A 41,982-nucleotide genomic window follows, 5' to 3' on the forward strand; every position below is an offset into this window, starting at 1 on the left:
CACACCTTGCTGTCCGCGGTACAAGCGGGCTTCTGGAGTCCCCCATGCCGATCAAAGCCATCCTCACCGACATCGAAGGCACCACCAGCGCCGTCAGCTTCGTCTTCGACGTGCTCTTCCCGTATGCCGCCGCGCACCTGCCGGCGTTCGTCCGCGAACACGCCGGCGAGCCGGAAGTGGCCGCGCAGCTGGATGCGGTGCGCGCCGAGAGCGGTGAAACCGGCGCCGACGTCGAGCGCTGCATCGCCATCCTCCTGCAGTGGCTCGCCGAGGACCGCAAGGCCACGCCGCTGAAGGCGCTGCAGGGCATGGTCTGGGAGCAGGGCTACCGCGCCGGGCAGCTCAAGGGCCACGTCTACCCGGACGCGGTGGAGGCGCTGCGCCGCTGGAAGGCCGAGGGCTACGCGCTGTACGTCTACTCCTCCGGCTCGATCCAGGCGCAGAAGCTGATCTTCGGCTGCTCCGAGGCCGGCGACCTGAGCCCGCTGTTCTCCGGCTACTTCGACACCACCAGCGGCCCCAAGCGCGAGGCCGCGTCCTACGCGCGGATCGTCCAGGCCATCGGCCTGCCGGCGGAGCAGGTGCTGTTCCTCTCCGACGTGGTGCAGGAACTGGACGCCGCCCGCGACGCGGGCCTGGCGACCACCGGCCTGGCCCGCGAGGGCGGCGCGCTGGAAGGCCACGAGACCCTGGGCAGCTTCGCCCTGATCGACCCGGCGCGCTGCTGAGGCCGGCGCCGTCTATGCTGGAGGACACACCTCCAGCAAGGGAGCGGCGCCATGGGTTCGACCTTCAGCGGGCTGATCGGCCTGGTCATCTTCGCCCTCGACATCTGGGCGATCATCAGCGTGCTCAAGAGCAGCGCGGATGTTCCGATCAAGATCATCTGGGTGCTGGTGATCGTCATCCTGCCGTTGCTCGGGCTGGTGATCTGGGCGATCGCCGGGCCGAAGGGCAATGTGCGCGTCTAGCGCCGGGCCCGCGATGATCCCGCGCGGCCTGTGGGTGCTATCGCGGACGGAGTCCGCTCCTACGTTCAGCGTCACTGGGTCCCCGCGTTCGCGGGGATGACGGGTTGGGACGCGTACGCCAGCGTATTGTTTCCGTGCTGCAGGAGTGGACTTCGTCCGCGATCCTGCAGACCCAATCCGTCATTCGAACCGGTAATGCATCCTCACGCAGCCTGGTTCGATGACCTTCGCCGACAGTAGCGTCGGCGACACCTGCAGGCCGACAGCGGGGAACAGGGGAAAGCCGCCGCCGATGATTTCCGGCATCACGTAGATCTCCAGCTCATCCAGCGCGCCGCGCTCCATGAAGGCCATCTGCAACTGGCCGCCGCCGAGCATCCACACATCGCCGTCGTCCAGCGCGCGCAGTTCCGCGATCAGCGCGTCGACGTCGCCACGGGTTTCCAGCGGCCCCTTCGGGTCGTCGATGGGGCGAGAGGTCACCACCCGCACGCGCTGGGCAGCATAGGGCCAGGGAGAGGGATCGGCCGCGAGGAAGTCGTAGGTCGCGCGCCCCATGACCACCGTGCGAATGCGCTGGAGGAACAGGCTGTAGTCATGTTCGCCCAGCTTTAGCCGGTCATGCTTGAACAGCCAGTCCAGTCCATGGTCCGGCGTAGCGATGAAGCCGTCGAGGCTGGAGGCGATGTAGCCGAGAATCCTGGCCATGGTGAGTCTCCTTGGATAAGCTTTGCGCCAATATATAAATGAATGTTCATTTATAAAAGAGGGTGGCATGGCTCGAACCAAGACGGTGGGCGACGAAGCGATACTCGACGCCGCCATGGCGCTGATGGTGCGCGAAGGGCCGAAAGCGGTGACCTTTGCAGCCGTGGGCCGTGAGGTCGGACTGTCCGCCGCGACGCTGGTGCAGCGGTATGCGACCAAGGCTGATTTTCTCCATGCCGTTCTGTGGCGCGCCTGGAACCAGTTGGACGAACAGACCGCGCGTCTCGATGCAAGCGCAGCGTTGAGCCCGGAAGGCGCGGTTCGGATGCTGGTGGCACTGTCCCCGGTGGGCGAGGGCGAGTTCGATTTCGCCGAGGGACTGTTGATCCTTCGCGAGGACATGCGTGATCCGCTGCTTCGCGAACGCGGCGCGCAATGGAGGGCCACAATGGCCGTGGCGTTGGGGCGGCGATTGAGCGATGACCCGCACAGGCAGGCGATGCTCGGCCGGATGATGGCCAGCCAGTGGCAAGGTGCGCAGCTCTGGTGGGCCTTCGAGCGCCGCGGCGATGCGGTCAGCGTCATCGGCGATGAGTTGCGGCGCTGGTGCGAGGTCGTGCTGAAGGCGGAAAGGGTTGCGGGATAAGGCGCAGGGATGGAGACTCGTTCGATGCATTACTGCCTGATCGAAACCGACCTCGGCTGGTTCGGGCTCGCCTGGAGCTCGCAGGGGGTTACGCGTACCTATCTGCCGGGGGACTCCGTGCACAGTGTGCGCGAACGCTTCGACCGGCTCGGGAGCGAAACCGCGCACTGGCCGGCGTTCATCGACGAGGCACGCCGACTGATCCTGGGTTATGCGCGGGGCGAGGCGGTGTCCTTCGACAGCGTGCCGCTGGACCTGTCGGCGGTCAGCGATTTTCACCGCCGCGTATACGACGACATCCTTCGGTTGGGGCGCGGGGAGACCACGACCTATGGCGAGATCGCCCGGCGTCTGGGCGATGTCGGCTTGTCCCGCGCCGTGGGACAGGCGATGGGCAGCAACCCGATTCCGCTGATCATTCCGTGCCACCGGGTGCTCGCCAGTGGCGGCAGGACCGGCGGCTTCTCGGCGCCGGGCGGTAGCGCCTCGAAGAGGCGCATGCTCGCGCTGGAAGGTTTCGAAGACCCGCAGGCCGCTCAGACTGCCTTCGACTTCTAGGCGTTTTCCAGCGCGCCTTCCAGGCGCAGCAGCGCTTCCTTGCGCGGCAGGCCGCCGCCGTAGCCGGTCAGGCTGCCGTCGCGGCCGATCACCCGATGGCACGGAATGATGATGCTGATCGGGTTGGCGCCGTTGGCCGCGCCCACCGCGCGCACCGCCCTGGGCCGGCCGATGCGTTCGGCCAGGTCGGCGTACCAGGTGGTCTGGCCGAAGGGGATGTCGCACAGGGCCTTCCACACCGCGCGCTGGAATTCGGTGCCGCGCGGCGCCAGGCGTACCTCGAAGCGCTGGCGGCGGCCGGCGAAGTATTCGTCGAGCTGGCGCATCGCCTCATCCAGCTGGCTGCTGGCCTCGCGCCAGTCCGGGCCGGGTTCGTGGCCTTCGAAGGGCGTCATGTAGAGCATGCGCAGGCCTTCCTCGTCGCCGGCCAGCAGCAGGCGGCACAGCGGGCTGTCGTAGTAGCGGTAGAACATGCTGTTCATCCTCCGATGCGGCTGCCTTGCGAATAGGCTTGCCAGAGATAGACGGCGGCGTAGGCGCGCCAGGGGCGCCAGGCCTCGGCGCGGCGCTGCAGGTCGCGGGCGGCGATGCCGGCCTCGCCCCATACCGGCGACTTGAGCAGGCCCAGGTCGGCGGCGGGGAAGGCGTCGGCCTCGCCGAAGGCGCGCAGGGCCACGTATTCGGCGGTCCAGGGACCGATCCCGGGGAGTTCGCAGAGGCGCTTCACCAGGGCCTCGGCGCCATCCTCCACGTGCAGCTGCAGGGCGCCCTCGGCCACCGCGGCGGCGAAGCGCTGCAGGGTGGCGACGCGCTTGCCGGGCATGCCGATGCCCGCCAGGTCGGCCTCGGCCAGCGCCCGTGGGGTCGGGAAGAGGTACTGCGGGCCGGCCTCGATGGCGTTGCCCAGCGGCTCGCCGAGGCGCTGCACCAGGCGCCCGACGATGGTCACCGCCGCCTTCACCGTGACCTGCTGGCCGACGATGGCGCGCACCGCCTGCTCGAACGGGTCGAACGCGCAGGGCAGGCGCAGCCCTGGCCAGGCCTCGACCAGCGGCCGCAGCAGCGGGTCGGCGCCCAGGTGCGCGGCCATCGCCAGCGGGTCGCTGTCGAGGTCGAACATCTTGCGCACCTTGGCGGCCAGCGGCGCGGCGTCCGGGGGCGCGCCGTCGAGGTGCAGCTCCACGCGCAGGGCGGCCTCGGTGGCCAGCGGGCGGATTTCCATCCACCCCGGCGCGCCGTCCAGGCGCAGGCTGCGGCGGTAGTGATCGTCGCCCAGCACCTCGACGCCGGCCAGGCGGCGCAGGGCGAAATGCTCGTGGAACTGCCGCCAGTTCCAGGGCGGCTGGTAGGGCAGGTGCAGGACGAGGGGAGCGTTCGGTCGGTTCATGGGGCCGACGATAACCCGGCGCATCGCGCCTGTCCTCCCGCCGCTGACTTTCAAACTGCATCGGCAAACCGCGCGGGTTCCACCTGTCATGCCCCGCCCGGTAGAATGCGCGCCTTTCACGGCCGGCCCTCGGCCCGCCTCATTCACCGTTGATCCGGGAGACCGCCCATGCGCGATTACCAGGAAACCCTCTACGAAGGCTACGGCCAGCGTTTCAGCGTCGACCAGATGCTCCACGAGGTGCGCACCGAGCACCAGCACCTGGTGATCTTCGAGAACGCCCGCATGGGCCGGGTGATGGCCCTGGACGGGGTGATCCAGACCACCGAGGCGGATGAGTTCATCTACCACGAGATGCTCACCCACGTGCCGATCCTCGCCCACGGCGCGGCCAAGCGCGTGCTGATCATCGGCGGCGGCGACGGCGGCATGCTGCGCGAAGTGAGCAAGCACGCCAGCGTCGAGCACATCACCATGGTCGAGATCGACGGCACCGTGGTCGACATGTGCAAGCAGTTCCTGCCGCGCCATTCCAACGGCGCCTTCGACGACCCGCGCCTGGACCTGGTGATCGACGACGGCATGCGTTTCGTCGCCACCACCGAGCGCCGCTTCGACGTGATCATCTCCGACTCCACCGACCCGATCGGGCCGGGCGAGGTGCTGTTCTCCGAGAACTTCTACCAGGCCTGCCACCGCTGCCTGAATCCGGGCGGCGTGCTGGTGACCCAGAACGGCACCCCGTTCATGCAGCTGGACACCGTGCGCAACACCGCCGGGCGGATGAACGGCCTGTTCGCCGACTGGCACTTCTACCAGGCGGCCGTGCCCACCTACATCGGCGGCAGCATGACCTTCGCCTGGGGCGCCACCGACCCGGCGCTGCGCCGCGTGCCGCTGGAGACCCTGCGCCAGCGCTTCGCCGCCAGCGGCGTGGGCACCCGCTACTACAACCCGGAGATCCACCAGGGCGCCTTCGCCCTGCCGCAGTACGTGCTGCAGGCGATCGGCAAGCCGCACAACGACTGAGCCGGGCGCGCCGCCGCGCGATCGCGCGGCGGCCATGACTCTTTTTTCACCGGCTTTGGGCATAATCCGCCGATTCGGCGCCTTCGTTCATTAAGCTCCGGCTAAGCCGGCCCGACTAGAATGCGCCGCCGGCCGTCCTGCCCGTTTCCCGGCGAGGCGGCCCGCGCCCCTTTCCCGAGTGCATGCAGGGGAGGGCGCTCAACCCGAACGTTTCTAAGTACACGGAACCTGACCATGGGCCAATCGGAAGTCCTGAATTCCCGCCAGCGCGGCGCCAACCTGGCGCGCGCGACTGTGTCCAGCCACCTGGGGTTCATCCTGCTCAGCGGCCTGGCGCTGATGCTGATGTTCTCCCTGCTGCGCCTGGCGTTGCTGATCTATAACCGCGAGCTGATCGGCGACACCCCGGCGAGCACCTTCATCGAGGCCTTCGGCACCGGGATGCGCTTCGACATCCGCGCGGTGACGCTGATCCTCGTGCCGCTGATCTTCGCCCTGGTCAGCGTCACCGCGATGCGCTGGCGCATGCTCTGGCGCGTCTGGCTGACCGCCCTGGCCAGCCTCACGCTGTTCCTCGGCGTGCTCGAACTGGACTTCTACCGTGAGTTCCACCAGCGCCTGAACAGCCTGGTGTTCCAGTACATGTCCGAAGACCCGAAGACGGTCATGAGCATGATCTGGTACGGCTACCCGGTGGTCCGCTACCTGCTGGCCTGGGCCGTGGCCACCTGGCTGCTGTTCATGCTGTTCCGCGGCGTCGACCGCGCCACCCGGCCGAGCGCCACCGGCGCCTCGGGGGCGGTCTGGTACCTGCGCGTCGCCGCGCTGCTGGTGGTGGTCGTGGTGCTCGGCGTGGCCTATCGCGGCACCCTGCGCCAGGGCCCGCCGCTGCGCTGGGGCGACGCCTTCACCACCGATTCGATGTTCGCCAACCACCTGGGCCTGAACGGCTCGATGACCCTGCTCAAGGCCGCCGAGGACCGCTTCGGCGAGGACCGCGCGAACATCTGGAAGGCGTCCCTGCCGGACGACCAGGCCCGCGACACCGTGCGGCAGATGCTGCTGTTGCCCGACGAGAAGCTGGTCGACACCGACGACGCGGCGGTGCGCCGCGACTATACCCCGCCGGCCAGCGGCACCCTGCCGGGCGTGAAGAACGTCGTGGTGATCCTCATGGAGAGCTTCGCCGGCCACTTCGTCGGCGCCCTCGGCGCGCCGGGCAACATCACCCCGAACTTCGACAAGCTGTCGAAGGAAGGCCTGCTGTTCACCCAGTTCTTCTCCAACGGCACCCATACCCACCAGGGCATGTTCGCCACCATGGCCTGCTTCCCCAACCTGCCGGGCTTCGAATACCTGATGCAGACGCCGGAGGGCGGCCACAAGTTCTCCGGCCTGCCGCAGCTGCTCAGCGCCCGCCAGTTCGAGGACGTCTACGTCTATAACGGCGACTTCGCCTGGGACAACCAGTCGGGCTTCTTCGCCAACCAGGGCATGACCACCTTCATCGGGCGCAACGACTTCGTGAACCCGGTGTTCTCCGACCCGACCTGGGGCGTGTCCGACCAGGACATGTTCTCCCGCGGCAACGAGGAACTGGACAAGCTCGCCGCCAGCGGCAAGCCGTTCTACGCCCTGCTGCAGACCCTCTCCAACCACGTGCCCTACGCGCTGCCGAAGGACCTGCCGGTGGAGCGCGTGACCGGCAACGGCAGCCTCGACGAGCACCTGACCGCCATGCGCTACTCCGACTGGGCGCTGGGGCAGTTCTTCGAGAAGGCGAAGAAGTCGCCGTACTACAAGGACACCCTGTTCGTGGTGGTCGGCGACCATGGCTTCGGCGCGCCGGAGCAGCTCACCGAGATGGACCTGTTCCGCTTCAACGTGCCCTTCCTGATCATCGCCCCGGGCATCCAGGAGAAGTTCGGCAGCAGCCGCGCCACCGTCGGCACCCAGATCGACATCGTGCCGACCATCATGGGCCGCGTGGGTGGCGAGGTGCGTCACCAGTGCTGGGGTCGCGACCTGCTGAACCTGCCGGAAGGCGACAAGGGCTTCGGCGTGATCAAGCCCTCGGGCAGCGAGCAGGTGGTGGCCATCCTTTCCGGCAACCGCATCCTGATCAAGCCCAAGGATGGCGACATCCGCGTGTACGACTACCAGGTCGGCGCCAGCCCGAAGGCCGATCGCGTGCAGAACGCGCCCGACGAGGCCCAGCTGAAGCAGCGCCTGGAGTCGTTCCTGCAGATCGCCACCAAGAGCCTGCTGAACAACACCACGGGCGTGGTGGACAGCAAGCCGGACAGCAAATGACCGGTGTGTGACGGAAGAAGGGGCCTGCGGGCCCCTTTTTCATGGGAGGCGTCTTAAGATTTGGTTATAAATTAAGTCAATAACGATCTAAGCACTTATAAGGAAAGCCGCTATCCTGCCCGCCGGTTTTCGCGGGCCACACATGGCTTTCAGGAAGAATTGATGGATTTCGGCGTCCTTGGTTTCGTTGTCGCAGGCTTGCTGGTCGGATTCATCGTAGGCATGACGGGCGTCGGTGGCGGTTCGCTGATGACGCCGATCCTGCTGTGGTTCGGCATCAACCCGGCGGCGGCGGTGGGCACCGACCTGCTCTACGCGGCCATCACCAAGTCCGGCGGCGTGCTGGTGCACACCCGGCACAAGAACGTGGACTGGCGCATCACCGGCTGGCTGACCCTCGGCAGCGTGCCGGCGGCCGGCCTGACCCTGCTGTTCCTGCACCAGCTGGGGGCCGACACGGCGGCGTTGAACGCGGTGATCAAGCACGCGCTGGGCGTGGTCCTGCTGCTGACCGCCCTGGCCATTCTGTTCAAGCAGAAGCTGCTGGCCTTCGCCCATCGCCACGCCGGCGACCACTACCACCTGGGCGGCACCAGCCTGAACCTGTTCACCGTGCTGACCGGCGTGGCGCTCGGCGGCATGGTCGCGCTGACCTCGATCGGCGCCGGCGCGCTGGGCACCGTGGCGCTGTTCGTGCTCTATCCCTTCCTCGCCACCCGCCGCCTGGTGGGCACCGAGATCGCCCACGCGGTGCCGCTGACCCTGGTCGCGGGCCTGGGCCACGCCAGCATGGGCAACATGGACTGGCACCTGCTGGGCTACCTGCTGTGCGGGTCGCTGCCGGGCATCTACCTGGGCAGCCACCTGTCCGGGCGGATTCCGGATGGCGTCCTGCGGCCGTTCCTGGCGGTGATGCTGTTCAGCATCGGCTACAAGCTGGTGTTCTGATCCGGCGCTTGCGGTTGTCTCTGTGATTGTCGGCGGATAACCGTGAGCGGTTGTTCGCCCTGCACCCGTCCCTTCCCTGTCATCCCCGCGAACGCGGGACGCGGCTCCATCGCGAACAGCGCTTGCGCTGGCCCGAAGGGGAATAACCCAGAGACTTTGTGGTTGGGCGTAGCGCGCCGCTTATGAGTGCTCGGATGTTTCTTGTTTCGCCTCTCGGCGAGTCCCTTTTGTCAGTCGCCACAAAAGGAACCAAAAAGGCTTGCCCCGGCATCCGGGCCCGGCAAGCCGGGCTTCCCTCACGAATTCCCCCGCCACGGAGGCCCGCCCCGACAGTACGTCCCTGTACAGATCGGGGCTCGCGCGACATCCATGTCGCCCGACCTCCTGAGCGGGGGTTTCGCTCGGCCTCCTGAACGGGGCGTTCGGCGCGCTCGGATGTTTCTCTGGAAACCCGTAGGGCGCATAACGCCTACGGCGTTATCCGCCATTGCCGCCGGCCGGCTACGGATTTCACCGTAGGAGCGCGCCATGCGCGCGATCGCGGGCGTGGCCCGCTCCTACGGGGTGTTCGGCGCTTGGGGGGATGACGGGGTTTCAGGATGACGCCGTGCTATCCGCCCGCGCCGAACGGCCCCCTCTCCCGCTTGCGGGAGAGGGTTGCGGCGTTCACCCGGCGCGCCGAAGCCGCCGGGGGAGGCCCTTCGCGAGCGAGCTCGCTCCTACAGCTCGGCGCCAGCGTGGGTTAGAAGGTCTTGGTCGCCCGCGCCACCACGGTGGCGGTGCAGATGTCCTTGAAGCCCTGCCAGTTGAAGCACTCGCTCTGCGACAGGTCGGTGTCGATGTAGCTCAGCGACCAGTCGATGCCGGCGAATTCGCGGTCCAGGCGTGCTTCCCATTCGTGGTAGGTGCTGCGGGTGCCGCCGTCGCCGGCCAGGTAGATGGCGTCCTTGGCGTCGTTGCGGCCGTAGCGCAGCTTGGCCTTGAACTCGGCCGGCAGGTCGAAGCCGTAGCCGATGTAGCTGTACAGCTGGCTCTGGTCCTTGCCGGCGTAGGTGGTGATGTCCTTCGAGTAGTAGTTGCCCAGCTCGAAGCCGTAGGCGCTGAGGATGGCGTAGACCTCGCTCTGGTCGAACTGGCCTTCCTTCGGGTAGCGGTACTGGATGTAGCCCAGGTCCAGGCTGACCGCGTCGGTGGCCTGCCAGTACCAGCCGGCGTAGTAGTCCAGCTCCTGGCGGGTTTTCAGGCCGTAGCCGAAGTCGACGTTGGAGCTCCATACGCCGAGGTACAGGCCGCTGGCGTGCTGCAGCGTGGCGCCGGCCTGGATCGCCGGGTCGTTCTGCGTCTGCGAGATGCCGCGGGTGCGGTAGTCGCTGGCCAGGGTGGTTTCCAGCGCCAGCGAGAACTCGTCGTTGAGTTCCAGCGCCTGGCTGGCCGAGAAGGGCGCGCAGGCGAGCGCCGCGCCGAGGATCAGTGCGTTGTGCTTCATGGACTTACCCGTTGTTGTGATTGTATGGGCAGCTGAAAAAGCCCGCGCAGCCCCCTCCCGCCGGCGAGCCGGGATGCGGAAAGGGAAGGGGCGGCGGGAAAGGCCGGGCCTCTACGGACCCGGCACCGGAGCAAAGCGGATCAGAGCGCGTTCTGGCCGTCGGCGCGGTAGACCTCGCGGCCGCCGAACAGGGTGCGCAGCACCTTGGCCTCGGCCAGCTCGGCGTCGGGCACGCTGAACAGGTCGCGGTCGAGCACCACCAGGTCGGCCTGCTTGCCGGGCGCCAGGCTGCCGATCCTGTCGCCCTGGCCCATGGCCTTGGCGGCGTTCAGGGTGTAGGCGTAGAACATGGTCTGGCGGTCGATGCGCTGCTCGGGGTTGAGCACGCCCTGCGGGCCCTTGCGGGTCACCGCCTGGTACATGGCGCGCAGCGGGTCCGGGGTGGACACCGGCCAGTCGCTGGCCCCGGCGATGGTGGCGCCGGCGTCCAGCAGCGATTTCGCCGGGTACATGTAGCGGTACACGTCGTCGGCGATGTAGGGCTTCACCAGGTCGAGGGTGTAGACCTCGGCGGTGGCCCAGTCCAGCTGCATCGAGGCGATCACCCCGAGCTGCTTGAAGCGCGGGAAGTCGCTCGGGTTGACCAGCTGCAGGTGGGTGATCGAGTGGGCGATGCCGCTCTGCCGGTCCTTGCGCGCCTGGGCGAAGCCGTTGAGCGACTCGCGCACCGCGCGGTCACCGATGGCGTGCACGTGCACCAGCCAGCCGCGCGCGTCGGCGGCGCTGACCAGCTCGCCGAAGTGCTGCGGGTCCAGCAGCAGTTCGCCGGGCTTGTGCAGGTTCTTGTAGTCCTCCAGCAGCGAGGCGGACTGCGCCGGGTATTCCAGCACGCCGTCGGCGAACACCTTGATGCCCGGCAGGCTCAGGTTGGGGATGCCCTCGAACTGCTTGCGCACCTTGTCGATCACCTCCAGGTCGGCCGGGCGGCTCTTCGGGTTGACCACCAGCAGCGCCGCGACGTGGGCGCTGAGCTGGCCCTGCTGGGCGAGGTCGCGGTACACCGGGAGCACGCCGACGGTCTTCTCGGTGGGCTTGATGTCGAACAGCGCGTCGCCGGGCGCGCCGTTGGCGGCCGGGTCCATCCAGGCGGTGATGCCCAGGCTGTTGTTGTACTGCACGGCGGCCAGGCCGGCGCGGTCGAGGGTCTTCTGGTCGGCCGCCGGCATGGCCTGGGCGACGCGGTCGAAGCCGGCGTCGACGACGAAGCCGGTGGGGGTGAAGTCCTTGGCGTGGGCGATGTTCTGCTGCTCGGCGGCCGGCAGCGAGCGCACCAGCCTGGCGTCGACCCCGGCGCGGCGCAGCATGGCGGCGTTGGCCCAGGCGGTGTGGTGGTCGCTGCCGATGAAGACGATCGGCACCTGCGCCCATTCGCCGGCGTTGAAGATTTTCGCCAGCCCGGCGGCCTGCGACCAGTAGCTGGAGTTCATGCCGTTCATCACCAGGATGTCGGCGACCTTGGCCTTGCCGCTGTCGCGGCCTTCGCGCAGGCGCTGTTCCAGCTGTTCGAGGCTGACCTGCTCGTCGCCCATGCTCGCCGAGATCAGCTCCAGGCCGCCGAACACCGAGTGCGAGTGGCTGTCGATGAAGCCTGGCATCAGCAGCTTGCCGCCGAGGTCGACCTGCTTGCTGTGGGCGTCGCCCAGGGCGCGCACCTCGGCGTCGCTGCCGACCTTCAGCACCTTGTCGCCGGCGATGGCCACGGCCTGCTGCAGCGGTTGCCCCGGCTCGGCGGTGAAGACCTTGGCGTTGTACAGGATCAGGTCGGCGGTTTGTGCGTGCGCTTCCAAAGTCCCCAGTGCGATCGCAACGGCAAGAGCGCCCTTGATGAGCCTTCGCATGACATCCCCTTTTCTTGGTGGTTGATTTTTATTGGTTTGCGCCAGAGGCTACTGGGCCTAGCCGTTTCGCCGATAGCCAGGCGCTGGCACAAGACTTGTGAAGAAAAGGAAAGAATGTGGACAGGTTCAGCAGCCTCACCCTGTTCGTCGCCTGCGCCGAGACCGGCAGTTTCAGCCGCGCCGCCGAGCAACTGGGCAAGACCCCCTCGGCGGTGACCAAGGCCATCGGCCAGCTGGAAGCCAACCTCGGCGCCCGGCTGTTCCAGCGCACCACCCGCAGCATGGCGCTGACCGAGGCCGGCCAGCTGTACCTGGACAGCGCCCGCGAGGTGCTGGCGCGCATGCACGAGGCCACCGAGGAAATCGCCCAGCTGCAGCAGAGCCTGCGCGGCAAGCTGCGGGTGACCGCGCCGCTGGCCTTCGGCGCGGCCTTTCTCAATGACCTGTGCGCCGAGTTCCTCGACCGTCACCCGGACCTGCGCCTGCAGATGGACCTCAGCGACAGCTACGTCGACCTGCTCGACGGCCGCTACGACCTGGCCCTGCGCCTGGGCCACAGCAACCTGCCGGGGCTGATCGTGCGGCCGCTGGCGCAGAACCGCCTGGTGCTCTGCGCCAGCCCGGCCTACCTGGCCCGGCGCGGCACGCCGCAGCACCCGGACGAGTTGGCCGCGCACGACCGCCTGACCTACTGGCACCCGGCGCTGGATTCGCGCTGGTGGCTGGAACGCGACGGCCAGCGCTTTTCCTCGCCGCGCGAGGGGCGCCTGGTCAGCGACAACCACGAACTGCTGCTGGCGGCCTGCCTCAAGGGCCACGGGCTGATGCCCTGTCCACTGTGGAGCGCCTTGCCGTTCCTGCGCGACGGCCGCCTGCGCAGCGTGCTCGACGACTACCACTTCGACCCCGACGCCTTTGGCCAGCAGATTCTCGCGGTCTACCCCAGCCACCGCCGCGCCACGCGCAAGATCCTCGCCTTTATCGAGCAGCTGGAAAGCGCGCTGCGGCGGCTCGACATCCCGCTGGCCTAGCGCTCGCGGAAACGTCCCGGCGGCACGCCTTTCCAGCGCTTGAAGGCGTGGATGAAGTTGGACACCTCGCCATAGCCCAGGCGCTCGGCGATCTCCTCCAGGCGGATGGCGCCGGTGCCCAGCAGTTCCTCGGCCAGGGCCTGGCGCACTTCGTCGAGCAGGGCGCGGTAGCTGCTGCCTTCGTCCTGCAGGCGACGGCGCAGGGTGCGCGAGGTCATGTGCAGTTCCTCCGCCACCTGCTCCATGTCCGGCAGGCGGCCCGGGGTGCGCAGCAGGCGGTCGCGGATGCGCCCGGCCAGGCCGCCGAGTTCCTGGCGGCGCGCCAGCAGGGCGCGGCATTGTTCCTCGCAGTGCCGCGCCACCTGGGGGTTGGCGCCGGGCAGCGGAAGGTCGAGGGTGGCGCTGGCGAAGACCACGCGGTTGCGCGCCTGGCCGAAGACCGGCTCCACGCCCAGTTCGGCCAGGTAGGGGGCGATATCGGCGGGGCGCGGGCGGCGGAATTCGGCGCGCAGGATGGGCAGCGGGCGCCCGGTGAGGTCGCGCTGTACGCGCAGCACGCCGCCCAGGTCGCGCTCGCAGGCGAAGGCCTGGAGGTCCTCCGGCACGGCGCTGTCGTCCAGCAGCAGGCAGGCTTCGCCGCCGTTCTCGTGCAGGCTCAGGCGGGTGAACACGTAGGTCAGGCCGAGGTAGCGCAGGCCGAGCAGCGCGGCGCCGCGGAAGGTCGGGCTGCTGAGCAGGGCGAAGCCCCAGATGCCGTAGGTGTTCAGGTGGTAGCGCAGGCCGGCCTGCAGGCCGCTGCCGGCGGGCAGGCGGCCGGCCAGGTTGCGCAGCACCTGGAGTTCGCAACGGGCGTCGATGTCGCGCGTCGGGTCGGCGAGCACCGCCAGGTCCAGGCCGCTGCCGTGCAGGCAGTCCTCCAGGGCCAGGCCGTGGTCGAGGCCGAACTGGGTCAGCAGCTGCACGCTGAAGGCGCTGCGGCGGGCGGGCCAGGGGAGGTCGGGCATCGGCGGCTCCGGGCTTGTCCGAAAATCACAATTCTTTGTCCGACTATGCCATAACCCGGCGCGCGCCGGGGCACTAGCCTATGCTCATTCGCCAGCGAGGCGGATGGCGGGGGCGCCCATGCGCCGCCGCCCAGACCCATCGGGAGCACAACAATGCACAATACTTCCCGTGGCCCGGCACCCCTGCGCGCGCTGATCATCGGCGCCGGCTTCGGCGGCCTGGGCCTGGCCATCCGCCTGCAGCAGGCGGGCATCCACGACTACCTGATCCTCGAGAAGGCCGCCGACGTCGGCGGCGTGTGGCGCGAGAACAGCTACCCCGGCGCCGCCTGCGACGTGCCATCGCACCTGTATTCGTTCTCCTTCGAACCCAAGGCCGATTGGACCCGCAAGTTCGCCCCGCAGGGGGAAATCCTCGACTACCTGCGGCATTGCGCGGACAAGTACGGCCTGCGCTCGCGCATCCGCTTCGGCTGCGAGGCGGTGGACGCCTGCTTCGACGAATCCACCGGCGAGTGGCGGGTGCGCTGCGCCGACGGCGAGCTGCTGCGCGCCCGCGCCCTGGTCTGCGCCACCGGCCAGCTGAGCCGGCCGCTGTACCCGCGCATCGCCGGGCTCGACGACTTCAAGGGCGCGGCCTTCCACTCCGCGCACTGGGACCATCGCGCCGACCTGCGCGGCAAGCGCGTGGCGGTGATCGGCACCGGCGCCAGCGCCATCCAGTTCGTCCCGCGTATCGCCGAACAGGTCGGCGAGCTGCTGCTGTTCCAGCGCAGCGCGCCCTATGTGATCCCCAAGCCGGATCGCCCCTACAGCGACTGGGAGCGCCGCCTGAAGGCGCGCTTGCCGTGGCTGCAGCGCCTGGATCGCGGCCTCAAGTACGTGCAGCACGAGGCGCGGGTGCTGGCCTTCTCCACCTTCCCGCCGCTGATGAAATTCATGCAACTGAACTTCCGCCTGCACCTGCGCCGGGGCATCGCCGACCCGCAGCTGCGCCGCCGGCTGGTCCCGGACTACCCATTGGGCTGCAAGCGCATTCTCATCAGCAACGACTACTACCCGGCGCTGGCGCGGGCCAACGTGCGGGTGCTCGACAACGGCATCGAGCGGGTCGCCGAGGACGCCGTGATCACCCGCGACGGCCAGCGCCACCCGGTGGACGCGATCATCTTCGGCACCGGCTTCGCCGCCACCGAGTTCCTCGCCCCGCTGCGCATCCAGGGCCTGGGCGGGCGCTGGCTGGAGCAGGCCTGGGCGGAGGGCGCCGAGGCCTACAAGGGCATCAGTGTCAGCGGTTTCCCCAACCTGTTCATCCTCTACGGGCCGAACACCAACCTGGGGCACAACTCCATCGTCTACATGCTGGAGAGCCAGTTCCCCTACGTGCTGGCCTGCCTGCGCCGGCTCGCCGAGCAGGGCCTGCGCTACCTGGACGTCAAGCCCGAGGTGCAGAGCGCCTACAACCAGGCCCTGCAGCGTGGCCTGCAGCACACCGTCTGGGAGGCCGGTTGCGACAGCTGGTACAAGACCGCCAGCGGCCGCAACACCAACAACTGGCCGGGCTACACCTTCCGCTACCGCCAACAGACCCGTCAGCCGGAGTTCGCCGACTATGAATGCGCCCGTTGAGTTCTCGCCGCCGCCGTCCACCTCGCAGCGCCTGCTCGCCGGGCTGCTGCGCGGCACCCTGCGCTTGTTGTTCAGAGGGCTGATGCGCCCGCCGATTTCGGTGCCGATCCAGCGCCGGGTGCTCAACGCGCTCACCGCCGCGACCCTGGCCCCGCGTGGCGTCACGCGCAGCGCCGAGATCATCGCCGGGGTGCCCTGCGAATGGCAGCGCGCCGGCGCCGCCGAGGGCCGCGCGCTGCTCTACCTGCACGGCGGCGCCTACCTGGTGGGCTCGGCCGCCACGCACCGGGCGATCACCGCCAACCTGGCGCGCCTGGGCGCGGTCGACGTGTGCGCGGCGGACTATCGCCTGGCCCCGGAGTACCGCTTCCCGGCGCCGCTGGAAGACGCCCTGGCGGTCTACCAGGCGCTGCTGGCGCGCGGCCAGGACCCGGCGCGGCTGGCGGTGGCCGGCGATTCCGCCGGCGGCCACCTGACCCTGCAACTGGCCCTGGCCCTGAAGGAGCGCGGCCTGCCGCTGCCGGCGGCGCTGGTGGTGTTCTCGCCGGTCACCGACGTCAGCTGCGCGCAGTGGCACCAGCCGCCGGCTGGCGATCCGCTGATCAGCCGCGCCTGGGTGGAAAGCGCCATCGCGCAGTTCTGCCCGCCGGGCGTGGCGCGCGATTCGGCGCAGTTGTCGCCGCTGTTCGCCGACCTCGCCGGGCTGCCGCCGCTGCTGATCCAGGTCGGCGAGGACGAAGTGCTGCGCAACGACAGCCTGCGCCTGGCCGAGGCCGCGCAGAAGCGGGGCGTCGCGGTCAGCCTGCAGCGCTACCGCGACTGCTGGCACGTGTTCCAGGCCCACGCCGGGCTGCTGCGCATCGCCGACCGGGCGCTGGGCGAGGTGGCCGGGTTCCTCGGCCGGCACCAGGGAGGCGAGCGTTGATGGACAGCATCCTGATCACCGGCGCGGCGTCCGGCATCGGCGCGGCCAGCGCCCGCTTGTTCCACTCCAACGGCTGGCGCGTCGGCCTGCTCGACATGAACGCCGAGGCCCTCGCCGGGCTCTCCGCCGAGCTGGGCGGCGCCTGGCGGCGCAGCCTGGACGTCACCGACGCCACGGCGGTGCGCGAGGCGCTGACGGATTTCGTCGGCGCCGGCGACGGGCGCCTGCGCCTGTTGTTCAACTGCGCCGGCATCCTGCGCTTCGGCCGCTTCGAGGACATCCCGGTGGAAGACCACGGGCGCCTGCTGGCGATCAACGTGCAGGGCCTGCTGAACTGCTGCCACGCGGCCTTTTCCGCGCTCAAGGCCACGCCCGGCGCGCAGGTGCTGAACATGGGCTCGGCCTCGGGGCTCTACGGGGTGCCGGAGATGGCCACCTACTCGGCCTCGAAGTTCGCCGTGCGCGGGCTCACCGAGGCGCTGGAGCTGGAGTGGCGGCGCCACGGCATCCGCGTCGCCGACCTGATGCCGCCGTTCGTGCGCACGCCGATGGTCACCAGCCAGGCCTACGAGCCGCCGGTGCTGCGCCGCCTGGGGGTGAGCCTGAAGGCCGAGGACATCGCCGCCGCGGCCTGGCGCCAAGCCCACAGCGACAAGGTGCACCGGCCGATCGGTGCGCTGTTCCAGGCCATGTACTGGTCCGGGCAGCTGTCGCCGCCGGCGATCAACCGCTGGGTGATGGGCTGGCTCAGCCGCGCCTGAGCCGTCCCGGCTAGAATGCGCCCTGGGCAGAGGAGGGCGGTTCATGCGTGAGGAACGGATGCGGCGGGCGCCGGGCGGAGCCTGGCGGCGGGTGTGGGACGAGGTCACCTCGCCCTTCGACCGCATCAGCGAGGCGACCTACGGGGTGATCATGACCCTGACCATCGTCTCGGTGCTGTCCGCCGCCGGTGGCGCCAGCCGCGAGGGCATGATCGCCGCGGCGCTGGGCTGCAACCTGGCCTGGGGCCTGGTGGACGCGCTGATGCTGCTGGTGCGCCTGCGCGTCGAGCGACTGCACCGGCACAACCGTTTCGCCGCGTTGCGCCGCGAGGACGCCGAGGCGGGCTTCCGCGCCGGGCTGGAGGAGTTCCTCCCCGGCGCGCTGCTCGACCGCCTGGACGGCAAGGAAATCTGGGGCCTGCGCCAGCAACTGCTGGCCAGCCACCTGGGCCGCGAGCGCCCGCCGGCGGCCGGCATCGAGGACTACCTGGCGGCGCTGCTGGTGGTGGCGCTGGTGTTCTTCAGCACCTTCCCGCTGGTGCTGCCGCTGTGGTGGCTGGCCGACCCGCAGCTGGCCCTGCGCAGCGCCCAGTTCATCGGCGTGCTGATGCTGGCGCTGCTGGGCTGGCTGCTGTCGCGCTGGGCCGGCGACCGCTCGCCGCTCGGCGCCCTGGGGTTCACCGCCCTGGGGGTGGGCATGATCCTCCTGTGCGTCGCCCTGGGCGGCTGAGCCAGCGGCCACCCCGGGTAAGCCGCCCGTCGCCGGCGGCCAAGCCAAGCGGCGCGGAAAGCGGCATTTGGCCGGCAATGGCGCTACGCTGAAACTGTTGGTGCCCGAGGCGTTGGCGAACCGGCTTGAGTCCTCGCCAATTCGACGCGTTTGGCTACCGATTGGGGGACGTTGATGCATTTTGGCGTTTCCTGTGGCACGACAAGGTGCCCGCCGCGCGCATCGGCTGTGAGCCGCGCGCGCGTTGGCCGGGGAAACTAGGTGAAACCCTGAAAGTCTCGACAGGAGGTGCGTACCATGGAAAAGCCCCTCTCGGAGGATATCAGTGTCAATGTGCTGCGCCGGATGAAGGAGGGCGGCTTCGATTTCGCCCGCATCCATCCCATCGACTTCTTCGCCATCTTTCCCGATGAACAGCAAGCCCGCACGGCCGCACGGCAGTTTCGCGGCGAATCGTTGCGTGCCCAGGTCGAGGCCCGTTCCGACGGTGGCTGGAACCTGCAGATCAGCAAGGTGATGTTCGCGACGCACGCGGCCATTGGCGCATTCGAACACGACCTGGAGGAGGTCGTGGCGCCGCTGGGAGGCGTGCTCGATGGTTGGGGCGTGACGCAGGAAGTGAGTAGCCTGCGTCCCTGACCCCACCCCCGCGTTGCGCCGCCGCGCCATGCCGGCCGGCGGCTTCCCACTCCCCTGAAGCCTAGTGATACCGCGCCGCCGGAGGGCGGCGCGGCCTGTACGCGGGCCCGCCGGGGGTTATGGTCGGGCGCCTTTTGCGGCAGACTGCGCCGCGGAGGTGACCATGACCGATATCCTGATTCTGACCCACGCCGATTTCTGCCCGCCGGGCCACCTGGCCACGGTGCTCGACCGCGCCGGCCTGGCCTTCGACGTGCGCCGCGCCGACCACGGCGAGCTGGACGGCTACGACCTGGAACGGCCGCAAGCCGTGGCCATCATGGGCGGGCCGATGAGCGTGAACGACGACCTGCCCTGGCTGCGCAGCGAAGTGGCCGCGCTGCGGCGCTTCATCGAGCGCCGCGTGCCGCTGATCGGCCACTGCCTGGGCGGCCAGCTGCTGGCCAAGGCCCTCGGCGCGCCGATCCACCACCAGGGCTACACCGAGATGGGCTGGCAGCCGATGCGCCGCCTGGAAAGTCAGAGCCCGTGGCTGGCGCACCTGCCCGAGGAATTCCCGATCTACCAGTGGCACGGCGACACCTTCGACCTGCCCGAAGGCGCCGAGCACCTGCTGTCCAGCCCCTGGTGCGCCAACCAGGGCTTCAGCTGGGGCGGTTTCGTCCTCGGCCTGCAGGGCCACCCGGAGATGACCGAGGAACTGGTGGCCGGCTGGATCAACGGCTGGCCCGAGTACCTCGACCCCAGCCAGCCGAGCCAGGAAACCCGCGAGGTGATGCTCGCCGAGCTGCCGCGCAAGGTGGCCGAGCTGAACCGCGTGGCCGAGGGCTTCTACGCCCACTGGCTGAAGCTGGCCGGCTTCGCCGCCTGACGCCCCGCCCCTTGCGCTGCCGCCCCCTGTAGGAGCGGACTCCGTCCGCGATGGCTCGAGCGCCGGCCTTGCCGGCGGGATCGCGGATGAATCCGCTCCTACGGTGGGCTGGGGCCGAAGGCTTTGGATCCCCGCGTTCGCGGGGACGACGTCTGGGAGGGGGCGCCAATCCCAACCCCGTCACCCCCGCGAACGCGGGAGCCCAGCGCCTTCGCTGTCGGCCTCCCCCGACCGGAAGGCCGCGCGCTCAGTGTTTGAACATGATGTGCCGCGCCACCGTGTAGTCCTCCAGCCCGTACATCGACAGGTCCTTGCCGTAGCCGGACTGCTTGAAGCCGCCGTGGGGCATCTCGCTGCACAGCATGAAGTGGGTGTTCACCCAGGTGCAGCCGTACTGCAGGCGCGCCGCCACCCGGCTGGCGCGGCCGACGTCGCGGGTCCAGACCGAGCTGGCCAGGCCGTACTCGGAATCGTTGGCCCAGCGGATCGCCTGTTCGGCGTCGCTGAACGGGGTCACCGAGACCACCGGGCCGAACACTTCGTTGCGCACGATCTCGTCGTCCTGCTGGGCATTGGCCACCACCGTCGGCTGGTAGAAGAAGCCGCTGCCGGCCACCGCCGCGCCGCCGGTGGCGATGCGGATGTGCGGGCTGGCCTTGGCCCGTTCGACGAAGCCGGACACGCGCTCGCGCTGGCTGGCGGTGATCAGCGGGCCGAGCTCGGTGGCCGGGTCGTCCTGCAGGCCGGTCTTCAGGCTCGACACCGCGCCGGCCAGGTCGGCGACGAAGTTGTCGTAGATATTCTTGCCGGCGTAGATGCGGCAGGCCGCGGTACAGTCCTGCCCGGCGTTGTAGAAGCCGAAGGTGCGGATGCCCTCGACCACGTCGGCCAGGTCGGCGTCGTCGAAGACGATCACCGGGGCCTTGCCGCCCAGTTCCATGTGCAGGCGCTTCACGCTGTCGGCGGCGCTGCGGATGATCGCCTTGCCGGTGCCCACCGAGCCGGTCAGCGAGACCATGCGCACCAGCGCGTGGTTGACCAGCGGGCTGCCCACCGTGGGGCCGCGGCCGAACACCAGGTTGACCACCCCGGCGGGGAACAGCTCGGCGATGAACTCGGCCAGGCGCAGGGCGGTCAGCGGGGTCTGCTCGGAGGGCTTGAGCACCACGCAGTTGCCGGCGGCCAGGGCCGGGCCGAGCTTCCAGGCGGCCATCATCAGCGGGTAGTTCCAGGGCGCGATGGAGGCGATCACCCCCACCGGGTCGCGGCGGATCATCGAGGTGAAGCCGGGCAGGTACTCGCCGGCCGCCGAGCCGGGCAGGCAGCGGCTGGCGCCGGCGAAGAAGCGGAACACGTCGGCGATCGCCGGGATTTCGTCGTTCAGCGCGGCGGCGTAGGGCTTGCCGCAGTTCTGCGATTCCAGGCGCGCCAGCTCTTCGGCGTGCTCCTCGATCTTGTCGGCCAGGCGCAGCAGGAGCAGCGCGCGGTCTTTCGGCGCGGTCTGCGACCAGCCGTCGAAGGCGGCGTCGGCGGCGCGCACGGCGGCGTCCACCTGAGCCTCGCTGGCCTCGGCGACCTGCCCGAGCACCGCGCCGGTGGAGGGGTTGAGGATATCCAGCGGCGCGCCTTCGCCGGCGACGAACTGGCCATTGATCAGCAGTTTGCTTTGCATTGCGGGCTCCTCGTGTGGAGTGGCATTCGTCCCGCCCGGGGCGGGGCCCGGTTCACTTGCCGGCGCCGGCCACGTCGCTGGTGCCGCGGGTGAGGTAGTAGGCGCCGAGGATCGGCAGCATGGTCGCCAGCATCACCAGCATGGCCACCACGTTGGTGATGGGCACGTCGCGCGGGCGGCTCAGCTGGTTCAGCAGCCACAGCGGCAGGGTGCGCTCGTGGCCGGCGGTGAAGGTGGTGACGATGATCTCGTCGAAGGACAGCGCGAAGGCCAGCATGCCGCCGGCCAGCAGGGCGGTGGCGATGTTCGGCAGGACCACGTAGCGGAAGGTCTGCCAGCCGTCGGCGCCGAGGTCCATGGAGGCCTCGATGAGGCTGAACGAGGTGCGGCGGAAGCGCGCGATCACGTTGTTGTAGACGATCACCACGCAGAAGGTCGCGTGGCCGATGACGATGGTCAGGAAGCCTGGTTCTATGCCCAGGGTCTTGAACGCCGAGAGCAGGGCGATACCGGTGATGATGCCGGGCAGGGCGATCGGCAGGATCAGCATCAGCGAGACGCTTTCCTTGCCGAAGAAGTCGCGCCGGTACAGCGCCCCGGCGGCCAGGGTGCCGAGGACCATGGCCACCAGGGTGGCGACGCAGGCGATCTTCACCGACAGCCCGATGGCGTCGAGCACGTCGCCGCGCTGCGCCACCTCGGCGAACCAGCGCAGGGTGAAGCCCTGCAGCGGGAAGCTGTAGGCCGACTCCTCGGTGTTGAAGGCGTAGAGCAGGATCACCAGGATCGGGAAGTGCAGGAACACCAGCCCGCCCCAGGCGGCCAGGCGCAACAGCCACGATGGTCGTTCAGAGTGCATCGAAGGCCCCCAGCCGCTTGGCGATGGACAGGTACACGGCGATCAGCACGATGGGCACCAGGGTGAAGGCGGCGGCCAGCGGCATGTTGCCGATCGAACCCTGCTGGACGTAGACCATGGTGCCGATGAACAGCCCGCTGGGGCCGACCAGCTGCGGGATGATGAAGTCGCCCAGGGTCAGGCTGAAGGTGAAGATCGAGCCGGCCACCACACCGGGGAAGGCCAGCGGCAGGACGACCTGGAAGAAGGTCTGCCGCGGGTGCGCGCCGAGGTCGGCGCTGGCTTGCAGCAGCGACGGCGGCAGGCGTTCCAGGGCGGCCTGGATCGGCAGGATCATGAACGGCAGCCAGATGTAGGTGAACACCCAGAAGCGCCCCAGGTGCGAGGTGGACAGGGTGTTGCCGCCCACCCCCGGCACCTCCAGCAGCAGGTTCAGCGGGCCCAGCAGGTGCAGCTTGTCGATCAGCCAGTAGAGGATGCCGCCCTTGGCCAGGATCACCGTCCAGGCGTAGGCCTTGACGATGTAGCTGGCCCACATCGGCAGCATCACCGCGATATAGAAGAAGGCTTTTTCCTTGGGCCCGGCGAAGCGCGCCATGTAGTAGGCGATGGGGAAGGCCAGCACGGCGCTGGCCAGCGACACCGCCACGGCCATGCCCAGGGTGCGCAGCACGATGTCGTAGTTGGCCGGGTTGAACAGGGCCTTGTAGTTGGCCAGGGTCAGGTCCGGGGTCACCGCCATGGTGAAGTCGTCGAAGGTGTAGAAGCTCTGCCAGAGCAGGGCGAACAGCGCGCCGATGTAGATCACCCCGAACCACAGCAGCGGCGGGATGAGCAGCATCAGCAGGTACAGGTTGCTGCGCCGGTAGAGGAAGCTGGAGAGCGCGCGCATCATGGCTGCGGTTCCTCGCGCAGGGGCACCAGCGCGTTGCGCGCCCAGCAGGCGCTGACCGCCTCGCCGGGCTGCGGGCGTGTTTCCTCGCGCTCGCCGTTGGGCAACGCGGCGACCAGCCGGCCGCCGTCGTCCAGGGCGATCTCGTAGCGGCTGGCGGCGCCCAGGTACTGCACGTCGACCAGGGTCCCGGCGACCTGCAGCTCGCCCTCGCGGGCCTGGCCGAAGCGCACGTGCTCGGGGCGCAGCGACCAGGCCCCGGCCTCGCCGAGCAGGCGCCGGGCGGTGTCGCCGCGCAGCACGTTGGCGGTGCCGACGAACTCCGCGACGAACGGCGTGGCCGGCTTCATGTAGAGGTTGCGCGGGGTGTCGACCTGCTCGATGCGGCCCTTGTTGAACACCGCCACGCGGTCGGACATGGACAGCGCCTCGCCCTGGTCGTGGGTGACGAAGATGAAGGTGATGCCGAGCTGGCGCTGGAGTTTCTTCAGTTCCACCTGCATCTGCTCGCGCAGCTTCAGGTCCAGCGCGCCCAGTGGTTCGTCCAGCAGCAGCACGCGCGGGCGATTGACCAGGGCGCGGGCCAGGGCCACGCGCTGGCGCTGGCCGCCGGACAGCTGCGCCGGCTTGCGCCCGCCGTAGCCGCCGAGGGCGACCATGCCCAGCGCTTCTTCGGCGCGGCCCAGGCGCTCGGTCTTGGCCACGCCCTTGACCTTGAGGCCGTAGGCGACGTTGTCCAGCACGTTCATGTGCGGGAACAGCGCGTAGTCCTGGAACACGGTGTTCACGTCGCGCTCGTAGGGCGGCAGGCCGGCGGCCTCGTGGCCGTGGATGCGGATGGAGCCGGAAGAGGGCTGCTCGAACCCGGCGATCAGGCGCAGGCAGGTGGTCTTGCCGGAACCGGAGGGGCCGAGCATGGAGAAGAACTCGCCATCGCGGATCTCGATGGACACCCGGTCGACGGCTTTCACCTCGCCGTAGTGGCGGCTCACCTCGGTGAACTGGACGGCAGTGGTCATGGCGCTACCCGCGTGGCTGGTGTGCTCTATCAGGGTAGTGCATGGGGGCGAGTGGGGCCGGTGTCGTGCTGGTCGGGGCGTTCATCGTTGCGGAGAGGGCTACGGGGTCAATCCGCAGCACGCAGCTACCGGCGAAGTTCTGTTCGCGAGCAAGCTCGCTCCTACAGGTGCAATGGCTTTTCGTAGGAGCGAGCTTGCTCGCGAACGCTTCAGGCCTTACCGCCCGCCCATGATCGCGATGTAGTCCTGCGTCCAGCGGCTGTACGGCACGAACTTGCCACCCTCCGCCTGCGGCGTCTTCCAGAAGGCGATGCGGTCGAACTGGTCGTAGCCGTTGGTGGCGCAGCCCTGGGCGCCGAGCAGTTGGCTGCCGCTGCAGCCGGCGGGGGAGGCCGGCACCGAGCCGAACCAGGCGGCGACGTCGCCCTGCACCTTGGGCTCCAGCGACCAGTTCATCCATTTGTAGGCGCAGTTCGGGTGCTTGGCGTCGACGTGCATCATGGTGGTGTCGGCCCAGCCGGTGACGCCTTCGGCGGGGATGGTCGAGGCGATCGGCTGTTTCTCGCCGACCAGCGCGTTGACCTGGTACGGCCAGGAGCCGGAAGCGGCCACGCCTTCGTTCTTGAAGTCGCTCATCTGCACGGTCGCATCGTGCCAGTAGCGGTGGATCAGCGCGTGCTGCGCGCGCAGCAGCTTGAGCACCGCGGCGTACTGCGCCTCGGTGAGCTGGTAGGGGTCCTGGATGCCCAGGGCCGGCTCGGTGGCCTTCAGGTAGAGCGCGGCGTCGGCGATATAGATGGGGCCGTCGTAGGCCTGCACGCGGCCCTTGTTGCTCTTGCCGTCGGGCAGCTGCTGTTCCTGGAACACCACGCTCCAGCTTTCCGGCGCCTTGGGGAAGACCTTGGTGTTGTACATCAGCACGTTCGGGCCCCATTGGTAGGGCGTGCCGTAGTGCTTGCCGTCGACGGTGTGCCAGGGCGCGTCCTGCAGGCGCGGGTCGACGTTCTTCCAGTTGGGGATCAGGGCCACGTTGACCGGCTGCACGCGCTTGCCGTAGACCAGGCGCAGCGAGGCGTCGCCGGAAGCGGTGACCAGGTCGTAGCCGCCCTTGGCCATCAGGCTGACCATCTCGTCGGAGGTGGCGGCGGTCTTCACGTTGACCTTGCAACCGGTCTCCTTCTCGAAGGGGGTGACCCAATCGTAGGCCTTGTCGCTCTCGCCGCGTTCGACGTAGCCGGGCCAGGCGATGATGTCGAGGGCGCCCTCGCCGGCGCCGAGCTTCTGGATGGCGTCGGCGGCCTGGGCCGAGGCGCCGGCCAGCGCGCAGACACAGGCGAAGGCCAGGGGGGCGGTTCTGAAGGAAGGCATGAGCGGACTCCTGTTATGGGTTCGGAGCCTCTGCGGCCGTACCGCACCGGCAGGCGGGCACCCGGGCGACAGCGTGTGGGTCATGGCAAAAGGACATCTCTGGCAGCGTAGTCGCGCCCCGCGAGGGCTACAAGCGCGCGGCCGGCGTCCGTGCATAAGCATAGGTCGATCCGTCACGGGGCGATGCCGGGCCTTGGCCTAGACTGTCCCCGGTGGGCGGCGCCTGGCGCCAAACGGGGCGGCGACCGCCCGCCACCCGCGCGCGCCGCACCAAACTGGCGCACGGCCGTTTGGCCGGTTTTCCAAGTCATTGAAATCAAAGATTTTGTGCTGCTGGCACGGGGCTTGCGATGGCAACTCCAACGCTGGCGACAAGGAGTTCGGCATGTCCCGCACTTTCTATGACGAGATGTACGACGCGAATGGCCAGTGCCGGGCGCATTACCGCGACTTCGCCCGCTGGCTGGCGGCGGCGCCGCCGGAGCTGCTCGAACAGCGCCGGCGCGAGGCCGACCTGTTGTTCCACCGCGCCGGCATCACCTTCACCCTCTACGGCGACGAGCAGGGCACCGAGCGGCTGATCCCGTTCGACACCATCCCGCGCAGCATCCCGATGAGCGAATGGCGGGTGGTGGAGCGCGGCTGCATCCAGCGCGTGCGCGCGCTGAACATGTTCCTCGCCGACCTCTACCACGAGCAGCGCATCATCAAGGCCGGCGTGGTGCCGGCGGAGCAGGTGCTGACCAACGAGGGCTACCAGATCGCCATGCAGGGCCTGGACCTGCACCGCGACCTCTATGCGCACATCGCCGGGGTCGACCTGGTGCGCGACGGCGACGGCACCTACTACGTGCTGGAGGACAACCTGCGCACCCCCAGCGGCGTGAGCTACATGCTCGAAGACCGCAAGATGATGATGCGCCTGTTCCCCGAGCTGTTCGCCGCGCAGCGCATCGCGCCCATCGACCACTACCCGAACCTGCTGCTGGACACCCTGCGCAGCTCCAGCCCGCTGGACAACCCCAGCGTGGTGGTGCTGACCCCGGGGCGCTTCAACAGCGCCTACTTCGAGCACGCCTTCCTCGCCCGCGAGATGGGCGTGGAGCTGGTGGAGGGCGCCGACCTGTTCGTCCGCGACGAGCGCGTGTACATGCGCACCACCGCCGGCCCGCGTCCGGTGGACGTGATCTACCGGCGCCTGGACGACGCCTTCCTCGATCCGCTGGCCTTCAACCCCGAGTCGATGCTCGGCGTGCCCGGCCTGCTGGCCGCCTACCGCGCCGGCAACGTGGTGCTGGCCAACGCCATCGGCACCGGGGTGGCCGACGACAAGTCGATCTACCCGTACGTCGGCGACATGGTGCGTTTCTACCTTTCCGAGGAACCAATACTGAAGAACGTGCCGACCTGGCAGTGCCGCAAGCCCCAGGACCTGTCCCACGTGCTGGCGCACCTGCCGGAGCTGGTGGTCAAGGAAACCCAGGGCTCCGGCGGCTACGGCATGCTGGTGGGGCCGGCGGCGAGCAGCAAGGAGATCGAGGCCTTCCGCGAGCGCCTGAAGGCGCGCCCGCACGCCTACATCGCGCAGCCGACCCTGAGCCTGTCGACCTGCCCGACCTACGTCGACAGCGGCATCGCCCCGCGTCACATCGACCTGCGCCCGTTCGTGCTGTCCGGCCGCGAGACGCGCCTGGTGCCCGGCGGGCTGACCCGCGTGGCGCTGCGCGAAGGCTCGCTGGTCGTCAATTCGTCACAGGGTGGCGGTACCAAGGACACCTGGGTGGTGGAGGACTGAGATGCTGAGCCGTACCGCAGCCGACCTGTACTGGATGTCCCGTTACCTGGAGCGCGCCGAGAACCTCGCGCGGATGCTCGACGTCAGCTATTCGCTGTCGCTGATGCCGCCGGACGACCGCGGCGGCGGCGCCGACGAACTGTCGATGCCGTTGCTGATCACCGGCACCATGGACGATTACCTGGAGCGCCACGGGCAGATGCAGCCCGAGCGCATGCTGAACTTCTTCGCCCTCGAGGCGGACAACCCGGCGAGCATCTACCGCTGCCTGCAGGCCGCGCGCGGCAACGCCCACGCGGTGCGCGGGCGGATCACCGCGGACATCTGGGAGAACATCAACGCCACCTGGCTGGAGATGCGCAGCATCGCCCAGGAAGGCCTGGGCCGCTACGGTATCAGCCGCTTCTGCGAGTGGGTCAAGGAGCGCTCGCACCTGTTCCGTGGCGCCACCTACGGCACCATCATGCGCGGCGAGGCGTACAGCTTCATCCGCCTGGGCACCTTCATCGAGCGCGCCGACAACACCCTGCGCTTGCTCGACGCGCGCTACGAACTGCTCGGCGACGAGGCCGAGGAGGTCAGCGACGCCTCGGCGCGCGGCTACTACCAGTGGAGCGCCCTGTTGCGCGCCCTGTCGTCCTTCGAAGCCTACAACGAGATCTACCGTGGCTCGCCCGATGCCCGCCACGTATCCGAACTGCTGCTGTTGCGTGCCGAAGTGCCCCGTTCCCTGCAAGCCTGCGTCGAGGAACTGGACAGCATCCTCTCCACCCTGCCCGGCGAGAACGGTCGCCCGGCGCAGCGCCTGGCCGCCGAGCTGGCGGCGCGGCTGCGCTACACGGCGATCGACGAAATCCTCGGTGACGGCCTGCACCCCTGGCTCACCGACTTCATCCTGCTGATCCGTCAGCTGGCCCGGGCGATCCACAGTTCCTATCTGGAGGCCGTATGAAACTCGCCATCAGCCACGACACCACCTACCGCTACGACGACCCGGTGCGCGCGAGCATCCAGTACCTGCGCCTGACCCCGCAGGAAAGCGAGCGCCAGCACGTGCTCAGCTGGGAGCTCTCGCTGCCGCGCCCGGCCCGCGCCCAGCGCGATCCCTACGGCAACGTGCTGCACGTGCTGAACATCGACGAACCCCACGAGGCGGTGGTGATCCACGCCCGCGGCCTGGTGGAGATCGACGAGAGCCGCGAGGCCGAGCACGACGGCCAGTCGCCGCTGCCATTCCTGCGCTACACCCGCCTGACCACCCCGGACGACGCCCTGCGCGCCTTCGCCCTGGCGCAGTGCGGCGAGGCCCGCGACCGCGCCGCGCTGATTGCCCTGATGCACGCGCTGCACGCGCACATGCCGTTCCAGCCCGGCGCCACCGGGGTGGAAAGCACCGCCGCCGAGGCCTTCGCCGGTGCCGCCGGGGTTTGCCAGGACCACACCCACGCCTTCCTCGCCTGCGCGCGCAGCCTGGGGATTCCGGCGCGCTTCGTGTCCGGCTACCTGTACCGCGGCAGCGAACAGGACCTGGCCAGCCACGCCTGGGCCGAGGCCTGGCTGGACGACGCCTGGTACAGCTTCGACGTGACCAACGAACTGGCGCGCCCGGAACGCCACCTGAAACTGGCGGTGGGCCTGGACTACCTCGACGCCTGCCCGGTGCGCGGCATGCGCCGCGGCGCCGGCCTCGGCGAGCAGATGCACGCGCGGGTGGTGGCGCCGCCGCTGCTGCGCAGCCCGCAGCAGTGAGGCGAGCGGGCGAGGCCCTTGCCACGGGACGGCAACGCCCCGTGGTCTAGTATTGCCGGACCCATCGCAGAGGAAGGCTCACCCCATGACCTATTGCGTAGCCATGTGCCTGGCCGAGGGCCTGGTGTTCGCCTCGGACTCGCGGACCAACGCCGGCATCGACCACATCGCCACCTTCCGCAAGCTGTTCACCTTCGGCGTGCCCGGCGAGCGCCTGATCGTGCTGCAGAGCGCCGGCAACCTGGCCACCTCGCAGTCGGTGGTGAACCTGCTAAAGCAGCGCCTGGACGACACCGCGCAAGCCAACCTGCACAGCGTGCCGACCCTCTACGACGCCACCGCGCTGGTGGCGGCGACGGTGCGCGAGGTGGTCGCCCGCGACGCCGCGCCGCTGGCCGGCAACACCGACCTGACCTGCTCGTTCCTGGTCGGCGGGCAGATCGCCGGCGGCCCGCCGGAGCTGTACAGCATCTACCCGCAGGGCAACTTCATCCAGGCCACCGAGGACACGCCCTTCCTGCAGCTGGGCGAGAGCAAGTACGGCAAGCCGATCCTCGACCGCAACCTGGAATTCGCCACCAGCCTGGCCGAAGGCCTGCGCTGCGCCCTGGTGTCGTTCGACTCGACGATTCGCAGCAACCTGTCGGTGGGCATGCCACTGGACCTGCTGGTGTACCACCGCGACAGCCTGATCATCCCGGCCGGCTACCGGGTGGACGAAGAGGACGCCTACTACACCAGCATCCGCAAGCAATGGTCGGCGGGGCTGCACGACCTGCTGACGCAACTGCCGGAGCCGCCGCCGGAGTACAACATCTAGCGGCCGTCCCGGGTTTTGATTTTGTGTAGGAGCGAGCTTGCTCGCGAATGGAGTTTCCCGGTGGCTGCGATGTGTTGGGTTGACATCGCAACCCTCTCCCCAGCCCTCGGCTGCGCGCCCCGCCCTGAAGGGAGAGGGGGCCGTCCTGGCCGTTTTTCAGGCCTGGCACCATCCTTCCACCCCGTCATTCCCGCGAACGCGGGACGCGGCTCCATCGCGAACAGCGCTTGCGCTGGCCCGAAGGGGAATAACCCAGTGCCGTCGGCCCGAGCGCCGTAGCCGGCGGCAACGGCGGATAACGCCATAGGCGTTATGCGCCCTACGGGGGACACCGAAACATCCGCGCGCACCGGAGCGCCCCGTTTAGGAGGCCGAGCGAAACCCGAGCTGAGGAGGCCGGGCGACATGGATGTCGCAAGAGCCCCGCGGGCTACAGGGACGTACCCTCGGGGCGGGCCTCCGGTGCTCGGGAGTTCGTGAGGGAAGCCCGGCTTGCCGGGCCCGGATGCCGGGGCAAGCGTTTTGGTTACTTTTTGCGGGGCCGGCCTTCCGGCGTTTGCAAAAGTGACTCGCCCGAGGGGGCGAAACAAGAAACATCCGAGCACTCATAAGCGGCGCGCTACACCCAACCCCAACCACCAAGTCTCTGGGTCCCCGCGTTCGCGGGGAAGACGGGGCAAAGTGAGGGTGTGCAGGATGAACGTAGGGCGAATAACCGTTCGCGGTTATCCGCCGCTGCTCGCGCAGGCGACCAATCAGCGCTCCCGCAGCGCCTCCCAGCGCGCCTTCAGCACCGGCTTGAGCAGATAGTCCAGCACGCTCTTCTCGCCGGTGATGATGTCCACCGTCGCCACCATCCCGGGGATGATCAGCAGCGGCTTGTTGTCCGGCCCCAGGTGGTTCTTGTCGGTGCGCACCTGGATCAGGTAGAAGGCGTTGCCCTTGTCGTCGGTGATGGTGTCGGCGCTGATCATCTCCAGCTTGGCCTTCAGGCCGCCGTAGATGGTGTAGTCGTAGGCGGTGAACTTCACCGTGGCCGGCTGGCCGGGGTGGAGGAAGGCGACGTCCTGCGGGCGGATTTTCGCTTCCACCAGCAGGTTGTCTTCCAGCGGCACGATTTCCACCATGTCGCTGCCCGGCTGCACCACGCCGCCGATGGTGTTGACCTTGAGTTGCTTGACGATGCCGCGCACCGGCGACACCACGGTGGTGCGGCTGACCTTGTCGTCGATGGCGCGGCTGGTGGCGGTGAGCTTGTTGAGGTCGGTGCGGACTTCGTTGAGCTCCTTCAGCGCGTCGGTGCGGAAGCCCTGGCGCGATTCGTCCATCTTCCGCGAGATTTCCTGCATCGCCGCCTCGGCGCGGGGCACGGCCAGGGTGGTGGCGCTCAGCTCGCCGTTGATCTCCACCACGCTGCGGCGCAGGCGCAGCAGATCCACCGGGGAGATCGCGCCGCTCTTCACCAGCGGCTCGGACATGTTCAGTTCCTGCTGCACCAGGCCCAGGCTGGAACGGTACTGCTGAGCCTTGGCGCGGAACTCCTGGAGTTCCTGGGTCTTCTGCCGCAGCTGTTCCTGGAGGATGCTGACCTCGCTGGCCTGGCGCTGCTGGCGGCTGTGGTAGAGCTGCAGCTGGTCGTCCACCACCTGCGGCGCGGTGCTTTTCAGCGCGTCGGAGAACGCCGGCTCGCGGCCCTCGGCCTCGGCGCTCAGGCGTTCCACGCGGGCTTCCAGGGCGTTGCGGTCGGCCTCGGTCTCGCCCTTGTTCGAGGCGAAGCGGGTGTCGTCCAGGCGCAGCAGGGTCTGGCCCTTTTCCACCACCTGGCCTTCGTGGACGAAGATTTCCGAGACGATGCCGCCCTCCAGGTTCTGGATGGTCTGCACCTTGCTGGAGGGGATGGCCTTGCCTTCGCCCTTGGTGACTTCCTCCAGGTGCGCGAAGTAGGCCCAGACCAGCGCGCTGACCAGCAGCGCGAGCACCGCCCAGAGGGTGATGCGCGCGGCCAGTGGCGAGTCTTCCAGCACCGTGCCCTGCACCTCGGGCATGAACTCGGTGTCGCTGCGCGCGCCCAGGTAGCCGGGCGTCGGTTGCATGCTGCTCATGGCTTCACCCCGCTGCCGGGCCGACGTGGCCCTTGCGCAATGCCTCGATCACCGCTTCTTTCGGCCCGTCGGCGACGATGCGGCCGCCGTCGAGGACGATCAGCCGCTCGACCAGCGCGAGCATCGAGGTGCGGTGGGTGACCAGCAGCAGGGTCTTGTCCCGGCAGCTGTCGTGCAGGCGCCGGCGCAGGGCTTCCTCGCTGCTGTTGTCCATGGCGCTGGTGGGTTCGTCGAGGATCAGGATCGGCGGGTCGAGCAGCAGCGCGCGGGCCATCAGCACGGCCTGGCGCTGGCCGCCGGAAAGCAGCTGGCCGCGCTCGCCGACCGGGCGGTCGAAGCCCAGCGGGTGCTGCCGGGCCAGCTCGCTGACGCCGGTCATCTCGGCCACTTCGAGCATGCGCGCGTCGCTGACGTAGCGCGCGCCCAGGGTCAGGTTGTCGCGCAGGCTGCCGGCCAGCAGCGGCAGGTCGTGGGCGACGTAGCCGATCTGCTGGCGCAGGTCGGCGACGTCGATCTGCCGCAGGTCCAGGCCGTCGAGCAGGATCTGCCCCTGCTCGGGTTCGTAGAAGCCCATCAGCAGTCGCGACAGGGTGCTCTTGCCCGAGCCGCTGCGGCCGATCAGGCCAACCTTCTCGCCGGGCGCCAGGCGCAGGCTGATCTGGCTCAGCGCCGGGGCGCTCTGTTCGGGGTAACGGAACTCCACCTGGCGCACGTCCAGCGCGCCGTGCAGCTGGGTGCGCTCCAGCGGCCGCTGGCGCGCCTGGCGTTCCTGCGGCAGGGCCATGAGCGCATCGGTGCTCTTCATGGTCAGGCGCGCCTGCTGGTGGCGGGTGATGAGCCCGGCGATCTGCCCCAGGGGCGCCAGCACCCGGCTGTTGAGCATGTAGGAGGCGACCAGGGCGCCGACGCTGAGCTGGCCGTCGAGGATCGCGTAGACCCCGCAGATGATCATGGCCATGCCGGCGAACTGCTGGATGAACAGGGTGCCGTTGGTGGCCAGGGTGGAGAGGAAGCGCGCGTGGTTGTCCAGGCGGGTGAGGGCGCCGTGGGTGGCTTCCCAGCGGTACTGGCGCTCGCTCTCGGCGCCGCACGCCTTGAGGGTTTCCAGGCCGCCGAGGGTCTCGATCAGCAGGGCCTGGCGTTCGGCGGCCAGGGTCAGGCTCTTCTGCACGGTGTCGCGCAGGCGCGCCTGGATGATGTAGGCGAACAGGATGGTCACCGGGAAGGCCAGCAGCGGCACCGCCACCAGAGCGCCGCCGAGCAGGCCGATGACCAGGATCATCAGCAGCGAGAAGGGCAGGTCGATCAGGCTGGTCAGGGTCAGCGCGGTGAGGAATTCGCGCAGGCCCTGGAAGTCGTGGATGCTCTGGGCGAAGCCGCCGACCGTGGCCGGGCGGTACTTCATGGCCATGCCGGTGATGCGTTCGAAGAGGGTGGCCGAGAGCACCACGTCGGTCTTCTTCCCGGCCATGTCCAGCAGGTGCGAGCGCAGCACCCGCAGCAGCAGCTCGAAGAGGGTGCCCAGCAGCAGGCCGCTGGCCAGCACCCAGAGGGTCGAGATGGCCTGGTTGGGCACCACGCGGTCGTAGGTCTGCATGACGAACAGCGGCACCAGCATGCTCAGCAGGTTGATCAGCAGGCTGGCCACCAGGGCGTCGGTATACAGCCAGCGCGACAGCTTCAGGGTGTCGCGGAACCACGCCTCGACCCGTGGCACCAGCGGCTGGCGCGCCGCCTCCAGTTCGTGGCGCGGGCGGGCGAACAGGGCCAGGCCGCTGTACTGCGCGGCCAGTTCGTCGGCGCTCACCCACTGCTCACCGCCTTCGGTCTCGCAGGGCAGGATCAGCGCCCGGCCGTCGCTCGCCCACTGCCGCAGCACGGCGCTGCGACCGTCGCGCAACAGCAGCAGCACCGGCAGGTTGAGCGCTGGAATGGCCTTCAGCTCGCGGCGCAGCAGGCGCCCCTGGAGGCCGGCGCGGGCCGCGGCGCGCGGCAGCAGTTCGGCGTTCAGGCGTTGCTGCGGCAACGGCAGGCCGGCCGACAGGCTGGCGCGGCTGACCGAGCAGCCGTGCAGGCGGCAGAGGATCAGCAAGCCGTCGAGCAGGGGGTCGTCATGGCTGAGGCGGGGGTCGCCCGCGGCGGCGTTGCCGCGCTCCTGGATGGTCACGCTACTTCTCCCGGGCTTCTGCGAGCCCCGTGCGGTCCGCTACGCGCTTCGCCCCGGCGAGCCGGGGCGGGGAGCGCGCGCGACCTTTATTTCATGTCGGGCAGGCGTGCTTCGTTCTTCACGTCGGACAGGGCCACCGCTTCGTGGGGCGGTACCACATTCTGCGAGCGCAGCAGGCCACCCATCGCGGCGAGCACGCGATAGCGCGAGTACTCCTCGGTGTAGCGCACCTGGGCGTAGCGGCGGTTGGCGGTGAACAGTTCGTTCTCGCTGTCCAGCAGGTCGAGCAGGGTGCGCTGGCCGAGGGTGAACTGTTGCTGGTAGGCCTCGCGCACCTTGCGGGTGTAGTCGGCGTATTCGCGCGCCGGGCCGGTCTGCTTGGTGGCGTTTTCCATGGCGTCCCAGGCCAGCGAGAGGTTCTCGTTGAGCAGGCGCAGGGCGTTGTCGCGGATGTCCTTGGATTCGTCGATCTGGTGCGAGGTGGCGTTGAGCTTGGCCTTGTCGCGCAGGCCGTTGAACAGGTTGTAGCGCATCACCACCTGGGCCTGCCAATCGTTGTAGTGGCCTTCCTCGCCGTCGACGTTGTTGTTCGCCGCCTTCGACAGTTCGAGGTCGAAGCGCGGGTAGAACGGTGCCTTGGCCGCCTCGTACTGTTTCTCCGCGGCGTTGACGTCGGCCTGGGCGGACTTGAGCAGCGGGTTGTTGTTCAGCACCTCGGCGCGGGCCTGGGTCAGGTCGGTCGGCACCTGGGCCTTGATGGTGCTGGGGGTTTCCAGCTCGTCTGGCTGCTTGCCCACGGCGCTGAAGAAGTTGGCCTCGGCGTCGCGCAGGTCGACTTCCTCGGTGTACAGGTTGTTCTGCGCCAGGGCCAGGCGCGCGGTGGCCTGGTCGTTGTCGGCGGTGCTGCCGACGCCCTGCTGGCTGCGCAGGTGGATCTGGTCGCCGATGCGTTGGTGGGCCTGCAGGTTGTTGCGCGCCAGGGCCACCATCTCGCGGTGCTCCAGCACGTTCAGGTAGACCTCGACGGTGCGCAGCGCGGCGTTCTCCGAGGTGCCCAGGACGCGGAACGCCTTGGAATTGACGTTGGCTTCGTTGCGCGCCACCTCGTTGGGGGTGCCGAAGCCGTCGAAGAGCATCTGTTGCAGGCGCACTTCGGCGTCGCCGCGGTCCAGTGTCTGGGTGCCGTGGTCGCCATTCTGGCGGGTGGTGGGGCTGTCGACGCCTTCGCGGCCGTAGCCCAGCAGCAGATCGACAGTGGGCAGGTAGCCGCCACGCGCGATCTTCAGTTCCTGGTCCGCGGTCAGCCGGCTGTTCATGCTCTGGCTGATCTCCGGGTGGTATTGCAGGGTGTTCTGAATGGCTTGCGTCAAGCTCATGGCTTGCCCATGGCCGCAAGTGGCCGCCAGAAATACACCGCTCCATAGTGCCGCGTTACGACTGCGCATGGCGTTCTCCTGCTTTCGCTACTTCGATGCTCTTTCTTGTTCGCCAAAAAAATGGCTTTTTTCTGATGGCATGCGTTTCATGCCTGTAACATCAGAGCTAAGAACAACTTTTGGAAAAGCTCAGAAGAATTTCTCACAAGCCTTATTCGGAAAAAGTCTTATGACCGAATGTGAAAAGCAGCACATTGTAGGAGCTGCAGGCCCTGTGGTTCCTGGGTATGGGTGGGAATGAGGCTTGCGCATACAGCCATGTACGTTTGCGAGCGGCTAGGGTGGGAGCTTCATTGGAGGGTGGGTCAAAAAAATGGCGGAAAAATGCCGCTGGCTTTTTGATGCTAATGCGCCTGCACCTCCGATCTCCTTCCCCGTGACACTGCGAAGCCGATGGCGACATGGCGGATTCGGCAGTCTCAGGTAGCGCCGGAGGCGCTGCCGGGCAGTGAGCGGAGGAAGGGGTCATGGCTAGTCAGGTAGGTGTCGTCAGCAAGGTGGTCGGCGAAGTCTTCGCCGTGGCAGCCGATGGGTCGCGTCGCATCCTGCACCAGGGCGACAAGCTGTTCGTCGGCGAACAGCTGGTCACCGGGCATGAGGGCGCCGTGGCGGTGGCCATCGCCGGTGGCGGCGAGCTCACCCTTGGGCGCGACAGCTCCATGCCGTTGAGCCCGCAGCTGGTCGCCGCGGCCCATCACCAGTATTCCGACAGCGCGCCGGCGCAACAGCCGGTGGCGCCGAGCCAGAAGGACGTCACCGACGTCAAGGCGCTGCAGGCGGCCATCGCCGCCGGCGCCGACCCGACCCAGACCGCCGAGGCCACCGCGGCCGGACCGTCGTTCTCCGCCGGCGGCAACGCCAAGGCCGGCGGCGGGCACTCCTTCGTACTGCTGACCGAGACCGGCGGCCGGGTCGACCCGGACATCGGCTTTCCCACCGGGCCCCAGGGCAGCGGCCCGCTGTTCCCGCCGCCGTTCGATGGCATCGCGCGGCCCGAGCAGGCCCAGGCCACCCCGCCGACCACACCGACGGACGGCACCCCGAGCGCCGGCAGCGCCTCCGCCGTGGTGGACGAGGACGGCCTGCCCGGCGGCATCCAGGGCAACGACAACCTGCCCGGTGTCGGCGCCACCGCCACCGGCACCCTCGGCTACGACTTCGGCAGCGACGGCCCCGGCACCTTCGCCTGGAGCACCGGCGGCCTGCCGGCGCTGACCTCCGGCGGCGTGCCGCTGACCTACAGCGTGAGCCCCGACGGCCACGTGCTGACCGCCTCGGCGAATGGCCAGCCGGTGTTCACCCTGACCCTCACCGACATCGCCACCGGCGCCTTCGAGCTGGTCCTGCAGCAACCGCTGGACCATCCCGTGCATGGCGTGGAAGACACCCTGACGCTGTCCGTGCCCTACACCGTGACCGACGGCAATGGCACCCCCGCCAGCGGCAGCCTGAGCATCGGCATCAACGACGACAGCCCCACCGCCAGCCTCGGCCTGGGCGGCGAGGCGCCGGACCTGCTGACCCACGACGCCGCCACCGTAGGCGGCACGGACAGCGCCTCGGCCGACTTCTCCACGGCCTTCAAGGCCAGCCTGGACTATGGCGCCGACGGCGCCGGCAACGTCACCTGGCAGTACAGCCTGGGCGTGACCAGCCAGGGCGAGGCCTCGGGCCTGAGCAGCGGCGGCCAGAGCATCCACCTGTACCTGATCGGCGGCGTGGTGGTCGGCTCCACCGCCGCCAGCGCCGGCGCGGTCAGCAGCGCCAACACCGTGTTCTCCCTGGCGGTGGACGCCAGCGGCAAGGTCACCCTGACCCAGTTCGCCGCCATCGACCACCAGCAGCCGGGCGTCAGCAGCGCTTTCGACAGCCAGCACGCGGTGCTGGACAGCGGCCTGGTGCAACTGCAGGGCAACGTCACCATCACCGACCGCGATGGCGACCCGGCCACCGCCAGCCAGAACCTCGACCTCGGCGGCAAGGTCAGCTTCGCCGACGACGGCCCGAGCATCGCCATCGGCCTGGGTGGCGAGCAGGCCGGCGCGCTGGTGACCCAGGACGCCGACACCCTCGGCGGCAACGTCGACACCGCGACCGCCAGCTTCGCCGGCGCCTTCGTCATCACTGCGCAGAACGCCGGCGCCGACACCCCGGCCACGGTGCAGTGGAGCTACGCGCTGAAACTGGCCAGCGCCGGCGTCGATTCCGGCCTGACCAGCGCCGGGCAGCACATCTACCTGTACCAGGGCGCCGATGGCCAGATCGTCGGCAGCACCTCCAGCAGCGCTGCCGGGGTCACCGCCGGCAACACCGTCTTCGGCCTCAGCGTCGACGCCAGCGGCAACGTCACTCTGAGCCAGTACGCCGAGCTCGACCACGTGCAGCCGGCCCACGACCAGCAGGTGTCCCTCGACAGCGGCCTGGTGAGCCTGGAAGCCACCGCCACCATCACCGACCATGATGGCGACAGCGCCAAGGCCAGCGCCTCCCTCGACCTGGGCGGCAAGGTGTCGTTCGACGACGCCGGCCCGAGCATCGCGATCGGCCTCAGCGGCCAGCAGCCGGCCGTACTGGAAACCCAGGACCACCAGACCATAGGCGCGGCCTCCGACACCTCGACCAGCGACTTCTCCGGCGCCTTCGTCATCACCTCGCAGAGCGCCGGCCCCGACGCGCCGGCCACGGTGCAGTGGAGCTACGCGCTGAAACTGGCCAACGCCGGCGTCGACTCCGGCCTGAGCAGCGCCGGGCAGCACATCTACCTGTACCAGAACGCCGACGGCCAGATCGTCGGCAGCACCTCCAGCAGCGCCGCCGGGGTCACCGCCGGCAACACCATCTTCGGCCTCGGCGTCGACACCGCCGGCAAGGTCACCCTGACCCAGTACGCCGAGATCGACCACGCGCTGCCGGGCTCCACCAGCGACTTCGCCGCACAGAAGGCCTACCTGGCCGACGGCCTGGTGCAGCTGGAGGCCACCGCCACCATCACCGACTACGACGGTGACAAGGCCAGCTCCAGCGCCAGCGTCGACCTGGGCCACAAGGTGGTGTTCGACGACGACGGCCCGTGCATCGAGATCGGCCTGAGCGGCAACAAGCCGGTGCTGCTGCACACCCAGGACGCCGACACCATTGGCGCGCATTTCGACACCGCCACCTCCAGCTTCGCCGGCGCCTTCGCCGTCACTTCGCAGAGCGCCGGCGCCGACACCCCGGCCACGGTGCAGTGGAGCTACGGCCTGCACCTGAACGTGAACGAAGGCAGCGCCTCCGGCCTGAGCAGCGCCGGTCACGGCATCTACCTGTACCAGGACGCCCAGGGCCAGATCATCGGCAGCACCTCGGCCACCGAAGGCGGGGTGAACGCCGGCAACACCATCTTCAGCCTGAAGGTCGACGGCGGCGGCAACGTCACCCTGATCCAGTACGCCGAGATCGACCACGCGCTGCCGGGCGCCAGCGGCAACTACGCCGCGCAGCAGGCGTTCCTCGGCACTGGCCTGGTGAGCCTGGACGCCACCGCGACCATCACCGACTACGACGGTGACAAGGCCAGCTCCACGGCCTCCCTCGACCTGGGCAACAAGGTCGCCTTCGACGACGACGGCCCGTGCATCAGCGTCTGCCTGAGCGGCAACAACCCGGCCGTGCTGCACACCCAGGACGCCGACACCATCGGCGCCAACTTCGACACCGCCAGCACCAGCTTCGCCGCGGCCTTCGCCGTCGCCTCGCAGAGCGCCGGGGCCGACACGCCGGCCACGGTGAAGTGGAGCTACGGCCTGCACCTGGACGTGAACGAAGGCAGCGCCTCGGGCCTGAGCAGCAGCGGGCAGAAAATCTACCTGTACGAGCAGAACGGCCAGATCGTCGGCAGCACCTCCGCCAGCGAGGGCGGGGTGAGCGCCGGCAACACCATCTTCGGCCTGAGCGTGGACGCCGCCGGCAAGGTCACCCTGACCCAGTACGCGCAGATCGACCACGCGCTGCCGGGCTCCAGCGGTAACTATGCGGCGCAGCAGGCCACCCTCGGCAGCGGCCTGGTGAGCCTGCAGGGCACCGCGACCATCACCGACTTCGACGGCGACAAGGCCAGCGACACCAAGGCCCTCGACCTGGGCGGCAAGATCGCCTTCGACGACGACGGCCCGAGCATCTGCTGGGTCGGCGGCGACGGCGCCCTGACCGTGGACGAGTCGTGCCTGGCCAGCAACACCATCTACTACGTCAGCACCCTGTTCAACAGCAACTACGGCGCCGACGGCCCCGGCAGCATCAGCTACCAGATCACCACGGTGAACGGCACCGACAGCGGCTTCAAGGACACCGCCAGCGGCAAGGAAATCTACCTGTTCAACACCGCCAACGGCGTCGAAGGCCGGGTCGGCGACAGCAACGGGCAGGTGGCCTTCAGCTTCACCCTGAGCAATGGTCTGCTCACCCTCGACCAGCAGCGCGCCATGGTCCACCCGAACGCCGGCGACCCCAACGACGCGCTGACCCTCGGCAACGACAAGATCACCCTGACCGCGACCATCACCGACTATGACGGCGACAAGGCCAGCGTCAGCGTGGATGCGGGTGGCCGCCTGGTGTTCCTCGACGACGGCCCGTGCATCACCGTCAACGGCAGCTTCGGCGGCCTGACCGTGGACGAGACGCACCTCGACAGCAACGCCAGCACCAACGTCGCCAACCTGTTCCAGGTCAACTACGGCGCCGACGGCGCGGCCAAGAGCAACGCGCTGAGCTACCAGCTGACCCTCGGCAGCGACAACGACAGCGGCCTGAAGGACACCGCCAGCGGCAAGGAAATCTTCCTCTACAAGGAAGGCAACAGCGTGGTCGGCCGGGTCGGCGACGGCAACGGCGCGATCGCCTTCAGCGTCACCCTGGACGGCAGCGGCAACGTCACCCTCGACCAGCAGCGCGCGCTGCTGCACTCCAACGCCAGCGACCCCAACGACGCCCTGAGCCTGGCGATCGGCAAGATCGGCCTGAGCGTCACCGCGACCGACGGCGACGGCGACAAGGCCACCACCAGCATCGACCTGGGCAGCAAGCTGACCTTCCTCGACGACGGCCCCACCGCGGTGGACGACAACCCCGGCTGCCTGAATGTGCAGGCGCCGCCGGCGATCAACCTGACCCTGGTGGTGGACGTGTCCGGCAGCATGCAGGGCACCAAGCTGGCCCAGGCCCAGGCCGCGCTGGTCAACATGATCCACGAGTACGCGAGCATGGGGCTGCTGATCCATGTCGCGCTGATCAGCTTCCAGAGCAGCGCCAGCGCCGCCACCAACTACGTGTTCGACAGCGCCAGCGACGCCGGCTACAGCAACCTGGTGAACGCCATCAACGGCCTGCACGCCGGCGGCGACACCAACTACCAGTCGGCCCTGGCCCAGGCGCAAAGCTCGATCAATAGCGTGATCAACGCGCCGGGCGCCGACCCCTCGGCGCTCAACCGGGTGTACTTCATCTCCGACGGCCAACCCACCGTCGGCAACACCGCTACCGCGCTGAGCGACTGGCAGACCTACCTCGCCGCGCACAACGGCACCAGCAACAACGTCGAAGCCTTCGCCGTCGGCGTCGGCACCTCGATCACCGACGCCGACCTGGTGGCCATCGACAGCAACCACGCGCCGGTCATCGTCACCAACCCCAGCGATCTCAGCGCCACCCTGGTCAACCTGGCGACCCTGGAGTCGGTCAGCGGCAACGTGCTGGCCAACGACCTGCCGGTGAGCGCCGACGGCACCGTGCGCATCACCCAGGTGAGCATCGGCGGCGAGACCTTCGCGGTGGACGCCAACGGCCACCTCACCGACACCAACCCCAGCGCCTCCCACGCCACCGCCACCTACGACAGCACCAGCGGCCTGCTGACCGTGCAGACCGACAGCGGCACCCTGACGCTGTACATGAAGGACGCCGGCGGCCACCACATGGGCGACTACACCTACGCGGTGAAAGCCGGGGTGGCCTTCCCGGCCAGCGGGCAGATCAGCGAGACCTTCAACTACACCATCGTCGATGGTGACGGCGACAGCGCCTCGGCCAACCTCAACATCTGCCTGAAGTACGGCCAGTCGGTGCTGGTGGTGGGCAGCAACGCCAGCGACACCGACGGCTCCACCCCCACGCACATCGTGCCCAGCCCGATCGGCACGGACCACGGCACCATCACCGGCAGCTTCGGCAACGACGTGCTGCTCGGCGACGCCGGCGGGGTGACCACCACCACCGTGCCCGGGAAGAACTACAACATCGCGCTGATCATCGACACCTCCGGCAGCATGGACGACGGCTCCGGGACCAAGGGCCTGACCCGCATGGACCTGGCCAAGGCGGCGCTGATCAACCTGTTGAACCAGATTTCCGGCCATGACGGCACCATCAACCTGGCGCTGGTGTCCTTCTCCAGCAACGCCACCCTGGCCGAGGTGCACGGGCTCAACAGCGCCAACGTCGGCACCCTGATCAGCGCCATCCAGCACCTGGACGCCAACGGCGGGACCAACTACGAGGCGGCCCTGCAGTCGGCCGCCGCCTGGTTCAAC

34 protein-coding genes are annotated in these 41,982 nt (G+C 68.9%); 20 read left to right on the plus strand and 14 right to left on the minus strand.

Going from position 1 to position 41,982, the window contains the following annotated elements:
* Positions 1-44 precede the first annotated feature (44 nt).
* On the plus strand, positions 45-728 hold the full coding sequence (mtnC, locus tag P3W75_RS06300) for an acireductone synthase (RefSeq protein WP_346429850.1): 684 nt from the start codon (positions 45-47) through the stop codon (positions 726-728).
* Between the two features lie 51 nt (positions 729-779).
* Complete coding sequence (locus P3W75_RS06305; protein WP_276226505.1) at positions 780-971, plus strand: PLDc N-terminal domain-containing protein; 192 nt, start codon at positions 780-782, stop codon at positions 969-971.
* Positions 972-1,151: 180 nt separating this feature from the next.
* Here P3W75_RS06305 and P3W75_RS06310 read toward each other — a convergent pair whose 3' ends face one another.
* Entirely contained in the window at positions 1,152-1,679 is a 528-nt protein-coding gene (locus P3W75_RS06310) for a dihydrofolate reductase family protein (RefSeq protein WP_276226506.1), read from the minus strand.
* Positions 1,680-1,746: 67 nt separating this feature from the next.
* On the opposite strand from P3W75_RS06310, the gene P3W75_RS06315 reads away from it, so the two are divergent.
* Together P3W75_RS06315 and P3W75_RS06320 are read left to right on the plus strand one after the other, a co-directional pair.
* A complete protein-coding gene (locus tag P3W75_RS06315) occupies positions 1,747-2,325 on the plus strand; it encodes a TetR/AcrR family transcriptional regulator (RefSeq protein ID WP_276226507.1) in 579 nt (192 codons plus the stop codon).
* A gap of 24 nt (positions 2,326-2,349) precedes the next feature.
* Positions 2,350-2,883: a methylated-DNA--[protein]-cysteine S-methyltransferase gene (locus P3W75_RS06320; protein WP_276226508.1), complete on the plus strand. Its 534-nt coding sequence runs from the start codon at positions 2,350-2,352 to the stop codon at positions 2,881-2,883.
* On the opposite strand, the gene P3W75_RS06325 is transcribed toward P3W75_RS06320, so the two are convergent.
* Both P3W75_RS06325 and P3W75_RS06330 read right to left on the minus strand, forming a co-directional pair.
* A complete protein-coding gene (locus P3W75_RS06325) occupies positions 2,880-3,356 on the minus strand; it encodes a methylated-DNA--[protein]-cysteine S-methyltransferase (protein WP_276226509.1) in 477 nt (158 codons plus the stop codon). The genes P3W75_RS06320 and P3W75_RS06325 overlap by 4 nt on opposite strands.
* A 5-nt stretch (positions 3,357-3,361) precedes the next feature.
* Complete coding sequence (locus P3W75_RS06330; protein WP_276226510.1) at positions 3,362-4,270, minus strand: DNA-3-methyladenine glycosylase family protein; 909 nt, start codon at positions 4,268-4,270, stop codon at positions 3,362-3,364.
* A 168-nt stretch (positions 4,271-4,438) separates the two neighbouring features.
* Between P3W75_RS06330 and speE the strand changes: the two genes are divergently transcribed.
* The 3 genes from speE (at position 4,439) to P3W75_RS06345 (ending at position 8,560) form a co-directional block, all read left to right on the plus strand.
* Positions 4,439-5,299, plus strand: coding sequence for a polyamine aminopropyltransferase (gene speE / locus P3W75_RS06335; RefSeq protein ID WP_276226511.1), 861 nt, complete (start codon positions 4,439-4,441; stop codon positions 5,297-5,299).
* Between the two features lie 234 nt (positions 5,300-5,533).
* Positions 5,534-7,612: an LTA synthase family protein gene (locus tag P3W75_RS06340; protein WP_276226512.1), complete on the plus strand. Its 2,079-nt coding sequence runs from the start codon at positions 5,534-5,536 to the stop codon at positions 7,610-7,612.
* A gap of 162 nt (positions 7,613-7,774) precedes the next feature.
* Complete coding sequence (locus P3W75_RS06345) at positions 7,775-8,560, plus strand: sulfite exporter TauE/SafE family protein (RefSeq protein ID WP_276226513.1); 786 nt, start codon at positions 7,775-7,777, stop codon at positions 8,558-8,560.
* A gap of 742 nt (positions 8,561-9,302) precedes the next feature.
* On the opposite strand, the gene P3W75_RS06350 is transcribed toward P3W75_RS06345, so the two are convergent.
* Both P3W75_RS06350 and P3W75_RS06355 read right to left on the minus strand, forming a co-directional pair.
* The gene (locus tag P3W75_RS06350) at positions 9,303-10,046 is read right to left on the minus strand and encodes a TorF family putative porin (RefSeq protein WP_276226514.1); all 744 of its coding nucleotides are present in this window, start codon (positions 10,044-10,046) and stop codon (positions 9,303-9,305) included.
* 140 nt (positions 10,047-10,186) lie between these two features.
* A complete protein-coding gene (locus tag P3W75_RS06355) occupies positions 10,187-11,944 on the minus strand; it encodes an amidohydrolase (protein ID WP_276226515.1) in 1,758 nt (585 codons plus the stop codon).
* Positions 11,945-12,060: 116 nt separating this feature from the next.
* On the opposite strand from P3W75_RS06355, the gene P3W75_RS06360 reads away from it, so the two are divergent.
* Positions 12,061-12,975 (plus strand): LysR family transcriptional regulator, encoded by a 915-nt coding sequence (locus tag P3W75_RS06360; RefSeq protein WP_276226516.1) that lies wholly within the window; start codon positions 12,061-12,063, stop codon positions 12,973-12,975.
* Here P3W75_RS06360 and P3W75_RS06365 read toward each other — a convergent pair.
* Positions 12,972-13,979: an AraC family transcriptional regulator gene (locus P3W75_RS06365; RefSeq protein ID WP_276226517.1), complete on the minus strand. Its 1,008-nt coding sequence runs from the start codon at positions 13,977-13,979 to the stop codon at positions 12,972-12,974. The two genes, P3W75_RS06360 and P3W75_RS06365, sit on opposite strands and share 4 nt — an antisense overlap.
* 153 nt (positions 13,980-14,132) lie before the next feature.
* Between P3W75_RS06365 and P3W75_RS06370 the strand changes: the two genes are divergently transcribed.
* The 6 genes from P3W75_RS06370 (at position 14,133) to P3W75_RS06395 (ending at position 19,534) form a co-directional block, all read left to right on the plus strand.
* Positions 14,133-15,608 (plus strand): flavin-containing monooxygenase, encoded by a 1,476-nt coding sequence (locus P3W75_RS06370; RefSeq protein WP_276226518.1) that lies wholly within the window; start codon positions 14,133-14,135, stop codon positions 15,606-15,608.
* Positions 15,592-16,533, plus strand: coding sequence for an alpha/beta hydrolase (locus tag P3W75_RS06375; protein ID WP_276226519.1), 942 nt, complete (start codon positions 15,592-15,594; stop codon positions 16,531-16,533). Before P3W75_RS06370 ends, P3W75_RS06375 begins: the two co-directional genes overlap by 17 nt.
* Entirely contained in the window at positions 16,533-17,294 is a 762-nt protein-coding gene (locus P3W75_RS06380) for an SDR family oxidoreductase (protein ID WP_276226520.1), read from the plus strand. Before P3W75_RS06375 ends, P3W75_RS06380 begins: the two co-directional genes overlap by 1 nt.
* A gap of 43 nt (positions 17,295-17,337) precedes the next feature.
* A complete protein-coding gene (locus P3W75_RS06385; protein ID WP_276226521.1) occupies positions 17,338-18,024 on the plus strand; it encodes a hypothetical protein in 687 nt (228 codons plus the stop codon).
* A 297-nt stretch (positions 18,025-18,321) separates the two neighbouring features.
* The gene (locus P3W75_RS06390) at positions 18,322-18,663 is read left to right on the plus strand and encodes a ribonuclease E inhibitor RraB (protein ID WP_276226522.1); all 342 of its coding nucleotides are present in this window, start codon (positions 18,322-18,324) and stop codon (positions 18,661-18,663) included.
* 163 nt (positions 18,664-18,826) lie between these two features.
* Positions 18,827-19,534 carry a type 1 glutamine amidotransferase gene (locus P3W75_RS06395; RefSeq protein ID WP_276226523.1) on the plus strand — a complete coding sequence of 236 codons (708 nt, stop codon included), beginning with the start codon at positions 18,827-18,829 and terminating at the stop codon, positions 19,532-19,534.
* Between the two features lie 247 nt (positions 19,535-19,781).
* Here the strand turns inward: P3W75_RS06395 and P3W75_RS06400 are convergent, their stop codons facing one another.
* The 5 genes from P3W75_RS06400 to ydcS form a co-directional block, all read right to left on the minus strand.
* The gene (locus P3W75_RS06400; RefSeq protein WP_276226524.1) at positions 19,782-21,206 is read right to left on the minus strand and encodes a gamma-aminobutyraldehyde dehydrogenase; all 1,425 of its coding nucleotides are present in this window, start codon (positions 21,204-21,206) and stop codon (positions 19,782-19,784) included.
* A 52-nt stretch (positions 21,207-21,258) separates the two neighbouring features.
* Positions 21,259-22,065, minus strand: coding sequence for an ABC transporter permease (locus tag P3W75_RS06405; RefSeq protein ID WP_276226525.1), 807 nt, complete (start codon positions 22,063-22,065; stop codon positions 21,259-21,261).
* Positions 22,055-22,960, minus strand: coding sequence for an ABC transporter permease (locus P3W75_RS06410; RefSeq protein ID WP_276226526.1), 906 nt, complete (start codon positions 22,958-22,960; stop codon positions 22,055-22,057). Before P3W75_RS06410 ends, P3W75_RS06405 begins: the two co-directional genes overlap by 11 nt.
* Positions 22,957-23,976: an ABC transporter ATP-binding protein gene (locus tag P3W75_RS06415; protein ID WP_276226527.1), complete on the minus strand. Its 1,020-nt coding sequence runs from the start codon at positions 23,974-23,976 to the stop codon at positions 22,957-22,959. Before P3W75_RS06415 ends, P3W75_RS06410 begins: the two co-directional genes overlap by 4 nt.
* A 216-nt stretch (positions 23,977-24,192) precedes the next feature.
* Positions 24,193-25,344: a putative ABC transporter substrate-binding protein YdcS gene (gene ydcS / locus P3W75_RS06420; RefSeq protein WP_276226528.1), complete on the minus strand. Its 1,152-nt coding sequence runs from the start codon at positions 25,342-25,344 to the stop codon at positions 24,193-24,195.
* Positions 25,345-25,729: 385 nt separating this feature from the next.
* On the opposite strand from ydcS, the gene P3W75_RS06425 reads away from it, so the two are divergent.
* From P3W75_RS06425 to P3W75_RS06440, 4 genes are all read left to right on the plus strand, one after another.
* Positions 25,730-27,139, plus strand: a complete 1,410-nt coding sequence (locus P3W75_RS06425) for a circularly permuted type 2 ATP-grasp protein (protein WP_276226529.1) — start codon at positions 25,730-25,732, stop codon at positions 27,137-27,139.
* A gap of 1 nt (position 27,140) precedes the next feature.
* Positions 27,141-28,091 (plus strand): alpha-E domain-containing protein, encoded by a 951-nt coding sequence (locus P3W75_RS06430; RefSeq protein ID WP_276226530.1) that lies wholly within the window; start codon positions 27,141-27,143, stop codon positions 28,089-28,091.
* Positions 28,088-28,888: a transglutaminase family protein gene (locus P3W75_RS06435; RefSeq protein WP_276226531.1), complete on the plus strand. Its 801-nt coding sequence runs from the start codon at positions 28,088-28,090 to the stop codon at positions 28,886-28,888. Before P3W75_RS06430 ends, P3W75_RS06435 begins: the two co-directional genes overlap by 4 nt.
* Before the next feature lie 85 nt (positions 28,889-28,973).
* On the plus strand, positions 28,974-29,708 hold the full coding sequence (locus tag P3W75_RS06440) for a proteasome-type protease (protein ID WP_276226532.1): 735 nt from the start codon (positions 28,974-28,976) through the stop codon (positions 29,706-29,708).
* Positions 29,709-30,463: 755 nt separating this feature from the next.
* Here P3W75_RS06440 and P3W75_RS06445 read toward each other — a convergent pair.
* From P3W75_RS06445 to P3W75_RS06455, 3 genes are all read right to left on the minus strand, one after another.
* Positions 30,464-31,810 carry an HlyD family type I secretion periplasmic adaptor subunit gene (locus tag P3W75_RS06445; protein ID WP_276226533.1) on the minus strand — a complete coding sequence of 449 codons (1,347 nt, stop codon included), beginning with the start codon at positions 31,808-31,810 and terminating at the stop codon, positions 30,464-30,466.
* 4 nt (positions 31,811-31,814) lie between these two features.
* On the minus strand, positions 31,815-33,977 hold the full coding sequence (locus P3W75_RS06450; RefSeq protein WP_276226534.1) for a type I secretion system permease/ATPase: 2,163 nt from the start codon (positions 33,975-33,977) through the stop codon (positions 31,815-31,817).
* An 86-nt stretch (positions 33,978-34,063) separates the two neighbouring features.
* Positions 34,064-35,353: a TolC family outer membrane protein gene (locus P3W75_RS06455; protein ID WP_430765344.1), complete on the minus strand. Its 1,290-nt coding sequence runs from the start codon at positions 35,351-35,353 to the stop codon at positions 34,064-34,066.
* Between P3W75_RS06455 and P3W75_RS06460 the strand changes: the two genes are divergently transcribed.
* Together P3W75_RS06460 and P3W75_RS06465 are read left to right on the plus strand one after the other, a co-directional pair.
* Positions 35,334-35,654 (plus strand): hypothetical protein, encoded by a 321-nt coding sequence (locus P3W75_RS06460; protein WP_276226537.1) that lies wholly within the window; start codon positions 35,334-35,336, stop codon positions 35,652-35,654. The two genes, P3W75_RS06455 and P3W75_RS06460, sit on opposite strands and share 20 nt — an antisense overlap.
* Before the next feature lie 226 nt (positions 35,655-35,880).
* On the plus strand, positions 35,881-41,982 hold a 6,102-nt coding region (locus P3W75_RS06465; RefSeq protein ID WP_276226536.1), incomplete at its 3' end, for a retention module-containing protein.

It is taken from the genome of Pseudomonas citronellolis (assembly GCF_029335315.1).
GTDB classification, from domain to species: Bacteria; Pseudomonadota; Gammaproteobacteria; order Pseudomonadales; family Pseudomonadaceae; genus Pseudomonas; species Pseudomonas citronellolis_A.

Coding starts and splice junctions, on each gene's coding strand:
- P3W75_RS06365 (WP_276226517.1), bottom strand. CDS start 13,979: ATGCCCGACCTCCCCTGGCCCGCCCGCCGCAGCGCCTTCAGCGTGCAG.
- P3W75_RS06345 (WP_276226513.1), top strand. CDS start 7,775: ATGGATTTCGGCGTCCTTGGTTTCGTTGTCGCAGGCTTGCTGGTCGGA.
- ydcS (WP_276226528.1), bottom strand. CDS start 25,344: ATGCCTTCCTTCAGAACCGCCCCCCTGGCCTTCGCCTGTGTCTGCGCG.
- P3W75_RS06310 (WP_276226506.1), bottom strand. CDS start 1,679: ATGGCCAGGATTCTCGGCTACATCGCCTCCAGCCTCGACGGCTTCATC.
- mtnC (WP_346429850.1), top strand. CDS start 45: ATGCCGATCAAAGCCATCCTCACCGACATCGAAGGCACCACCAGCGCC.
- P3W75_RS06315 (WP_276226507.1), top strand. CDS start 1,747: ATGGCTCGAACCAAGACGGTGGGCGACGAAGCGATACTCGACGCCGCC.
- P3W75_RS06415 (WP_276226527.1), bottom strand. CDS start 23,976: ATGACCACTGCCGTCCAGTTCACCGAGGTGAGCCGCCACTACGGCGAG.
- P3W75_RS06375 (WP_276226519.1), top strand. CDS start 15,592: ATGAATGCGCCCGTTGAGTTCTCGCCGCCGCCGTCCACCTCGCAGCGC.
- P3W75_RS06410 (WP_276226526.1), bottom strand. CDS start 22,960: ATGATGCGCGCGCTCTCCAGCTTCCTCTACCGGCGCAGCAACCTGTAC.
- P3W75_RS06370 (WP_276226518.1), top strand. CDS start 14,133: ATGCACAATACTTCCCGTGGCCCGGCACCCCTGCGCGCGCTGATCATC.
- P3W75_RS06390 (WP_276226522.1), top strand. CDS start 18,322: ATGGAAAAGCCCCTCTCGGAGGATATCAGTGTCAATGTGCTGCGCCGG.
- P3W75_RS06460 (WP_276226537.1), top strand. CDS start 35,334: ATGGCTTGCGTCAAGCTCATGGCTTGCCCATGGCCGCAAGTGGCCGCC.
- P3W75_RS06440 (WP_276226532.1), top strand. CDS start 28,974: ATGACCTATTGCGTAGCCATGTGCCTGGCCGAGGGCCTGGTGTTCGCC.
- speE (WP_276226511.1), top strand. CDS start 4,439: ATGCGCGATTACCAGGAAACCCTCTACGAAGGCTACGGCCAGCGTTTC.
- P3W75_RS06320 (WP_276226508.1), top strand. CDS start 2,350: ATGCATTACTGCCTGATCGAAACCGACCTCGGCTGGTTCGGGCTCGCC.
- P3W75_RS06430 (WP_276226530.1), top strand. CDS start 27,141: ATGCTGAGCCGTACCGCAGCCGACCTGTACTGGATGTCCCGTTACCTG.
- P3W75_RS06305 (WP_276226505.1), top strand. CDS start 780: ATGGGTTCGACCTTCAGCGGGCTGATCGGCCTGGTCATCTTCGCCCTC.
- P3W75_RS06385 (WP_276226521.1), top strand. CDS start 17,338: ATGCGTGAGGAACGGATGCGGCGGGCGCCGGGCGGAGCCTGGCGGCGG.
- P3W75_RS06425 (WP_276226529.1), top strand. CDS start 25,730: ATGTCCCGCACTTTCTATGACGAGATGTACGACGCGAATGGCCAGTGC.
- P3W75_RS06340 (WP_276226512.1), top strand. CDS start 5,534: ATGGGCCAATCGGAAGTCCTGAATTCCCGCCAGCGCGGCGCCAACCTG.
- P3W75_RS06330 (WP_276226510.1), bottom strand. CDS start 4,270: ATGAACCGACCGAACGCTCCCCTCGTCCTGCACCTGCCCTACCAGCCG.
- P3W75_RS06350 (WP_276226514.1), bottom strand. CDS start 10,046: ATGAAGCACAACGCACTGATCCTCGGCGCGGCGCTCGCCTGCGCGCCC.
- P3W75_RS06400 (WP_276226524.1), bottom strand. CDS start 21,206: ATGCAAAGCAAACTGCTGATCAATGGCCAGTTCGTCGCCGGCGAAGGC.
- P3W75_RS06435 (WP_276226531.1), top strand. CDS start 28,088: ATGAAACTCGCCATCAGCCACGACACCACCTACCGCTACGACGACCCG.
- P3W75_RS06455 (WP_430765344.1), bottom strand. CDS start 35,353: ATGAGCTTGACGCAAGCCATTCAGAACACCCTGCAATACCACCCGGAG.
- P3W75_RS06355 (WP_276226515.1), bottom strand. CDS start 11,944: ATGCGAAGGCTCATCAAGGGCGCTCTTGCCGTTGCGATCGCACTGGGG.
- P3W75_RS06380 (WP_276226520.1), top strand. CDS start 16,533: ATGGACAGCATCCTGATCACCGGCGCGGCGTCCGGCATCGGCGCGGCC.
- P3W75_RS06445 (WP_276226533.1), bottom strand. CDS start 31,810: ATGAGCAGCATGCAACCGACGCCCGGCTACCTGGGCGCGCGCAGCGAC.
- P3W75_RS06395 (WP_276226523.1), top strand. CDS start 18,827: ATGACCGATATCCTGATTCTGACCCACGCCGATTTCTGCCCGCCGGGC.
- P3W75_RS06405 (WP_276226525.1), bottom strand. CDS start 22,065: ATGCACTCTGAACGACCATCGTGGCTGTTGCGCCTGGCCGCCTGGGGC.
- P3W75_RS06325 (WP_276226509.1), bottom strand. CDS start 3,356: ATGTTCTACCGCTACTACGACAGCCCGCTGTGCCGCCTGCTGCTGGCC.